General features: G+C 70.5%; 52 protein-coding genes (1 of these 52 running past the window's edge). 17 read left to right on the top strand and 35 right to left on the bottom strand.

Going from position 1 to position 56,423, the window contains the following annotated elements:
* Positions 1-634, top strand: the 3' portion of a protein-coding gene (locus IPZ69_RS26475; RefSeq protein WP_235457002.1) for an AIM24 family protein. 176 nt of this gene lie to the left of the window's left edge; the window shows 634 of its 810 coding nt (coding positions 177-810); the start codon falls outside the window, past its left edge; it ends in the stop codon at positions 632-634.
* A 92-nt stretch (positions 635-726) separates the two neighbouring features.
* Entirely contained in the window at positions 727-1,203 is a 477-nt protein-coding gene (locus IPZ69_RS26470; protein ID WP_235457001.1) for a MarR family winged helix-turn-helix transcriptional regulator, read from the top strand.
* Between the two features lie 83 nt (positions 1,204-1,286).
* On the opposite strand, the gene IPZ69_RS26465 is transcribed toward IPZ69_RS26470, so the two are convergent.
* The 3 genes from IPZ69_RS26465 to IPZ69_RS26455 all read right to left on the bottom strand — a co-directional run bounded on the left by IPZ69_RS26465 (position 1,287) and on the right by IPZ69_RS26455 (position 4,916).
* Positions 1,287-2,525 carry an MFS transporter gene (locus IPZ69_RS26465; RefSeq protein WP_235457000.1) on the bottom strand — a complete coding sequence of 413 codons (1,239 nt, stop codon included), beginning with the start codon at positions 2,523-2,525 and terminating at the stop codon, positions 1,287-1,289.
* 159 nt (positions 2,526-2,684) lie between these two features.
* Complete coding sequence (meaB, locus tag IPZ69_RS26460) at positions 2,685-3,641, bottom strand: methylmalonyl Co-A mutase-associated GTPase MeaB (protein WP_235456999.1); 957 nt, start codon at positions 3,639-3,641, stop codon at positions 2,685-2,687.
* A gap of 72 nt (positions 3,642-3,713) precedes the next feature.
* Positions 3,714-4,916, bottom strand: a complete 1,203-nt coding sequence (locus IPZ69_RS26455) for an acetyl-CoA C-acetyltransferase (RefSeq protein ID WP_235456998.1) — start codon at positions 4,914-4,916, stop codon at positions 3,714-3,716.
* A gap of 150 nt (positions 4,917-5,066) precedes the next feature.
* On the opposite strand from IPZ69_RS26455, the gene mce reads away from it, so the two are divergent.
* The 7 genes from mce (at position 5,067) to IPZ69_RS26420 (ending at position 14,765) form a co-directional block, all read left to right on the top strand.
* Positions 5,067-5,507 carry a methylmalonyl-CoA epimerase gene (gene mce / locus IPZ69_RS26450; RefSeq protein WP_235456997.1) on the top strand — a complete coding sequence of 147 codons (441 nt, stop codon included), beginning with the start codon at positions 5,067-5,069 and terminating at the stop codon, positions 5,505-5,507.
* 210 nt (positions 5,508-5,717) lie between these two features.
* Positions 5,718-9,566, top strand: coding sequence for a polarized growth protein Scy (scy, locus tag IPZ69_RS26445; protein ID WP_235456996.1), 3,849 nt, complete (start codon positions 5,718-5,720; stop codon positions 9,564-9,566).
* Between the two features lie 184 nt (positions 9,567-9,750).
* Entirely contained in the window at positions 9,751-10,686 is a 936-nt protein-coding gene (locus tag IPZ69_RS26440; RefSeq protein WP_235456995.1) for a cellulose-binding protein, read from the top strand.
* Positions 10,687-10,771: 85 nt separating this feature from the next.
* On the top strand, positions 10,772-11,725 hold the full coding sequence (locus IPZ69_RS26435) for an ATP-binding cassette domain-containing protein (protein ID WP_235456994.1): 954 nt from the start codon (positions 10,772-10,774) through the stop codon (positions 11,723-11,725).
* 3 nt (positions 11,726-11,728) lie between these two features.
* On the top strand, positions 11,729-12,499 hold the full coding sequence (locus tag IPZ69_RS26430) for an ABC transporter permease (RefSeq protein ID WP_235456993.1): 771 nt from the start codon (positions 11,729-11,731) through the stop codon (positions 12,497-12,499).
* A gap of 113 nt (positions 12,500-12,612) precedes the next feature.
* Positions 12,613-13,884 carry an ABC transporter ATP-binding protein gene (locus tag IPZ69_RS26425; RefSeq protein WP_235456992.1) on the top strand — a complete coding sequence of 424 codons (1,272 nt, stop codon included), beginning with the start codon at positions 12,613-12,615 and terminating at the stop codon, positions 13,882-13,884.
* Positions 13,881-14,765, top strand: coding sequence for an ABC transporter permease (locus IPZ69_RS26420; RefSeq protein ID WP_235456991.1), 885 nt, complete (start codon positions 13,881-13,883; stop codon positions 14,763-14,765). Before IPZ69_RS26425 ends, IPZ69_RS26420 begins: the two co-directional genes overlap by 4 nt.
* 8 nt (positions 14,766-14,773) lie before the next feature.
* Here IPZ69_RS26420 and IPZ69_RS26415 read toward each other — a convergent pair whose 3' ends face one another.
* A complete protein-coding gene (locus IPZ69_RS26415) occupies positions 14,774-15,115 on the bottom strand; it encodes an ATP/GTP-binding protein (RefSeq protein ID WP_235456990.1) in 342 nt (113 codons plus the stop codon).
* 225 nt (positions 15,116-15,340) lie between these two features.
* Between IPZ69_RS26415 and IPZ69_RS26410 the strand changes: the two genes are divergently transcribed.
* A complete protein-coding gene (locus IPZ69_RS26410) occupies positions 15,341-16,369 on the top strand; it encodes an LLM class flavin-dependent oxidoreductase (RefSeq protein WP_235456989.1) in 1,029 nt (342 codons plus the stop codon).
* A gap of 130 nt (positions 16,370-16,499) precedes the next feature.
* Here IPZ69_RS26410 and IPZ69_RS26405 read toward each other — a convergent pair whose 3' ends face one another.
* On the bottom strand, positions 16,500-16,892 hold the full coding sequence (locus IPZ69_RS26405; RefSeq protein ID WP_235456988.1) for an SCO5389 family protein: 393 nt from the start codon (positions 16,890-16,892) through the stop codon (positions 16,500-16,502).
* 298 nt (positions 16,893-17,190) lie between these two features.
* Here IPZ69_RS26405 and nucS point away from each other — a divergent pair, with 298 nt between their 5' ends.
* Complete coding sequence (gene nucS / locus IPZ69_RS26400) at positions 17,191-17,862, top strand: endonuclease NucS (protein ID WP_235456987.1); 672 nt, start codon at positions 17,191-17,193, stop codon at positions 17,860-17,862.
* Between the two features lie 81 nt (positions 17,863-17,943).
* On the opposite strand, the gene IPZ69_RS26395 is transcribed toward nucS, so the two are convergent.
* From IPZ69_RS26395 to IPZ69_RS26380, 4 genes are all read right to left on the bottom strand, one after another.
* Positions 17,944-20,439, bottom strand: coding sequence for an ATP-binding protein (locus IPZ69_RS26395; protein ID WP_235456986.1), 2,496 nt, complete (start codon positions 20,437-20,439; stop codon positions 17,944-17,946).
* 270 nt (positions 20,440-20,709) lie between these two features.
* The gene (locus IPZ69_RS26390; protein ID WP_235456985.1) at positions 20,710-21,033 is read right to left on the bottom strand and encodes an STAS domain-containing protein; all 324 of its coding nucleotides are present in this window, start codon (positions 21,031-21,033) and stop codon (positions 20,710-20,712) included.
* Positions 21,034-21,223: 190 nt separating this feature from the next.
* Positions 21,224-22,072: a 3-hydroxyacyl-CoA dehydrogenase family protein gene (locus tag IPZ69_RS26385; RefSeq protein ID WP_235456984.1), complete on the bottom strand. Its 849-nt coding sequence runs from the start codon at positions 22,070-22,072 to the stop codon at positions 21,224-21,226.
* Positions 22,073-22,196: 124 nt separating this feature from the next.
* The gene (locus IPZ69_RS26380) at positions 22,197-22,838 is read right to left on the bottom strand and encodes a TetR/AcrR family transcriptional regulator (RefSeq protein ID WP_235456983.1); all 642 of its coding nucleotides are present in this window, start codon (positions 22,836-22,838) and stop codon (positions 22,197-22,199) included.
* 79 nt (positions 22,839-22,917) lie between these two features.
* Here IPZ69_RS26380 and IPZ69_RS26375 point away from each other — a divergent pair, with 79 nt between their 5' ends.
* Genes IPZ69_RS26375 through IPZ69_RS26365 form a run of 3 tightly spaced genes read left to right on the top strand, consistent with a single transcriptional unit; the run spans position 22,918 to position 25,055 of the window.
* Entirely contained in the window at positions 22,918-23,703 is a 786-nt protein-coding gene (locus IPZ69_RS26375; RefSeq protein WP_235456982.1) for an ATP-binding cassette domain-containing protein, read from the top strand.
* Between the two features lie 16 nt (positions 23,704-23,719).
* Positions 23,720-24,469, top strand: a complete 750-nt coding sequence (locus IPZ69_RS26370) for an ABC transporter permease (protein WP_235456981.1) — start codon at positions 23,720-23,722, stop codon at positions 24,467-24,469.
* A gap of 13 nt (positions 24,470-24,482) precedes the next feature.
* Complete coding sequence (locus tag IPZ69_RS26365) at positions 24,483-25,055, top strand: cob(I)yrinic acid a,c-diamide adenosyltransferase (protein WP_235456980.1); 573 nt, start codon at positions 24,483-24,485, stop codon at positions 25,053-25,055.
* Here the strand turns inward: IPZ69_RS26365 and IPZ69_RS26360 are convergent.
* On the bottom strand, positions 25,052-25,597 hold the full coding sequence (locus IPZ69_RS26360) for a hypothetical protein (protein ID WP_235456979.1): 546 nt from the start codon (positions 25,595-25,597) through the stop codon (positions 25,052-25,054). The two genes, IPZ69_RS26365 and IPZ69_RS26360, sit on opposite strands and share 4 nt — an antisense overlap.
* A 152-nt stretch (positions 25,598-25,749) precedes the next feature.
* Between IPZ69_RS26360 and IPZ69_RS26355 the strand changes: the two genes are divergently transcribed.
* The 3 genes from IPZ69_RS26355 (at position 25,750) to IPZ69_RS26345 (ending at position 29,547) form a co-directional block, all read left to right on the top strand.
* The gene (locus IPZ69_RS26355) at positions 25,750-26,961 is read left to right on the top strand and encodes a sensor histidine kinase (RefSeq protein WP_235456978.1); all 1,212 of its coding nucleotides are present in this window, start codon (positions 25,750-25,752) and stop codon (positions 26,959-26,961) included.
* Positions 26,958-27,599, top strand: coding sequence for a response regulator (locus tag IPZ69_RS26350; RefSeq protein ID WP_235456977.1), 642 nt, complete (start codon positions 26,958-26,960; stop codon positions 27,597-27,599). Before IPZ69_RS26355 ends, IPZ69_RS26350 begins: the two co-directional genes overlap by 4 nt.
* Positions 27,600-27,723: 124 nt before the next feature.
* The gene (locus IPZ69_RS26345) at positions 27,724-29,547 is read left to right on the top strand and encodes a glycoside hydrolase family 18 chitinase (RefSeq protein WP_235456976.1); all 1,824 of its coding nucleotides are present in this window, start codon (positions 27,724-27,726) and stop codon (positions 29,545-29,547) included.
* An 80-nt stretch (positions 29,548-29,627) separates the two neighbouring features.
* Here IPZ69_RS26345 and IPZ69_RS26340 read toward each other — a convergent pair whose 3' ends face one another.
* From IPZ69_RS26340 to IPZ69_RS26220, 25 genes are all read right to left on the bottom strand, one after another.
* Complete coding sequence (locus tag IPZ69_RS26340) at positions 29,628-30,074, bottom strand: DUF2550 domain-containing protein (protein WP_235456975.1); 447 nt, start codon at positions 30,072-30,074, stop codon at positions 29,628-29,630.
* Between the two features lie 162 nt (positions 30,075-30,236).
* On the bottom strand, positions 30,237-30,611 hold the full coding sequence (locus IPZ69_RS26335; RefSeq protein ID WP_235456974.1) for a F0F1 ATP synthase subunit epsilon: 375 nt from the start codon (positions 30,609-30,611) through the stop codon (positions 30,237-30,239).
* Positions 30,612-30,739: 128 nt separating this feature from the next.
* Positions 30,740-32,176 (bottom strand): F0F1 ATP synthase subunit beta, encoded by a 1,437-nt coding sequence (atpD, locus tag IPZ69_RS26330; protein WP_235456973.1) that lies wholly within the window; start codon positions 32,174-32,176, stop codon positions 30,740-30,742.
* Positions 32,177-33,091, bottom strand: a complete 915-nt coding sequence (locus IPZ69_RS26325; RefSeq protein WP_235456972.1) for a F0F1 ATP synthase subunit gamma — start codon at positions 33,089-33,091, stop codon at positions 32,177-32,179.
* A gap of 21 nt (positions 33,092-33,112) precedes the next feature.
* Positions 33,113-34,708, bottom strand: coding sequence for a F0F1 ATP synthase subunit alpha (gene atpA, locus IPZ69_RS26320; protein ID WP_235456970.1), 1,596 nt, complete (start codon positions 34,706-34,708; stop codon positions 33,113-33,115).
* Between the two features lie 144 nt (positions 34,709-34,852).
* Positions 34,853-35,668 carry a F0F1 ATP synthase subunit delta gene (locus IPZ69_RS26315; RefSeq protein WP_235456968.1) on the bottom strand — a complete coding sequence of 272 codons (816 nt, stop codon included), beginning with the start codon at positions 35,666-35,668 and terminating at the stop codon, positions 34,853-34,855.
* A complete protein-coding gene (locus IPZ69_RS26310; RefSeq protein ID WP_235456967.1) occupies positions 35,665-36,210 on the bottom strand; it encodes a F0F1 ATP synthase subunit B in 546 nt (181 codons plus the stop codon). Before IPZ69_RS26310 ends, IPZ69_RS26315 begins: the two co-directional genes overlap by 4 nt.
* Positions 36,211-36,247: 37 nt before the next feature.
* Positions 36,248-36,496, bottom strand: a complete 249-nt coding sequence (locus IPZ69_RS26305; protein WP_235456965.1) for a F0F1 ATP synthase subunit C — start codon at positions 36,494-36,496, stop codon at positions 36,248-36,250.
* Between the two features lie 76 nt (positions 36,497-36,572).
* The gene (gene atpB, locus IPZ69_RS26300; protein ID WP_235456963.1) at positions 36,573-37,409 is read right to left on the bottom strand and encodes a F0F1 ATP synthase subunit A; all 837 of its coding nucleotides are present in this window, start codon (positions 37,407-37,409) and stop codon (positions 36,573-36,575) included.
* Between the two features lie 210 nt (positions 37,410-37,619).
* Positions 37,620-38,042, bottom strand: a complete 423-nt coding sequence (locus tag IPZ69_RS26295; RefSeq protein ID WP_235456961.1) for a hypothetical protein — start codon at positions 38,040-38,042, stop codon at positions 37,620-37,622.
* Between the two features lie 281 nt (positions 38,043-38,323).
* Positions 38,324-39,718: an MraY family glycosyltransferase gene (locus IPZ69_RS26290; RefSeq protein ID WP_235456960.1), complete on the bottom strand. Its 1,395-nt coding sequence runs from the start codon at positions 39,716-39,718 to the stop codon at positions 38,324-38,326.
* Between the two features lie 139 nt (positions 39,719-39,857).
* Positions 39,858-41,096, bottom strand: coding sequence for a serine hydroxymethyltransferase (gene glyA, locus IPZ69_RS26285; RefSeq protein WP_235456958.1), 1,239 nt, complete (start codon positions 41,094-41,096; stop codon positions 39,858-39,860).
* 163 nt (positions 41,097-41,259) lie between these two features.
* Positions 41,260-41,922: an arsenate reductase/protein-tyrosine-phosphatase family protein gene (locus IPZ69_RS26280; RefSeq protein ID WP_235456957.1), complete on the bottom strand. Its 663-nt coding sequence runs from the start codon at positions 41,920-41,922 to the stop codon at positions 41,260-41,262.
* Between the two features lie 52 nt (positions 41,923-41,974).
* Positions 41,975-42,622, bottom strand: a complete 648-nt coding sequence (locus IPZ69_RS26275) for an L-threonylcarbamoyladenylate synthase (RefSeq protein ID WP_235456956.1) — start codon at positions 42,620-42,622, stop codon at positions 41,975-41,977.
* Positions 42,623-42,719: 97 nt separating this feature from the next.
* Positions 42,720-43,565, bottom strand: a complete 846-nt coding sequence (gene prmC, locus IPZ69_RS26270) for a peptide chain release factor N(5)-glutamine methyltransferase (RefSeq protein ID WP_235456955.1) — start codon at positions 43,563-43,565, stop codon at positions 42,720-42,722.
* A 31-nt stretch (positions 43,566-43,596) separates the two neighbouring features.
* Complete coding sequence (gene prfA / locus IPZ69_RS26265) at positions 43,597-44,673, bottom strand: peptide chain release factor 1 (protein WP_235456954.1); 1,077 nt, start codon at positions 44,671-44,673, stop codon at positions 43,597-43,599.
* Between the two features lie 108 nt (positions 44,674-44,781).
* Positions 44,782-45,003 carry a 50S ribosomal protein L31 gene (rpmE, locus tag IPZ69_RS26260; RefSeq protein ID WP_235456953.1) on the bottom strand — a complete coding sequence of 74 codons (222 nt, stop codon included), beginning with the start codon at positions 45,001-45,003 and terminating at the stop codon, positions 44,782-44,784.
* Positions 45,004-45,164: 161 nt separating this feature from the next.
* Positions 45,165-46,343 carry an LCP family protein gene (locus tag IPZ69_RS26255; protein WP_235456952.1) on the bottom strand — a complete coding sequence of 393 codons (1,179 nt, stop codon included), beginning with the start codon at positions 46,341-46,343 and terminating at the stop codon, positions 45,165-45,167.
* Positions 46,344-46,551: 208 nt separating this feature from the next.
* Positions 46,552-48,267: a trypsin-like serine protease gene (locus IPZ69_RS26250; protein WP_235457004.1), complete on the bottom strand. Its 1,716-nt coding sequence runs from the start codon at positions 48,265-48,267 to the stop codon at positions 46,552-46,554.
* A 300-nt stretch (positions 48,268-48,567) separates the two neighbouring features.
* Positions 48,568-50,547: a transcription termination factor Rho gene (rho, locus tag IPZ69_RS26245; RefSeq protein WP_235456951.1), complete on the bottom strand. Its 1,980-nt coding sequence runs from the start codon at positions 50,545-50,547 to the stop codon at positions 48,568-48,570.
* 399 nt (positions 50,548-50,946) lie between these two features.
* Positions 50,947-51,864, bottom strand: a complete 918-nt coding sequence (gene thrB, locus IPZ69_RS26240) for a homoserine kinase (protein WP_235456949.1) — start codon at positions 51,862-51,864, stop codon at positions 50,947-50,949.
* Positions 51,865-52,240: 376 nt separating this feature from the next.
* Positions 52,241-53,299 (bottom strand): threonine synthase, encoded by a 1,059-nt coding sequence (thrC, locus tag IPZ69_RS26235; protein ID WP_235456947.1) that lies wholly within the window; start codon positions 53,297-53,299, stop codon positions 52,241-52,243.
* 6 nt (positions 53,300-53,305) lie between these two features.
* A complete protein-coding gene (locus tag IPZ69_RS26230; RefSeq protein WP_235456945.1) occupies positions 53,306-54,598 on the bottom strand; it encodes a homoserine dehydrogenase in 1,293 nt (430 codons plus the stop codon).
* Positions 54,599-54,783: 185 nt separating this feature from the next.
* Positions 54,784-56,175, bottom strand: a complete 1,392-nt coding sequence (gene lysA, locus IPZ69_RS26225) for a diaminopimelate decarboxylase (RefSeq protein WP_235456944.1) — start codon at positions 56,173-56,175, stop codon at positions 54,784-54,786.
* A 51-nt stretch (positions 56,176-56,226) separates the two neighbouring features.
* A partial coding sequence (locus IPZ69_RS26220) for a DALR anticodon-binding domain-containing protein (RefSeq protein ID WP_268835062.1) occupies positions 56,227-56,423 on the bottom strand: 197 nt, incomplete at its 5' end.

The raw sequence follows: 56,423 nt of genomic DNA, 5'->3' as shown, positions 1-56,423 counted from the left end.
CGGTCGACTCGACCGACTTGTCCGAACCTCTTTCCATTCGCCTCTGCACGCGAGCGACTGGGTGGTGGCGGAGGGCTCGGGCAAGATGCTGCTCGCCGACCGGGCCTTCGACGTCAATTCGTATGACTTGGACGACGGCAACCTGACCATTCGCTCGGGCAACCTGCTCGCTTTTCAGCCAAGTCTTGCCCTCAAGCAGTCGATCGTGCCGGGTTTTCTGACCCTTATCGGAACCGGAAAGTTCGTGGCCGCATCTAACGGTCCGGTGGTGTTCATGGAACCCCCGATCCGGGTGGACCCTCAGGCACTGGTCGGATGGGCCGACTGCCCCTCGCCGTGCCATCACTACGACCACGGTTACCTGACCGGCGTAATGGGCGGTCTACGTGCGATGACAGGCCTCGGAGGGGCCTCCGGAGAGGAGCACCAGTTCGAGTTCGTGGGAGCGGGAACGGTCCTGCTCCAGTCGACCGAGACCCTCATGGCCGAGCAGGCCACGGGAGCGGTTCCGCATGAGCCGGGGGTGCCCGGCGGGGGCGGCGTGCCGGGTGTACCAGGAGGTCACGGACAGCCTCCGGGCACACCGCGCCTTCCCGGACAGCTGGGAGACCTCCAGCGTCGCTTCGGGCTGTGAGCGGTAGTCTGCGGAGTGTGACATCGAACGCGTGCGCACAGTCACACCACCCTCACTAGTTCGCCTTTCAACTTCTTAGGTAGACTTCATTCATGGAGACCGAGACGGCCACGCGCTGGCTGACCGATGCGGAGCAGTGCGCCTGGCGCACCCACCTGGAGGTCAACAGGCTGTTGACGTACCAGCTCGAAAAGGACCTGCAGCCGTTCGGCCTGACTATGAACGACTACGAGATCCTCGTGAACCTGTCCGAGTCCGAGGACGTACGCATGCGGATGAGCGACCTCGCGTCCGCCACTCTCCAGTCCAAGAGCCGCCTCTCGCACCAGATCACGCGCATGGAGAACGCGAACCTGGTGCGACGCGAGAACTGTGAGTCCGACCGTCGCGGACTGTACGCGGTGCTCACGGACCATGGCATGGAGACGATGCAGAAGGTCGCGCCGCACCATGTGTCGTCCGTGCGCAGGCACTTCATCGACCTGCTGTCGCCGGAGGCGCTGGGGGAGCTGGACAAGGCCCTGAAGCCGATCGCGGAGCACCTGAGGGGGCAGCGGGGGCGCCCCTGACCTCGGCACGCGCCGAGCGGCACGCGCCGAGCGGCAGGCGGGAAGGTCAGGTCCTGCCTGCGGTTCGGCGCCCCGCACCGGAGTCAGGGGGTGCGCGCCAGCGGCGTGAGCGCCCCCGGCCGGGCGACGCACAGCGCCGTCAGCGCGGCCACCGCGCCGGCCAGCGCGAAGCACCCCCACAGCGGCAGCCGGCCGATCAGCGTCCCGGCCGCCACCGACCCGGCCGAGGTCCCCGCGTTCACCGCCGCGTTCACCCAGGCCCCCGCCCTCGTGCGGGCACCCTCGTCGGCCGTCTCCTCGGCGAGGAGGTAAGCGGTCGTCAGGGTCGGGGCGACGAAGACCCCGGCGCAGGCCATGGCCGCGGCGAGCGTCCAGGGACCGGGCGCGAGACCCGCCAGGGCCAGGGCCACGCCCAGCCCGGCCGTGAGCCACGGCAGGCGGGCACCGGCCGACCTGCGCCAGTTCACGGCCCCGTTCAGCAGACCGCCCACGGCGCTGCCCGCCGACAGGGCGCCCAGGATCCACGGGACCACGGCGTCGTCGTGCGACCGCTGCCCCGCGAAGGCCATCACCAGCAGCTCGACACCGCTCAGGGCGAGGCCCAGGCCCGCCGCCGCGACGACCGGTCCGCGCAGGCCGGCCGGGAAGCCGCGGGACCGGCGCCGGGGACCGGCGGCCTTCTGCCGCCCCCGGCCGCCCACCACCGGTGACGTCACGAACGCGCAGGTCCCCGTCACCATGAGCGCCGCGCTCAGCAGCAGACCGGCGGCCGGTGCCGTGAAGCGCAGCAGGACGCCGACCAGGGCCGGTCCGGAGACGAACAGCAGTTCCTCGGCCACGCCGTCCAGGCTGTAGGCGCGCTGCAACAGGCGCCGGTCGTCGAGGAGTTCGGACCACACCGTGCGCATGGTGGGGCCGAGCGGGGGCGCGCAGGCACCCGCGAGGCCCGCGACCAGGGCGAGCGACGCCGGGGACGCGCCGGGCCGCACGGTCAGGGCCGCCAGGGCGCAGAGCAGGAGGCTGTGCAGCACCGCCATGGGCAGCAGGGCGCGGCGCGGGCCGTGGCGGTCGACCAGGGCCGCCCGCGCGGGCAGCAGGGAGACCGCCGAGGCGCCGAAGACGGCCATCACGGCGCCGGAGACGGCGTACGAGCCGGTCGCCCGGGTCACCGACAGCAGCACGGACAGCGCGACCGTGCCGTACGACAGCCGGGCGACCAGGACGGCGACGAAGGTGCGGCGCGCCTGCGGGACGCGCAGGACGGCGGCGTACGACGGGCGCCGCGCGGTGGACTGAGGACAGGGTGAAGTGGGCGCGGACATGCGCGAAGTTCCTCGGAGAAAGGCGGAGAGGGGACACCTGAGCGCGCCACGCGGTACGCCGTTCACAACCACGGTCGTCTGCGGGCGCTCGGTGCGCTCTACGCCAAGCGGAGGAACATGCGGGTCAAGTTAGCAGTCGCGGCGCACAGTCGGCGACGGTCAGCTCTCCGTGAGGCTCGCCACCAGTTCGTCCGCCGCGCGGTACGGGTCCAGCTCACCGGCCACGATGCGCTCCGCGAGCGCGCCCAGGTGGCGGTCTCCGTGCAGGTCGCCGATGCGTTCCCGCAGGGCCGTCACCGCGATCGTCTCGACCTCGCGGGACGCGCGGGCCAGCCGGCGCTCCGCCAGCACTCCGCGCTCCTCCATCCATGCCCGGTGCTTCTCCAGGGCCTCCACGACCTCGTCGATGCCCTCGGCGCGGGCCGCGACGGTCTTGACGATGGGCGGGCGCCAGTCGCCCGGTCCGCGGGACTCGCCCAGGCCGAGCATGTGGTTCAGCTCGCGGGCCGTGGCATCCGCGCCGTCACGGTCGGCCTTGTTGACGACGTACACGTCGCCGATCTCCAGGATGCCCGCCTTGGCGGCCTGGATGCCGTCGCCCATGCCGGGGGCCAGCAGCACGACGGAGGTGTCGGCCTGGGAGGCGATCTCCACCTCCGACTGGCCCACGCCGACCGTCTCGACCAGGATCACGTCGCAGCCGGCCGCGTCCAGCACGCGGATCGCCTGCGGGGCCGACCAGGCGAGGCCGCCCAGGTGACCACGGGTGGCCATCGAGCGGATGTAGACGCCCGGGTCGGAGGCGTGCTCCGACATCCGCACCCGGTCGCCGAGCAGGGCGCCGCCCGAGAAGGGCGAGGACGGGTCGACGGCCAGAACGCCGACCCGCTTGCCCTGCTTGCGGTACGCGGTCACCAGCGCCGAGGTGGATGTCGACTTGCCGACACCCGGGGATCCGGTGAGGCCGACCACGTACGCGTTCCCGGTCAGCGGCGCGAGGGCCGCCATGACTTCCCTCAGCTGCGGAGACGCCCCCTCCACCAGGGAGATCAGCCGGGCCACGGCCCGGGGCCGGCCTTCCCTGGCCTGGGCCACCAGAGAGGAGACGTCCTGCATCACAGCTCCGTTCGCTCACGAGACGTCTCGTACGTACCCGCCACGCGCGTACGTACGAGACGCAAGGGAAAATCAGGCCTTCGGCACCCGCACGATCAGTGCGTCGCCCTGGCCGCCGCCGCCGCACAGCGCGGCCGCGCCGACGCCGCCGCCGCGCCGCTTGAGCTCCAGCGCCAGGTGGAGGACCAGGCGGGCGCCGGACATGCCGATCGGGTGGCCGAGGGCAATCGCACCACCGTTGACATTCACCTTTTCCGTGGACACGCCGAGGTCCTTCATTGACTGGACCGCCACGGCGGCGAAGGCCTCGTTGATCTCGACCAGGTCCAGGTCGGAGACCTCCAGGCCCTCCTTCTTGAGGGCGTGCAGGATGGCGTTGGAGGGCTGGGACTGGAGCGAGTTGTCCGGTCCGGCCACATTGCCGTGGGCACCGATCTCGGCGATCCAGTCCAGGCCGAGCTCCTGCGCCTTGGCCTTGCTCATGACGACCACGGCGGCGGCGCCGTCGGAGATCTGGGACGAGGTGCCGGCGGTGATCGTGCCGTCCTTCGAGAAGGCCGGGCGCAGCTTGCCGAGCGACTCGGCGGTCGTGTCGGCGCGGATGCCCTCGTCCTTGCTGAAGACGACCGGCTCACCCTTGCGCTGCGGGATCTCGATCGGGGTGATCTCGGCCTCGAAGATGCCGTTCTTCTGGGCGGCGGCCGCCCGCTGGTGGGACAGGGCGGCGATCTCGTCCTGCTCCGGGCGCTTGATGCCGAGCCGCGTGTTGTGCTTCTCGGTGGACTCGCCCATGGCGATGCCCTCGAAGGCGTCGGTCAGGCCGTCGTGGGCCATCGCGTCGATCATCTCGACCGCGCCGTACTTGAAGCCCTCACGGGACTTCGGCAGCAGGTGAGGGGCGCCGGTCATGGACTCCTGGCCGCCGGCGACCACGATGTCGAACTCACCGGCGCGGATCAGCTGGTCGGCCAGCGCGATCGCGTCCAGGCCGGACAGGCAGACCTTGTTGATCGTGAGCGCCGGGACGTTCATCGGAATGCCGGCCTTGACGGCGGCCTGGCGGGCCGGGATCTGCCCGGCACCGGCCTGCAGCACCTGGCCCATGATCACGTACTGCACCTGGTCGCCACCGATCCCCGCACGGTCGAGGGCGGCCTTGATCGCGAAGCCACCGAGGTCGGCTCCGGAGAAAGACTTGAGCGAGCCGAGCAACCGACCCATCGGGGTGCGGGCACCCGCGACGATGACGGTCGTCGTGCTGTTCGTTCCTGACATGAGGTGCGATCCCCTTTCAGCTGCACAAGAGCTGAGGAGTGAACGAGGGTTTACTTCGAATGTACTGAGCGGTACGCCGCGCCGTCATCGGGCCGTCGGTGTGATCGCGCGCACGTTGCGTAACCACCTCCGGAGCGCTGCACTGAAAACATGCTGACGCGAATCGACCACATCGGGATCGCCTGTCATGACCTCGACGCGACTGTCGAGTTCTACAAGGCCACCTACGGCTTCGAGGTCTTCCACTCCGAGGTCAACGAGGAGCAGGGCGTGCGCGAGGCCATGCTCAAGATCAACGATACGTCCGACGGCGGGGCGTCGTACCTCCAGCTGCTCGAACCGACCCGGGAGGACTCCGCGGTCGGCAAGTGGCTGGCGAAGAACGGCGAGGGCGTCCACCACATCGCCTTCGGTACGGCGGATGTCGACGGTGACGCCGACGCGATCCGTGGAAAGGGCGTACGCGTTCTGTACGACGAGCCACGGCGCGGCTCCATGGGGTCGCGGATCACCTTCCTGCATCCCAAGGATTGCCACGGTGTACTGACAGAACTGGTCACATCGGCGCCTGTTGAGTCACCTGAGCACTGACCCTCGTACAGAGGGGCCGGTAGGGTTGGGGGCGGTCGTCCTTTCACCCAGGGCGGCCGCATGCCGGGGTCCGGGTTACGGGGGACGAGCGTCGGGGCAGCAGCCCGTGCTCCGCCGTTGATCTGACACCATTCCCCGGGGGCCCCGTTCGGCGGATGGACGGAGCTCGTTTGGAGAAGCTTGCGACCAGGGGACGGATGGGACCGCGCAGTGCGGGGCTACGAGAGCCAGGAGCGAGAGCCGGCGGCTGACGTCGACCACCTCTCTCGGTTCGAGGCCGAGATGAAGCGGCTGAAGACCGAGCGGGAAAAGGCGATCCAGCACGCCGAGGACCTCGGCTACCAGGTCGAGGTGCTGCGCGCCAAGCTGCACGAGGCGCGGCGCACCATCATGTCCCGGCCCGCGTTCGACGGCGGTGACATCGGCTATCAGGCCGAGCAGCTGCTGCGGAACGCGCAGGTGCAGGCCGATCAGCTGCGCCAGGACGCCGAGCGGGAGCTGAGCCAGGCCCGCGCGCAGACCCAGCGCATCCTGCAGGAGCACGCCGAGCAGGCCGCCCGGCTGCAGGCCGAGCTGCATACCGAGGCCGTGACCCGCCGCCAGCAGCTGGACCAGGAGCTGGCCGAGCGCCGGCAGACCGTCGAGTCGCACGTCAACGAGAACGTGGCGTGGGCGGAGCAGCTGCGGGCCCGTACGGAGTCCCAGGCCCGCCGGCTCCTCGACGAGTCCCGGGCCGAGGCCGAGCAGGCCATGGCGGCCGCCCGCACGGAGGCCGAGCGGCTGACCAGCGAGGCCCGGCAGCGGCTGCAGAGCGACTCCGAGGGCGCCCGCGCCGAGGCCGAGCAGATCCTGCGCCGCGCCCGCACCGACGCCGAGCGGCTGCTGAACGCCGCCTCCACGCAGGCCCAGGAGGCCACCGACCACGCCGAGGCACTGCGCACCTCCACCGTCTCGGAGTCGGACGCCGCCCGCCGCCAGGCGGGCGAGCTGAGCCGGGCCGCCGAGCAGCGCATCGCCGAGGCCGAGGAGTCGCTGCGCAAGGCGCAGTCCGAGGCCGAGAAGCTTCTCACCGAGGCCAAGGAGGCCGCCGCCAAGGCGCTGTCCAGCGCCGAGGCGGCCAACGAGACGCGCACCCGCACCGCCAAGGAGCAGGTCGCCCGGCTGGTCAGCGAGGCCACCAAGGAGGCCGAGAGCACCAAGGCCGAGGCCGAGCAGCTCGTCACCGACGCCCGCGCCGAGGCCGAGAAGATCCTCGCCGAGGCCGGCGAGAAGGCCCGCAGCGTCACCGCCGAGGAGGCCGCCTCCCAGCTGGGCAAGGCCGCGAAGACCGCCGAGGACGTGCTGAACAAGGCCTCGGACGAGGCCCGGCAGACCACCCGGGCGGCGGTCGAGGAGGCCGAGCGGATCCGCACCGAGGCCGAGGCCGAGGCGGACCGGCTGCGCGCCGAGGCGCACGACATCGCCGAGCAGCTCAAGGGCGCGGCGAAGGACGACACCAAGGAGTACCGCGCCAAGACGGTCGAGCTGCAGGAGGAGGCCCGCCGGCTGCGCGGCGACGCCGAGCAGCTGCGCGCCGACGCGGTCGCCGAGGGCGAGAGCATCCGCGCCGAGGCCCGGCGCGAGGCCGTGGTGCAGATCGAGGAGGCGGCCAAGTCCGCCGAGGAACTGCTGGCCAAGGCGAAGGCCGACGCCGACGAGCTGCGCCAGAGCGCCACCACGGACAGCGAGAAGGTCCGGACGGAGGCGATCGAGCGCGCCACCACGCTGCGCCGGCAGGCCGAGGAGACCCTGGATCGCACCCGCAAGGAGGCCGAGCGGTACCGCGCGGAGGCCGACGAGCAGGCCGAGGCGCTCCGCACGGACGCCGAGCGGGCCGCGCGCGAGCTGCGCGAGGAGGCCGAGCGCGCGGTCGAGGCCCGGCGGGACGAGGCGGCCGGCGAGCTGACCCGGCTGCACACCGAGGCCGAGGAGCGGGTGACCGCCGCCGAGCAGGCGCTGTCCGACGCCCGCGACGAGGCCACCCGGATCCGTCGCGAGGCCGCGGAGGAGACCGAGCGGCTGCGCAACGAGGCCGCCGAGCGGATTCGTACGCTCCAGCAGCAGGCGGACGCCGAGGCCGACCGGCTGCGCAACGAGGCCGCCGCGGACGCGTCCGCGTCCCGCGCGGAGGGCGAGGCCGTCGCCGTACGCCTGCGGTCGGAGGCCGCCGCCGAGGCCGAGCGGCTGAAGACGGAGGCACAGGACACCGCCGACCGGGTGCGGGCCGAGGCCCAGGCCGCCGCGGAGCGGCTGGGCACGGAGGCGTCCGAGACGCTGGCCGCCGCCCAGGAGGAGGCCGTCCGGCGCCGGCGCGAGGCCGAGGAACTGCTCGGCTCCGCCCGCCAGGAGGCCGACCAGGAGCGCGAGCGGGCGCGCGAGCAGAGCGAGGAGCTGCTGGCCTCGGCGCGCAAGCGCGTCGAGGAGGCGCAGACCGAGGCCGTGCGCCTGGTCGAGGAGGCCGACCGGCGCGCCACCGAGATGGTGTCGGCGGCCGAGCAGCACGCCCAGCAGGTGCGGGACTCCGTCGTCGGCCTGCACGAGCAGGCGCAGGAGGAGATCGCCGGACTGCGCTCCGCCGCCGAGCACGCGGCGGACCGTACCCGCCGTGAGGCCGAGCAGGAGGCGGACCGGGTCCGCGCCGACGCCTACGCCGAGCGGGAGCGGGCCGGCGAGGACGCGAGCCGCGTCCGGCGCGAGACGCAGGAGGAGTCCGAGGCGGCCAAGGCGCTCGCCGAGCGGACGATGGCGGAGGCGATCGCCGAGTCCGAGCGGCTGCGTTCGGACGCGACCGCGCACGCCCAGCGGGTGCGCACGGAGGCCTCGGACGCCATCGCGGAGGCCGACCAAGCCGCCACGCGCACGCGTGCCGAGGCCCGGGACGACGCCAACCGCATCCGCTCGGACGCGGCGACGCAGGCGGACACGCTCATCACCGAGGCCCGCAACGAGGCCGAGCGGCTCCAGACGGAAACCATCACGGAGGCCGACCGGGTCCGGGCCGACGCCATCGCCAAGGCCGAGAAGCTGATCACGGACGCCACCGGGGACGCGGAGCGGCTGCGCGCCGAGGCCGCCGAGACGATCGGCTCCGCACAGCAGCACGCCGAGCGGATGCGCACCGAGTCCGAGCGGGTCAGGGCCGACGCCGAGGCCGAGGCCGAGCGGCTGGTCAACGCCGCCCGCGAGGAGTCCGAGCGGACGCTGGACGAGGCCCGCAAGGACGCCAACAAGCGGCGCTCCGAGGCGGCCGAGCAGGTCGACACGCTCATCACGGAGACCACGGCCGAGGCCGACAAGCTGCTCACCGAGGCGCAGCAGCAGGCGCGGAAGGCCACGGCGGACGCCGAGGCGCAGGCCGACACCATGGTCGGCGCGGCCCGCAGCGAGGCGGAGCGGCTCGTCTCCGAGGCGACGGTCGAGGGCAACGCGCTGGTGGAGAAGTCCCGTACCGACGCGGACGAGCTGCTCGTCGGCGCCCGCCGGGACGCGACCGCCATCAGGGAGCGGGCGCAGGAGCTGCGCGACCGCATCACCGGCGAGATCGAGGGTCTGCACGAGCGGGCCCGCCGCGAGGCCGCCGAGACCATGAAGTCCACCGGGGACCGCTGCGACGCGCTCATCAAGGCCGCCGAGGAGCAGCTCGCCAAGGCGCAGGCGAAGGCCAAGGAGCTGGTGTCGGAGGCGAACTCCGAGGCGGGCAAGGTGCGCATCGCCGCCGTCAAGAAGGCGGAGGGGCTGCTCAAGGAGGCCGAGCAGAAGAAGGCCACGCTGGTCAAGGAGGCCGAGGAGCTCCGGGCCGAGGCGATCCGCGAGGCCAAGCGCACGGTCGAGGAGGGTAAGCGCGAACTGGAGGTCCTGGTGCGCCGGCGCGAGGACATCAACGCGGAGATCTCCCGTGTCCAGGACGTCCTTGAGGCGTTGGAGTCCTTCGAGGCCCCGGCGGCCGGCAAGGACGGCGGAGTCAAGGCGGGCGCGACCGTCGGTGCCCCTCGTTCGGGTGGCAAGTCGTCGGATGGCTAGCGTGGTCGGGCGGTTTGCGTGTCTCCTGGGGGACTTTGCCCCAGAATTTGGCAAGCCGTCCCACGTTCAGCCACCCAAAAGTGGTGTCATTCTCCAGATCAAACACGTATCCGCTCGATGACACACCGCTTCGGCCCCTAGGATTCCCCCTATCACCTCACCGGTCTCTTTCGACAGGAACCCCATGAGCGACACTTCCCCCTACGGCTTCGAGCTTGTGCGGCGTGGGTACGACCGCGCTCAGGTGGACGAACGCATCTCCAAGCTCGTCTCCGACCGTGACAGCGCTCTCTCCCGCATCACCGCTCTGGAAAAGCGCATCGAGGAGCTCCACCTCGAAACGCAGAACGCACAGGCCCAGGTCACCGACGCCGAGCCGTCGTACGCGGGTCTCGGCGCGCGGGTCGAGAAGATCCTCCGCCTCGCCGAGGAAGAGGCCAAGGACCTGCGGGACGAGGCCCGGCGCGCCGCCGAGCAGCACCGCGAGCTCGCCGAGTCGGCGGCCCAGCAGGTCCGCAACGACGCGGAGTCGTTCGCCGCGGAGCGCAAGTCCAAGGCCGAGGACGAGGGCGTCCGGATCGTCGAGAAGGCCAAGAGTGAGGCCTCGCAGCTGCGCGCCGAGGCTCAGAAGGACGCGCAGTCCAAGCGCGAGGAGGCCGACGCCCTCTTCGAGGAGACCCGCGCCAAGGCCGCGCAGGCCGCCGCCGACTTCGAGACGAACCTCGCCAAGCGCCGCGAGCAGTCCGAGCGCGACCTGGCCTCGCGTCAGCAGAAGGCCGAGAAGCGCCTCGCCGAGATCGAGCACCGCGCCGAGCAGCTGCGCCTGGAGGCCGAGAAGCTGCGCACCGACGCCGAGCGCCGTGCCCGCCAGACCGTCGAGACGGCGCAGCGCCAGGCCGAGGACATCGTGGCCGACGCCAACGCCAAGGCCGACCGCATCCGCTCGGAATCCGAGCGCGAGCTGGCCGCCCTGACCAACCGCCGCGACTCGATCAACGCCCAGCTGACGAACGTCCGCGAGATGCTCGCCACGCTGACCGGCGCCGCGGTCGCCGCCGCCGGCACGCCCGCCGACGACGAGCCGGTCTCCCGCGGTGTGCCGGCCCAGCAGTCCCGGTAACCCACGGGCGTTCACCCGCTGAACGACAGCGAAGCCCCCTGCCGCTCCGGTGGCAGGGGGCTTTGTCCCGTTCTAGCGTGTGCGCATGATCGAGCTAGAGGGGCTCACCAAGCGGTACGGCGAGAAGGTCGCGGTGAACAACCTGACCTTCTCCGTCCGGCCGGGCATCGTCACGGGGTTCCTCGGACCCAACGGTGCCGGCAAGTCGACGACCATGCGGATGATCCTCGGGCTCGACCATCCCACCGCCGGGGACGTCCGCATCGACGGCAGGCACTACGACCAGCTGAAGGATCCGCTGACGTACATCGGGGCGCTGCTGGACGCCAAGGCCGTGCACGGCGGGCGGAGCGCCTTCAATCACCTGCTGTGCCTCGCGCAGGGCAACGGGATCCCGACGAGCCGGGTGCACGAGGTGCTCGACACCGTGGGACTCACGGCCGTGGCGCGCAAGAAGGCCAAGGGGTTCTCGCTGGGCATGGGGCAGCGGCTCGGCATCGCCGGCGCGCTGCTCGGCGATCCCCGGATCCTGATGTTCGACGAGCCCGTGAACGGGCTGGACCCCGAGGGCATCCACTGGATCCGGACCCTGATGAAGTCCCTGGCCGCGCAGGGCCGGACCGTCTTCGTGTCGAGCCATCTGATGAGCGAGATGGCGCTGACCGCCGAGCACCTCGTCGTCATCGGACAGGGCCGGCTGCTCGCCGACACCACCATGGCCGACTTCATCCGGCAGAACTCGCGGTCGTACGTCCGGATCCGCACCCCGCAGCGCGAGCGGCTGCTGGACGTGCTGCACGAGGCCGGGATCACGGTCGTGGAGGCGGGCGGCGAGGCGCTGGAGGTGGAGGGCGGCAAGGCCGAGCCGATCGGCGAGCTGGCCAGCCGGCACGGGATCGTGCTGCACGAGCTGAGCCCGCAGCAGGCCTCGCTGGAGGAGGCCTTCATGCGGCTGACGGCGGAGTCGGTGGAGTACCACGCGCACTCCGAGACCGCCTCGGTCCCCAGGGACTGGGGCGCCGACTGGAAGGGGGCCTGAGCCATGGCGGCCGTCCAGGTCATCAGGTCCGAGTGGACGAAGATCCGGTCCGTGGCGTCCACCGTGTGGACGCTGTCCCTCGCGGTGGTCGTCACCGTCGCCCTCGGCATGCTGATCTCCGCCCTGTCGCGGAGCCAGTTCGACAGGATGCCCGCGCGCGAGCGGCTCAACTTCGATCCGACCGTCGTCAGCTTCGCGGGCATGACCCTCGGGCAGCTGGCGATGATCGTGTTCGGGGTGCTCGTGGTGTCGAACGAGTACAGCACCGGCATGATCCGCACCTCGCTGGCGGCCGTGCCGCAGCGGGCCACCTTCCTGTTCAGCAAGATCGCGGTGGCGGCCGCGCTCGCCCTGGCCGTCGGCATGGCGACCAGCTTCGCCGCGTTCTTCCTCGGGCAGTCGCTGCTCGGTTCGCACCGGACGGAGATCGGCGACCCGGGCGTGCTGCGCGCGGTGATCGGCGGCGGGCTGTACATGACGCTCATCGCCATGTTCTCGATGGGCGTCGCCTCGATGCTGCGCTCCCCCATGCTGTCGCTCGGCATCCTGATGCCGTTCTTCTTCCTGATCTCCAACATCCTCGGCAACGTCGACGCCACGAAGAAGATCGGCCGGTTCCTGCCGGACCAGGCCGGCAGCCGCATCATGCAGGTGGTCCCCCGCGTCGACGACGACACCCCCTACGGCCCCTGGGGCGGCCTCGGCATCATGGGCCTGTGGGTGGTCGCGGCCCTCACCGGCGGCTACATCCTGCTGAAGAAGCGGGACGCCTAGGACCGGTTTCGGCTTTGCTCTCTCTTGGGCGGAACCGTCAGCGCCCGGTTATCCTCCTAACCCTTACGGGGGCGTGTGCCCCGCTGTCCTGAACCTTTCGATGGGTGCGGAGCATGATCGAGGCTGTCGGCCTGACCAAGCGCTACGGCGACAAGACCGCCGTCTACAACCTTTCCTTCCAGGTACGGCCCGGGGCCGTCACCGGCTTCCTCGGGCCCAACGGCTCCGGCAAGTCGACGACCATGCGAATGATCCTCGGCCTGGACAACCCCACGTCGGGCACGGTGACGATCGGCGGCTACCCGTACCGCAAGCTGCCGAACGCCCCGCGTCAGGTCGGCGCGCTGCTCGACGCCAAGGCCGTGCACGGCGGCCGGCACGCCCGTAACCACCTGCTCTGCCTGGCCCAGCTGTCGGGCATCCCGGAGCGCCGGGTCGACGAGGTGCTCGGGGTGGTGGGCCTTCAGGACGTGGCGAAGAAGCGGTCCAAGGGCTTCTCGCTCGGCATGGGACAGCGCCTCGGCATCGCGGCCGCGCTGCTCGGCGACCCGCAGGTCCTGCTGTTCGACGAGCCGGTCAACGGCCTCGACCCCGAGGGCATCCTCTGGGTGCGGAACCTGATGAAGGCGCTGGCGTCCGAGGGACGGACCGTGTTCGTCTCCAGCCACCTGATGAGCGAGATGGCGCTGACCGCCGACCACCTCATCGTGATCGGGCGCGGACAGCTCCTCGCCGACATGAGCGTGAAGGACTTCATCTCGGCGAACTCGGCCGACTTCGCCCGCGTGCGGACGCCCGACACCGAGCCCCAGCTGCGCGAGAAGCTGACGTCCGCGCTCACCGAGGCGGGCGGGCAGGTGCTGCCGGAGCAGGACGGCGCGCTGCGCGTCATGGGCCTGCCGCTCCCCCGCATCAGCGACCTGGCGCACGACGCCGACGTCCGGCTGTGGGAGCTGTCGCCGCACCAGGCCTCCCTTGAGGAGGCGTACATGCGGATGACGCAGGGCGCCGTGGACTACCGCTCCTCCATCGACCAGCGGGCCGGCCTCCAGCAGCCGCTGCCGCCCGGCGCGCAGCCGCCGATGCCGGTACCGGGCCAGGGCCAGCCGGGCTGGTACGCCCCGCCGCCGCCCCAGCAGGGGGGCCAGCCGTTCACCCCGCCGCAGGGCGCCGCGCCCGCGGGCCCGTACGGCGGTCCGGCCGCGCCCGGCCCGTACGCCCCCGGCGCGCCCGCCGGCGGACCGAACCCGTACGCGACGCCCGGGAACCAGGCCCCGGCCGCCCCGGCTGCCGAATCGTCACCGCAGCCGTCCGCCGCCCCGGTCGCCGCGCCCGCGCAGACCGCCGCTCCCGCCGACCTGACCAAGCCCGAGGACGCCCGATGAGCACCCACCAGCCCCCCATGCCGCAGGCGGCCGAGGCCGCGCCGAACTGGCAGGCGGCGCCCGGCGGGCCGTACGCCGGTTACACCTCGCCGATCCCGGTGGTCAAGACGCACCTCGGGCACGCGCTCGCGTCCGAGTGGACGAAGATCAAGTCGGTGCGTTCGACGATGTGGACGCTCGGCGTGTTCGTGCTGCTCGTCGTCGGTATCGGCCTGCTGGCCGGTGCCGTGGTCAGCAGCAACGCCTCGGACTCGGACATGTCCGGCCAGAGCCCGCTGGGCCTCGGCTTCTTCGGGCTGCTGCTGGGCAGCATGTGCATCATCACGCTCGGCGTGCTGACCACGGCCTCGGAGTACGGCACGGGCATGATCCGTACGACGATGACCGCCTGCCCCAGCCGGGGCCGGGTGCTCGCGGCGAAGGGCATCGTGTTCTTCGTGGTCGCCTTCGTGGTGACCCTGGCCGCGTCCTCGTTCGTCGCCATGACGCAGGTCTCGATGCTGGACGGCACCGGCATCAAGGACCCGTCCGGCGCGGAGTGGCTGAAGGGCACGGTCGGCATCAGCCTCTACATCGCCCTGCTCGGCCTGCTCTCGCTGGTCATCGGCTCGATCATCCGGCACTCGGCGGGCGCCATCACCATCATGATCGGGCTCCTGCTCGCCCCGCTGGTGATCGCGCTGTTCATGTTCTCGCAGTCGCTGGCGGACGTGCGCCAGGCCCTGCTGGAGTACTCGATCCCGAACCAGCTGAGCGTCTTCTACGCCAACTCGCTGAGCGACACCGGCCCGTCCGGCTGGGACCCGCTGTGGATCGTCCTGGGCGTGACGGCGGCCGCGTACGCCGGCGCCCACGCGCTCCTGCAGAGCCGGGACGTCTGAGTCCGCCTCTAGAACCTCGGCGCGTTACGGGACCGCTGCACCCGCGTGGTGCGGCGGTCCTTCGCGTTCCAGCAGGCCTTGTGCCAGTGCCGGCGGTCGTCGACGCCCGCGTGCTCCGGCCAGGCCACCACGTGCGGGACGCCGGAGGCGATCGCCTGGTCGCAGCCCGGGCAGCGGTACGTCTTGCCCTCGGAGCTCGCCCCGGCCACGTGCCGCACGCTCCACTCCTCGCCCTGCCAGCTCTCCGTGGACTGCCAGCCGCCGTAACGGCCGACGCGGTCGTCCTCGGCGCTGCGGCCGGACGAGTCCGCTTCACGGGGGCCCTTGGGCCGGTTGCGACGCGGGGACACGGAACACCTCACGGGGCTCTACAGAAAGCACGGGCTCAGTCCAGCCTACGCGGCCCGGACGGGGGTACGCGAAGGGCACCAACCCGCACAAGTCCCCTTTCCGAGCGACCGGTTCTGCAGACAATCCGCAAATCTCTTCGCCAGGCCGTGTCCTCGGCACGTGTCGCCCGGTTATGCCGGGTGGGGGAGCTCCGTGTCGGAGCCAAGGGAAGCAGGAAAAGAGCGATGCACGTCGGAAGTTTTGTGCTGGCGGCCCAGTTCCCGGGCCAGGGCCAAGGGGAGGCACTGCACCGGGCGGTCCGCTCGGCGGAGGTCGCCGAGGAGGCGGGGCTGGACGCGGTCTGGCTGGCCGAGCACCACTTCGTGCCGTACGGCACATGCCCGTCGGCTATCACCCTCGCCGCGTTACTGCTGGGGCGCACCCACCGTATCCGGGTCGGCACGGCGGTCAGCGTACTGCCCACCGTCCACCCCGTGGCCCTCGGCGAGCAGGCCGCGCTGCTGCACGTGACGAGCGGCGGGCGCTTCACGCTCGGCGTGGGGCGCGGCGGCCCGTGGGTGGACCTGGAGGTGTTCGGACCGGGACTCGAAGCGTACGAGCACGGGTTCCCGGAGTCACTCGACCTGCTCCAGCGCTGGCTGCGCGAGCCGTCGGTGTCGGCCACGGGGGAACGGTTCTCCTTCCGCGAGGTACCGGTGGTCCCGCGCCCCTCCGAGGCGCTGACGGAGACCCCGGGCCCCGAGGTCGTCGTGGCCTGCACCTCGCCGGCGAGCGTCCGGCTGGCGGCCGAACGCGGGCTGCCGATGCTGCTCGGCATGCACGTCGGGGACGAGGAGAAGGCCGAGATGGTCGCCCTGTGGCGGCAGTTGGCGCGTGCGGCGGGACGAACGCCGGACGAGATCGCGGGCGCGGCACATGTCTCCGCCGGCGTCTGCCAGATCGCCGACCGGCGCACCGACGCGGCGGAGACACTGCTGAAGGCGATGCCGGGCTGGCTCAGGCAGGGCCTGGAGGCCCATGTCACCGTGGACGGCCGCACCCGCTCGATGCGCGACCCGCTGGCGTACACCGAACTGCTCTGCGGGCTGCACCCGGTGGGCACCCCGCGCCTGTGTGCCGACCGGCTCGCGGCGACCTCGGAGCGGACCGGCATCTCCCGCTTCGCCCTGCTCGTCGAGGGCTCGGGAGACCTGGCGGCGACCGAGGAGAACGTACGGCGGCTGGGCGCCGAGATCCTCCCCCACCTCCGCTGAGGGATCCTCCCGCCGCGCCGGTCGAGGCCCGTGTCGCGAGGAGAGCTTGCCGCCCCTGTACTGATTGCACCTCCCGCGTATGGAGCGGCAAGCATGCGGCTCACTGCGTCAGCGGTCCCGGAGCTCCGCGTCAGCAGTCCCGGAGCTCCGGGGACTGGTTCAGCAGCTGACTGCGCACCGAGGTGAAGCGGGCCAGCCTCTCGTCGACCGAGGCGTCCACCGGAAACACCGCCACCCGGTGACAGTTCTGGAAGGCCAGCCGCACACCGAAGTGCCGCTGCAGCGCGCCGCGTATGGCATCACTCGCGAGCGCGCGCAGCAGCTGGCCCCGTGCCTGCTCGTCCGGCGGAGGCGTCTGGTTGTCGGCGAACTCTCCGCCGTCCACCTTCAGCTGGGCCACCAGGGAGCTGATCATCTCCCATGCGTAAGGCAGGGAGGTCCGGACGCAGTCGACGAAATCGGCTTCGTCGACCTCGCCTCGCTCGGCCTGTTCGAGTAGGGCCGGTGAGACGTCGAGCGACATGGGTACTCCTCTCGCACCCCCGAACAGCAGGGGTTGCCGGACAGGTAAGAGAGTTCGCAATACCGAACACGCTGAGTACACGCATCGCGACCTCCCGTTCACTACGGTAGGCAACGGACGGTGACCGCACCAGGCGATTGCGCACATGGGCCGATCCCATTGGGCACACAATCGGCCAGGGATGAACGCCTGTTTCCGAAGTAAAAGGGGCGACCCGAAGGGTCTCGATCGAGGCCGGTGACGGGAGTCGGGTGGGCGAATCGCGAGGGTGGCGGGACTTCGAGTAGCGTTGCCCTCCATGCGTCTCGTCATTGCCCGGTGCTCGGTCGACTACGCCGGCCGGCTCACCGCCCACCTGCCCTCGGCTCCCCGCCTGATCCTGGTCAAGGCGGACGGCAGCGTCTCCATCCACGCGGACGACCGGGCCTACAAGCCCCTCAACTGGATGTCGCCGCCCTGCACGCTGAAGGAGGGGACCGGCGAGGAAGAGGGCGTCTGGACTGTCGTCAACAAAACAGGCGAGAAGCTGATCATCACGATGGAGGAAGTCCTCCACGATTCCTCGCACGAACTCGGCGTGGACCCCGGCCTGATCAAGGACGGCGTGGAAGCGCACCTCCAGGAGCTGCTCGCCGACCGCATCGAGACGCTCGGCGACGGCTACACCCTGATCCGCCGCGAGTACATGACCGCCATCGGCCCGGTCGACATCCTGTGCCGGGACGCCGAGGGGCAGACCGTCGCCGTGGAGATCAAGCGGCGCGGCGAGATCGACGGCGTGGAGCAACTCACGCGCTACCTGGAGCTGTTGAACCGCGATCCGCATCTCGCCCCCGTCCGTGGCGTCTTCGCCGCCCAGGAGATCAAGCCGCAGGCCCGCGTCCTCGCCACGGACCGGGGCATCGGCTGCCAGGTCCTGGACTACGACGCCCTCAGGGGCATCGAGGACGACAAGCTGCGCCTGTTCTGACGGACAGTCGGCGGACAGTCGTCCGGTCGGCTGTGCGGGCCGGGTCCCTGAACGGGGACCCGGCCTTCTCGTTGTCCGGTCTCAGATGACGGGACCGGGGCCGCCGCTCCCCGGCGCGCCCGCCGAACTGCTCGACGCGGCCGGGGCGCTGGAGGCGGGTCCACTGGCCGAGTCGGAGGTGGACGGGCTCGACGAAGCCGACGGCGTCGGGCTGGGCGTGCCGGACGGCGTGGGCGTCGGCGTGCTCGACGTCGGCGGCTTCGACGTCGGCGGCTTGCTGGTCGGCGGCTTGGACGTGGGCGGCTTGGACGTCGGCGGCTTGGTGGTCGGCCTGCCCGTCGGGCCCCCGCCGCCGGGCTTGTGCGTGCCGCTCGGGTCGTCCGAGGGCTGGGCCGGGTCCGCCGAGGTGCCGAGCGTCCCGTCGGAACCGGGATCCGTCGGACGGCTGGTGGCCGTCCCGGTGTCGCCGTCGCTTCCGTCGTCCTTCTTCGGGTCCGCGCCGAGGCCGCCGTCGTCGGTGCCCTCACTGGCGGACGGGTTGACGCTCACATTGTTGGCCGGGTTGTCGGCGCTGTTCTGCGACGTCATGCCGAGCGTGACGACCGTGCCGAGGACGGCGGCGAGCAGGGCGCCGGAACCGGCCGCGACCAGGTTGCGGCGGGCCAGGCGCCGCAGGCCGCCCTGGGGCTTCGAGGCCGGGGCCGAGACCGAGGCCTGGTGGGACACCAGGAGGTCGCCGGCGGCCGGCCGCGACAGCGGGTGGGCCGCGGGGATGCCGCCGGGCGGCGAGGCCGACTCCTCGTACCGCGCGTCGGGGATCTCCTCGCCGGCCAGGGCTCCGAGGCCCAGCACCTCGCCCGTGCGGTCGGCGACCAGGGCGAGCGCGCGGCGGCCGGCGACGGTGCCGCGCTTGTCGGCGAGGGCGCCGCGCAGGCCGATCGAGGCCTCCAGTTCGGCGCGGGCCCGCTCGAACTGTCCGCCGCAGAGCGCGAGGACGCCCAACTCGTGGTGGAAGTAGGCCTGTTCGGACACCTCACCGGACAGCTGGGCGGCCTCGGCGCCGGCCCGCAGCACCCGGTCCCAGGCGCTCCAGTGCAGACCCGCGGCGAAGGCCGGCGCGGCCGTGCGGGCGAGCTGGACGGCGGTGCACTCCTCGCCCTCGGCCGAGGGCGTGGTCCCGGGCACCAGGACGGTCAGCGCGGCGATCACGGCGTCGGCCTCGGCGCACACCCGCTCCGGGGTGACCGAGGGGTGCCCTGCCCACCAGGCGTAGTGCTGGGCGGCGGTGAGGGCGTCGGCGGCGAGGTCGTCGGTGTATCCGGCGGTCTCCAGCTGGGCCTGTACGCCGGCCGCGAGGCGGTAGCGGGAGCCGACCGGGGTGACCAGTCCGCAGGCGGCCAGCTCGCCGAGCGCGGCGTCCGCGTGGGTGTCGCCGACCAGCGCGGGCAGATGCGCCTGGTGCGGCACCTCGCCGCCCAGGGCGACGGCGAAGCGCAGGGTGGTGCGGGCGGAGGTGCTGAGCCGGGAGGCGAGCAGCGGGGCGGGCGCGGCGGCCTCGCCGAGCGAGGGGAGCGGGATCTCCTCGCCGTCCTCGGCGGCCGCGTCGAGCGGGGCGTCGACCGGGGGCCGTACGTCCTCGAAGACGCCGTACTCGTCCACCGCGCCGGTGCTGGCCCGCAGCTGGTCGCGCTGCCGCAGCAGGGCACCGGCCTGGACGAACCGCAGGGGCAGGCCCTCGGACTCGAACCAGAGGTCGCCCGCCCAGTTGGCCTCCTCCTCGGTCAGGACGCGGCCGACGGCGCGCTCCAGGATGTCCACGCCCACGGCCCGGTCGAGTCCGCCGAGCACGACCTCCTCGACGTCCGAGTCCGCGGACGGCGCGGGCACGTCCGGGGTGGCGCCGATCAGGAAGGCGCACTCGGGGGTGGCGTCGAGGAGCTCGTCGAGGCCGGCGCCGCCGAACTCGACGTCGTCGAGGACGACGACCGCGCCGATCTCCCGGACCAGTGCGAGCAGTTCGTCCTTGTCCGGCCGGTGCAGGGGCGCGTTGTGGACGGCGTAGAAGAGGTCGTGGAGCAGGTCGTCCGGGGTGCGGTGGAAGCCGCTGAGGCGGACCACGCCGTCGGGGGCGAGGTCGGAGCAGTCCTCGGCGACGAGGTCGAGGAGCGCGGTGCGGCCCGAGCCGGCCGGGCCGGTGAGACGGACGGAGCGGCCGCGGGCGAGCAGCCGTACGAGGCTCTCGCGCTCGTCCTGGCGCTCCAGCAGAGGGAGCACCGGCAGCGCGGGGCCGGGCGGGACGGGCGGCCGGGCGACGCGCTCGGTCTCGGCGCGTTCGGCGGCGGTGAGCTTCTGCGGCCTGCCTGGTCGCTCTCCGGGTGGGCAGGCCTCGATCTCGCTGCCGTCGACCGGGTTGACGGTCAGCAGGTAGTCGCCGGAGACGAGCTGCACCGTGCGGGCGAGCGCCGGTGTGCTCTGGCCGAAGTCGGATGTGAGGGATTCCCTGGGCGGGCGCTGGCGCGGCGTGTGGCCGTCACCGTCGTGGCCGTACCCCTCGGGTCCCGGGTTGTTCGGGTCCATAGGTTCCAAGCCCCCCAAAAGCGTCGTGTGCCGTGATTCGGCCGGCCCCTCCCGGCCTGTTGCACACCGCGCTGTCGCTTCTGGTCCGGTCCCGCTTGAGGGTTGCGAGGCAGCGGGCGACCGAACCTTAAACCTTCGCACAGTATCTCCGACAGCCCGGGGTACCGAGCCGACCGAGACGTCACAGTCTCGTGAGGATTGCGCGTGACGTGCGGTTCGCCGTGTCCGCCCGGGTCTCCCCCGTCGCCGGGGTCACACCTGGTCGAGGCGTCACACGCGGGGCAGCGACTCCACGCCGATGCCCCCCTCGATGGCCAGGATCCGGTGCAGCCGGGTGGCCACCAGCAGGCGCTGCATCTGCGGCGGTACGTCGCGCAGCACCAGGCGGCGGCCGCAGCGGCCCGCCCGCCGGTGGGCACCCATGATCACCCCGAGTCCGGTGGCGTCCCAGGAGTCCAGCTCGGACAGGTCGAGCACCAGGTCGCCGACACCGCGGTCGACGGCCGTGTGCAGGACCGTACGGGCGTCCGCCGCGCTGCGGACGTCGAGGCGGCCCCCGACGACCAGCTCGGCGTGGTCGCCCCTGATGTGCATATGCGCTCCCCGAGAGTTTCGGCGTTCGTGCTCCGTGTCGTCCGTGTGCTCCTAGACGGTGCTGTGCATCGTCTGACTGCTCCAGCGGCGACGAGGTTGCCGTCTGTGAGCGAACCGATACCGAATTCACCCCCGCGGGTGATGCCCCTCGGGGATTGTGCGGTTTCGTTGGTGGTTACGTACGGGTGTGTCAGTACGTGTAGAAGCCCTGCCCGCTCTTGCGCCCGATGTCACCGGCGTCAACCATCCGGCGCATCAGCTCCGGCGGAGCGAACTTCTCGTCCTGCGATTCGGTGTAGATGTTGCTGGTGGCGTGCAGCAGGATGTCGACGCCGGTGAGGTCCGCCGTGGCGAGCGGGCCCATGGCATGGCCGAAGCCCAGCTTGCAGGCCAGGTCGATGTCCTCGGCGGTCGCGACGCCCGACTCGTAGAGCTTGGTCGCCTCGACGACGAGGGCCGAGATCAGGCGGGTCGTGACGAAGCCGGCCACGTCCCGGTTGACGACGATGCAGGTCTTGCCGACGGACTCGGCGAACTCCCGCGCGGTGGCGAGGGTTTCGTCGCTGGTCTTGTAGCCCCGGACGAGTTCGACGAGTTGCATCATCGGCACCGGCGAGAAGAAGTGCACACCGACGACCCGCTCCGGGTGCTCGGTGGCCGCCGCGATCTTGGTGATCGGGATCGCGGAGGTGTTGGAGGCGAGCACGGCGTCCTCGCGCACGATCTTGTCGAGCGTGCGGAAGATCTCGTGCTTGACCTCCAGCTTCTCGAAGACGGCCTCCACGACGATGTCGGCGTCGGCGGCGGCGTCCAGGTCGGTGGTCGCGGTGATGCGGGCGAGGGCGGTGTCGGCGTCGTGCGCCTCCATCTTCCCCTTGCCGACGAACTTGTCGTACGAGGCCTTGATGCCGTCGGTGCCACGCCTCAGTGCCTCGTCGGTGACGTCACGCAGGACGACGTCCCAGCCCGCCTGCGCGGAGACCTGGGCGATGCCGGAACCCATGAGACCGGCCCCGATGACGGCAAGCTTCCGTGCCACTCCGACTCCCCTTACACGCTGTTTACGTACGCCTCTTCGGCGGACGATAGCGGTCGTGAGGGGCTGTGTGACCGGTAAGTAACGCGCGTCACGTCTCAACTGACGGACATCACACCGGCAGGGGTCATTCCAAGCCTCGGACGGCGTAGTTGAGCACCTTTTCACTCAGCAGATCCTCTATGTCTTCGAGGAGGACCAGCACCTCTCGGGACACTTCACGCGGATCACGGCCTTTGATCATCTCGCAGGCGATGGCGGACATGACGGCGGCGTGCGCCCAGTTGATCTGACCCGCCATCAGACCGGGGAGCGGGTCGTCGTCCGCGGCGCCGGTCTCCTCCCGCAGGGCCGCCTCCAGACCGGACTGGACCTCCTGCTGGATCGCCCACAGCCGGGAGCGCAGCGCGGGCGCCTCCTCGATCACCCGCATGAAGCGGGCGTAGTCGGCGATCAGGCCGACCCGGGGCGAGACCGCCTCGACCTCCTCGCGCAGCTCGCGCAGGACCGCCGCGGCGGCCGACTCGCCCGCGCCCCGGCCGCGCACCCAACGGGCCAGCCGGTCGGTCAGTCCGGCGGAGCGGTCGAAGAAGAGGTCCTCCTTGGCCGGAAAGTAGTTGTAGACCGTGTTGACGGAGACATTGGCCGCGTCGGCGATCTCCGCCACCGTCACCGCGTCGAATCCGCGCTCGATGAACAGGCCCGTGGCGACATCCGAGATGTATTGCCTGGTCTGCCGCTTCTTCCGCTCCCGGAGCCCTTCTGCCATGTCCGAATCCTAGCTTCGCTGGGCCGATTGAAAACTTGGGGTCGTTGCAAAATTTCATGGACTCTGTTTTTCTGGCCGTATGACAGCGGTCATCAGCGCGGCCGGACTGGCCCGCACCTTCCAGACGAAACGCGGCCCCGTGGAGGCCGTGCGCGGCATCGACCTCCGCGTGCGGCCCGGCGAGATCCTCGGCTTCCTCGGCCCGAACGGCGCCGGCAAGACGACCACCCTGCGCATGCTCACCACCCTGCTGAGGCCCACCGGCGGCGCCGCCACGGTCGCCGGTCACGACCTGGCCGGCGACCCGGCCGCCGTCCGCCGGGTCATCGGCCACGTCGCCCAGTCCGGCGGGGTGGACGGGCAGATCACCGTGCGGGAGGAACTGGTCACCCAGGGGCGCCTGTACCGGCTGCCGAAGGACCGGGCGAGGGAACGCGCCCGGGAACTGGCCCACGACCTGGACCTCACCGAGCTGCTCGACCGCAGGACGGCCCAGCTCTCCGGCGGCCAGCGGCGCCGGCTGGACATCGCCATGGCGCTCACCCACCGCCCGGTGGTGCTCTTCTTGGACGAGCCGACGACCGGCCTCGATCCCGCGAGCCGCGCCGACCTGTGGGACCTGATCCGTCGCCTGCGCGACCGGCACGGCACGACGGTCTTCCTCACCACCCACTATCTGGACGAGGCCGACGCCCTCGCCGACCGGCTGGTGATCGTCGACCGGGGCGTGGTGGCGGCCGAGGGCACACCCGGCGCGCTGAAGCTTCAGTACGGCGGCTCGCTCGACGCCTCGCTCCAGGACACGTTTCTCGCCATCACCGGCCGCGGCCCCTCCCCGGCCGACGCCGCCCCCGTAGCCGTATAGGACGAGGACCGAACCGATGCTCCTGCACGACACCGCGCTCATCTACGGCCGCTACCTGCGCCAGTCCCTGCGCTCCCGCTTCGCCCTGCTCTTCGGTGTGCTGATGCCGCTGCTGTACCTGCTGTTCTTCGGCCCGCTCCTGACCGGCCTGCCACTGGGCGGGCGGGGCAGTTCCTGGCAACTTCTGGTCCCCGGGCTGCTGCTCCAACTCGGCCTGTTCGGAGCGTCCTTCGCCGGCTTCGCGATCATCATCGAGAACGGGCAGGGGGTGGTGGAGCGGATGCGGGTGACCCCCGTCAGCCGGCTCGCCCTGCTGCTCGGCCGGGTGCTGCGGGACGCCACCGTGTTCGTCTTCCAGGCGGTGCTGCTGGTGCTGGCCGCGACGGCGATGGGCCTGCGCGCCCCGCTGCCCGGTGTGCTCATCGGCTTCGCGTTCGTCGCGCTGCTCACCGTCGCCCTGGCGTCCCTGTCCTACGCGCTGGCGATGCGCGTCCGCACCCCGCAGGAGTTCGGTCCGGCGATCAACGCGCTGACGATGCCGTCGATGCTCCTGTCCGGCCTGATGCTCCCGATGACCCTCGCGCCGGCCTGGCTGGACGCGCTCTCGCACCTCGTGCCGCTGCGCTATCTGGTGGACGCGGTGCGCGACGCGTACGTCGGCTCCTACACAACGGCGCACATGCTGTACGGCGTCCTGGTGGCCGTCGCCTTCGCGGCGCTCGCCGTGACGGTGGGCACACGTGTGTTCCGTACGGCCGGGGCGTAACTACGCTGGCCACATGGTCAATCTGACGCGCATCTACACCAGGACCGGCGACAAGGGCACCACCGCTCTCGGCGACATGAGCCGGGTCGCCAAGACCGATCTGCGGATCTCGGCGTACGCCGATGCCAACGAGGCGAATGCGGTGATCGGCACGGCGATCGCCCTGGGCAGCCTGGACGAGGAGGTCGTCAAGGTCCTCACCCGGGTGCAGAACGACCTGTTCGACGTGGGTGCGGACCTGTCGACTCCGGTGGTGGAGAACCCCGAGTTCCCGCCCCTGCGGGTGGAGCAGTTCTACATCGACAAGCTGGAGGCGGACTGCGACCGCTTCAACGAGCGGCTGGAGAAGCTGCGCTCCTTCATCCTTCCGGGAGGCACGCCGGGCGCCGCCCTGCTGCACCAGGCGTGCACGGTCGTACGCCGCGCGGAACGGTCGACCTGGGCGGCCCTGGAGGCACACGGCGAGATCATGAACCCGCTGACCGCCACCTACCTCAACCGGCTCTCGGACCTGCTGTTCATCCTGGCGCGGACAGCCAACGGCACCACGGGCGATGTCCTGTGGGTGCCCGGCGGGGAGCGCTAGCTCCCGTCGGCGGGACGCCGCTTCGGGAACAGGGTGTAGCTCGTCGCGATGATCAGGTTGATGCCGATCAGCCACACCATCCTCAGCTGCCACGCCCGCAGCGAACCGGTCTCGCCGTCGTCGCCGACGTACCAGACCGCGGCCTGGAGCAGGGCGACGGCGACCAGTGACGCGAGGATCCAGCGGCCCGCGACCTTCCACTCGTGGACGGCGCGGGCCGTGCCGTACCTGGGCGGCTTGACGGGCGGCGGGCCGCCGGCGAAGCGGTGGGCGACCCGGGCGTCGGCCCACTTGATCGTGGAGTGCCCGAGCCCCACGGTGAACCCGATGTACACGGCGGCGAGTCCGTGCCGCCAGTCGGGTTCCGCGCCGTTCTTGAGGTCGATCGCGGTGACGGCGAACAGCACGACCTCCAGCAGCGGCTCGCACAGCAGCAGGGCCAGACCCGTGCGCGGCATCCGCAGGCCGTAGCGGAAGGCCAGTCCGGCCGCGAGCAGCACCCAGAAGGCCACCTCACAGGCGACGATCAACCCGACGATCACGTCTCGCTCCTCTCGTTCCCCCTTCCAGGCTCCCGGCCGGATCCGCGGGCCGCGTCGTCGCCGCCGACGAACTCGCGGTACATCGAAAGATGCAGTTCCGGACCGTTCCCGAGGAGCAGGCAGCGGGCTCGCGCGCCGTGTTGGATGGAGGCATGGCCCTGACACTCCCCCGCCCGCACCGCGACGACGTGCGCATCGCCGTGGGCGGGCTGCTCGGGGGGCTGTTGCTGTGGGCGCTCGGCATCGCGCCGCGGCTGCCCTCGGACGACCTGGCCCTGTGGCCGCAGCGCTGGGCCCCCCTGGTGCCACTCACCGTGACCGCCGCCTGCGAGCTGCTGCGCCGCACCCGGCCCCGGCCCGCCCTGCTGATCGGTACGGCCGCGATCGTCGCGGACACGGTGACCCTGGGCAACGTCGTCACGATCGTGCTGTACACGGACCTGATGTACTCGGCGGTCCTGTACGGCACGCCGGCCGCCGCCCGCCGCATCCCCTGGGTCACCGGTCTGCTCACGGTGATCAGCGGTGTCGTGCCGGCCGCGCTCTGGCGCGATCCGCAGGCTCTGCTGATCGGTGTCGGCGTGGGCGTGGTCGCGCTGGCGCCGGCGTCCACCGGCTGGGTGGTGCGCAACCACCGCGACGCGGCCGAGGCCGCCCGGCTGCGGGCCGAACAGACCGCGCTGCTGGCCGAGATGGACCGCACCCAGGCGGTCACCGCCGAGCGCGCCCGGGTGGCCCGGGAGCTGCACGACATGGTCGCCAACCACCTGTCGGCGATCGCCATCCACTCCACGGCCGCGCTGTCCATCGACGACCCCGGGACCTCCCGGCAGGCCCTGGCCGTCATCCGTGAGAACAGTGTGGCGGGGCTCGCCGAGATGCGGCGGCTGATCGGGATCCTGCGGGCGGGCGACGGCGAGGACGAACCGTCCCCCAAGCTCTCGGCTTCGCTCGAGCAGGGAGGTACCCCCATGCCCCCGACCCTCGACGGCGTCGCCGACCTCGTCGACGGCGCCCGCGCCAACGGCCTCGACGTCAGCCTCAGCGCCGTCCACGGCCGGGTGCCCGCGCCGGTCGAGCTGGCCGCCTACCGTATCGTGCAGGAATCGCTGACCAACGCCCTCAAGCACGCGGCGAGCGGCCGCGTCCGGGTGGCGCTCAGCGAGGACGACGGCGCCCTGCACGTCCATGTGACCAGCCCGTACGGCCTCAGGGCGGGCCCCGGCGCCCCCGGTTCCGGCGCCGGTCTGATCGGGATGCGGGAGCGGGCGGCGCTGCTGGGCGGCAGCTTCGAGGCCGGTCCCGACGGCGCGCTGTGGACCGTACGCGCCCGTCTGCCTGTGGCCGAAGGAGATCCCGAATGATCCGTGTCCTGGTCGCCGAGGACCAGTCCGCCGTGCGCGCCGGCCTGGTGCTCATCCTGGGCAGCGCGCCCGACATCGAGGTGGCCGGCGAGGCGGCGGACGGAGAGCGGGCGGTCGAACTGGCCCGGGAGTTGCGGCCCGACGTGGTGCTGATGGACGTGCAGATGCCGCGCCTGGACGGGGTGTCGGCGACCCGCAAGGTCGTCGCGGAGCGGCTCGCGGACGTCCTCGTGCTGACCACCTTCGACCTCGACGAGTACGTGTTCGGGGCGCTGCGGGCCGGTGCGGCCGGGTTCCTGCTGAAGAACGCGGAGGCGAAGGACCTGCTGGAGGCGGTGCGCACGGTGGCACGCGGGGAGGGGATCGTCGCCCCGGCCGTCACCCGGCGGCTGATCGCCGAGTTCGCCGCCGGGCCGGTGCGGGAGACGAGCGCCGATCCAGCGGTGCTCGACGCGCTGACGCGGCGCGAGCGTGAGGTGCTGGCGTGCCTCGGGCAAGGGTTGTCCAACGCGGGCATCGCGGAGCGGCTCGACATGGCGGAGGCGACCGTGAAGACGCACGTCAGCCGTCTGCTGGGGAAGCTGGGGCTGCGCAGCCGGGTCCAAGCGGCCGTGCTGGCTCAGGAGTTGGGGATCTAGCCGGTCATCGGACAGGTGGTCCAGACCTATTGACCCGTGGTCCAGACCTTTCTATTCTCGCGGCACTGTGGGCGTGAAGGCTCAGTCATGCCCCTGACACCCCCGACAAAGAGGGAGGCGCAGCATGCGCTTCAGACACAGAGCCGCGGCAGGGTTCGCGACCCTGTTGCTCCCCCTGGCCGGACTGGTCGGCCTCGCGAGTCCCGCCCAGGCCGCGACGACGGCCACCGCCACCTACGCCAAGACCCAGGACTGGGGCACCGGCTTCGAGGGCAAGTGGACCGTCAAGAACACCGGCACCACGGCCATCAGCTCGTGGACGATCCAGTGGGACTTCCCCTCCGGCACGTCCGTCACCTCCGCCTGGGACGCGGACGTCACCTCCTCCGGCACCCACTGGACCGCCAAGAACAAGTCCTACAACGGCTCCATCGCCCCGGGTGCCTCCGTCTCCTTCGGCTTCAACGGCGCCGGCTCCGGCTCGCCCTCCAACTGCAAGCTCAACGGCGACAGCTGTGACGGCACCACCGTCCCCGGCGACGCGGCACCCTCCGCGCCGGGCACCCCGACCGCGTCGAACATCACCGACACCTCGGCGAAGCTGTCCTGGTCGGCGGCGACCGACGACAAGGGCATCAAGAACTACGACGTGCTGCGCGACGGCTCGAAGATCGCCACCGTCACGACGACCTCGTACTCCGACACCGGCCTGAGTGCCGGCACCGACTACTCCTACACCGTCCAGGCCCGCGACACCGCCGACCAGACCGGTCCGGTCAGCGGCGCGGTCGCGGTCCACACCACCGGCGGCGGCACCAATCCCCCGCCCACCGGCAACAAGGTCAAGCTCGGCTACTTCACCGAGTGGGGCATCTACGGCCGCAACTACAACGTCAAGAACCTGGTGACGTCCGGCTCGGCCGCCAAGATCACCCACATCAACTACGCCTTCGGCAACGTCACCAACGGCCAGTGCGCGATCGGCGACTCCTACGCCGACTACGACAAGGCCTTCACCGCCGACCAGTCGGTCAGCGGCGTCGCCGACACCTGGGACCAGCCGCTGCGCGGCAACTTCAACCAGCTGCGCGAGCTGAAGGCCAAGTACCCGAACCTCAAGGTGCTGTGGTCCTTCGGCGGCTGGACCTGGTCCGGCGGCTTCGCTCAGGCGGCGGCCAACCCGACCGCCTTCGCGCAGTCCTGCTACAACCTGGTCAAGGACCCGCGCTGGGCCGATGTCTTCGACGGCATCGACATCGACTGGGAGTACCCGAACGCCTGCGGTCTGTCCTGTGACACCAGCGGGGCGGCGGCCTACAAGAACCTGATGTCCGCGCTGCGCGCCAAGTTCGGCTCGAACAACCTGGTCACCGCCGCGGTCACCGCCGACGGCTCCTCCGGCGGCAAGATCGACGCGGCCGACTACGCGGGTGCGGCCCAGTACGTCGACTGGTACAACGTGATGACGTACGACTTCTTCGGCGCCTGGGCGGCGCAGGGCCCGACGGCCCCGCACTCCCCGCTCACCTCGTACAGCGGCATCCCGACCGCCGGCTTCACCACGGCCGACGCGATGGCCAAGTACAAGGCGAAGGGCGTGCCCGCGAGCAAGCTCCTGATAGGCATCGGCTTCTACGGCCGCGGCTGGACCGGCGTCACCCAGGACGCCCCGGGCGGCACGGCCACGGGCCCGGCGGCCGGCACCTACGAGCAGGGCATCGAGGACTACAAGGTCCTCAAGACGTCCTGCCCGGCCACGGGCACCGTCGCGGGCACGGCGTACGCGCACTGCGGCAGCAACTGGTGGTCGTACGACACTCCCGCCACCATCAACAGCAAGATGGCGTGGGCCAAGTCCCAGGGACTGGGCGGCGCCTTCTTCTGGGAGTTCAGCGGTGACACCAGCAACGGCGAACTGGTGAGCGCCATCAACTCCGGGCTGTCGTAACGGAGTTAAAGCTCACTAAGCGACATTGACGCTCCCCCAGACTTCGTCCGGGGGGACCCCCACCCAGCGAGTGAATGTGGCTACGCCACATTCACTCGCTGTCCGGGCGGGGCTGCTTCCAGCCACGCGAGAAATCCGGTCAGCGCGTCTTCGCTCATGGCGAGTTCGAGGCGGATGCCCCGATGGGTACAGGCCAGGATGACGGCGTCGGAGAGCAGCGCCAGTTCCTCCTCGCCCTCGGGGAGGCGGCGGCCGGCCACCTCGATCTGCGCGCGTTCCAGGACGCGGCGCGGCCGGGGGGCGTACGAGAAGACGCGGTACCACTCGATCCGGTCGCCGTTGTAGCGGGCGACGCCGTAGCTCCAGCCCTTGCCGTTGGCGTCGGGTTTCTCCGGTACGTCCCAGCGCAGGCTGCAGTCGAAGGTTCCGCCGGAACGCTGGATGAGTCTGCGCCGCAGGCCGAACAGGAAGAGTCCCACCACCACGAGCGCGACCACGACTCCGCACACAGTCAGAGCGAGGACCATCGGCACCGACCTCCTCGTCTCCTAGGTAACGGAACGGAAAAAACACCCACATCTGCCTCAGCCGCGGCTGGTACCGGATTGCTCCGGTCCCAGCCGCGGCTGAGTGTCGTCATCACACACAGCGCTCCCCCAGAGCCTAAAGGCCTGGGGAGGCGCCCTCGGTCAGCGCGACGTCGCGGCACGCAGACGGACGTCCGCGCGACGCTCGGCGGAGGCGTCGGCCTCCTCCTTCGCGCGTTCGAGCGCCCGCTCCGCGCGCTGGACATCGATCTCGTCCGACAGCTCGGCGATCTCGGCCAGCAGCGACAACTTGTTGTCCGCGAACGAGATGAATCCGCCGTGCGCCGCCGCGACGACCGTTCCACCATCACTCGTACGGATGGTCACCGGGCCCGACTCCAGCACACCGAGCAGCGGCTGGTGACCGGGCATGACGCCGATGTCGCCGGACGTGGTGCGCGCGACGACCAGGGTGGCCTCGCCGGACCAGACCTGGCGGTCCGCGGCGACCAGCTCGACGTGCAGCTCAGCAGCCAAGGGTGGCTCCTCGGGTCACCACCCGGCGGTAGTGCCGGGTGTTGGGGTCAATTCTAATGGGCGTGGAGAGAGGGGCTGGACACACCCCGCGGGGATGCGTCCATGCCCCTCTCATATGAGCACGGGGCTCAGGAGACGCCCAGCTCCTTGGCGTTGGCCTTGAGGTCCTCGATGCCGCCGCACATGAAGAACGCCTGCTCGGGGAAGTGGTCGTACTCACCGTCGCAGATCGCGTTGAACGCGGCGATCGACTCCTCGAGCGGCACGTCCGAGCCGTCCACGCCGGTGAACTGCTTGGCGACGTGGGTGTTCTGGGACAGGAAGCGCTCCACACGACGGGCACGGTGGACGACGAGCTTGTCCTCCTCGCCGAGCTCGTCGATACCGAGGATCGCGATGATGTCCTGGAGGTCCTTGTACTTCTGCAGGATCGTCTTCACGCGCATGGCCGCGTTGTAGTGGTCCTGCGCGATGTACCGCGGGTCCAGGATCCGGGACGTGGAGTCCAGCGGGTCCACGGCCGGGTAGATGCCCTTCTCGGAGATCGGACGGGACAGAACCGTCGTCGCGTCGAGGTGGGCGAAGGTGGTGGCCGGGGCCGGGTCGGTCAGGTCGTCCGCGGGGACGTAGATCGCCTGCATCGAGGTGATCGAGTGACCACGGGTTGACGTGATGCGCTCCTGGAGGAGACCCATCTCGTCGGCCAGGTTCGGCTGGTAACCCACCGCGGAGGGCATACGGCCGAGCAGCGTGGAGACCTCGGAACCGGCCTGCGTGAAGCGGAAGATGTTGTCGATGAAGAACAGCACGTCCTGCTTCTGGACGTCACGGAAGTACTCGGCCATGGTGAGGCCGGCCAGCGCGACGCGCAGACGGGTGCCCGGGGGCTCGTCCATCTGACCGAAGACCAGAGCGGTCTTGTCGATGACGCCCGAGTCGCTCATTTCCTCGATGAGGTCGTTGCCCTCACGGGTGCGCTCACCGACACCGGCGAACACGGAGACACCGTCGTGGTTGTTGGCGACGCGGTAGATCATCTCCTGGATGAGCACCGTCTTGCCGACGCCGGCGCCGCCGAACAGACCGATCTTGCCGCCCTTGACGTACGGGGTCAGCAGGTCGATGACCTTGACGCCGGTCTCGAACATCTCGGTCTTCGACTCGAGCTCGTCGAAGTTCGGGGCCTTGCGGTGGATGCCCCAGCGCTCGCCCTCGTAACTCTCGTCGACGTTCAGCACCTCACCGAGGGTGTTGAACACCTTGCCCTTGGTGAAGTCACCGACGGGCACCGTGATGGAGTTGCCGGTGTCGGTGACCGCGGCCTGGCGGACCAGACCGTCGGTGGGCTGCATGGAGATGGTGCGGACCAGGCCGTCACCCAGGTGCTGGGCGACCTCCAGGGTCAGCGTCTTCTTCTCGCCGGCGTTGGCCGGGTCGGCCACCTCGACGTGAAGGGCGTTGTAGATCTCCGGCATCGCGTCGACGGGGAACTCCACGTCGACGACCGGGCCGATGACCCGGGCGACGCGGCCCGTAGCCGTCGCGGTCTCAACAGTGGTGGTCATTTATCGGTCACTCCCCGCGGTCGCGTCGGCCAGGGCGCTCGCGCCACCGACGATCTCGCTGATTTCCTGGGTGATTTCGGCCTGGCGGGCCGCGTTGGCAAGACGGGAGAGCGTGTTGATCAGCTCGCCCGCGTTGTCGGTGGCCGACTTCATCGCGCGCCGCGTGGCGGCGTGCTTCGAAGCGGCCGACTGGAGCAGCGCGTTGTAGATCCTGCTCTCCACGTAGCGCGGCAGCAGCGCGTCGAGGACGTCCTCCGCCGACGGCTCGAAGTCGTACAGCGGAAGGAGCTCGCCCTGGGGCTTCTCCTCCGCGACCTCTTCGAGACGCAGCGGCAGCAGACGGGCGTCGAGCGCCGTCTGCGTCATCATCGAGACGAACTCGGTGAAGACGATGTGGAGTTCGTCCACGCCACCGTCGGCCGCGTCCTTCTCGATGGCCTCGATCAGGGGCGCGGCGACCGTCTTGGCGTCCGCGTACGACGGCTCGTCGGTGAAGCCGGTCCACGACTCCGCGATCTTGCGCTCGCGGAAGTTGTAGTGGGCCACACCGCGGCGGCCGACGATGTACGTGTCGACCTGCTTGCCCTCGCGCTCCAGGCGCTCGGTCAGCTGCTCCGCCGCTTTGATGGCGTTGGAGTTGAAGGCACCGGCCAGACCGCGGTCGCTCGTGAGGAGCAGGACCGCGGCACGGGTCGGGTTCTCCGTCTCCGTGGTGAGCGGGTGCTTGGTGTTCGACCCGGTACCGACCGCCGTGACCGCGCGGGTGAGCTCGGTCGCGTACGGCGTGGAGGCCGCCACCTTGCGCTGTGCCTTGACGACACGCGAGGCGGCGATCATCTCCATCGCCTTGGTGATCTTCTTGGTCGCGGTGACGGATCGGATGCGACGCTTGTAGACCCGGAGCTGGGCTCCCATGAGTCAGGTCCCTTCCTTACGTCACTTGGACACGGAGACAGCCGGAGCGTCCTCGCCGAGCAGCTTGCCGTCGGAGGTCTCGAACTGCTTCTTGAAGTCCACGATGGCGTCGGCCACGGCCGTCAGCGTGTCGTCGGACATCTTGCCGCCCTCCTTGATGGAGGTCATGAGGCCCTGCTCCTTGCGGTGCAGGTACTCCAGGAGCTCCTTCTCGAAGCGGCGGATGTCGGCGACCGGAACGTCGTCCATCTTGCCGGTGGTGCCGGCCCAGACGGAGACGACCTGGTCCTCGGTGGACATCGGCTGGTACTGAGCCTGCTTCAGCAGCTCGACCATGCGCTGACCGCGCTCCAGCTGCGACTTCGAGGCGGCGTCCAGGTCGGAACCGAAGGCGGCGAACGCCTCCAGCTCACGGAACTGGGCCAGGTCGACGCGGAGACGGCCGGAGACCTGCTTCATCGCCTTGTGCTGCGCGGAACCACCGACTCGGGAGACGGAGATACCGACGTTCAGCGCGGGGCGCTGACCGGCGTTGAACAGGTCCGACTCCAGGAAGCACTGGCCGTCGGTGATGGAGATGACGTTGGTCGGGATGAACGCCGAGACGTCGTTGGCCTTGGTCTCGACGATCGGCAGACCGGTCATCGAGCCGGCGCCCATGTCGTCGGAGAGCTTCGCGCAGCGCTCCAGCAGACGGGAGTGCAGGTAGAAGACGTCACCGGGGTAGGCCTCGCGGCCCGGCGGGCGGCGCAGCAGCAGCGACACGGCGCGGTAGGCGTCGGCCTGCTTCGACAGGTCGTCGAAGATGATCAGGACGTGCTTGCCCTCGTACATCCAGTGCTGGCCGATGGCCGAGCCGGTGTAGGGCGCCAGGTACTTGAAGCCGGCCGGGTCGGACGCCGGGGCGGCGACGATGGTCGTGTACTCCAGCGCACCGTTCTCCTCCAGCGCGCGGCGGACCGACGCGATGGTGGAGCCCTTCTGACCGATGGCGACGTAGATGCAGCGGACCTGCTTGTTCGGGTCACCCGTGCGCCAGTTGTCACGCTGGTTGATGATCGTGTCGACGGCCAGGGCGGTCTTGCCGGTCTGGCGGTCACCGATGATCAGCTGACGCTGACCACGGCCGACCGGGGTCATCGCGTCGACGGCCTTGTAGCCGGTCTCCATCGGCTCGTGCACCGACTTGCGCTGCATGACCGTGGGGGCCTGCAGTTCGAGGGCACGACGACCGCTGGTCTCGATCTCGCCGAGGCCGTCGATCGGGTTGCCGAGCGGGTCGACGACGCGGCCGAGGTAGCCCTCGCCGACCGCGACGGAGAGGACCTCACCGGTGCGCTGCACCGGCTGACCCTCCTCGATGCCGCTGAACTCACCGAGGACGATGGCGCCGATCTCGCGCTCTTCCAGGTTGAGCGCGAGGCCGAGGGTGCCGTCCTCGAACTTCAGCAGTTCGTTGGCCATGGCCGAGGGCAGGCCCTCGACCTTCGCGATGCCGTCGCCGGCAAGGGTGACCGAACCGACCTCCTCGCGCGAGGCCGCGTCCGGCTTGTACGACTGGACAAAGTTCTCCAGCGCGTCCCGGATCTCCTCCGGCCGGATCGTGAGCTCCGCCATCTGGGTTCCCTGCTCTCCTTGTTGGGCCCGAAGTTTCACTTGGGGGGGATGGGGACTCCCCCCTGAAAGAGGTGAATCCTCTGCACGGCCCAACCAGGGCCGTATGCGTACGTACTGCTGTTCTTGAATTCCGCGTTGCCGGAGCTAGCTCGCCATGCGGCGGGCCGCGTCCTCCAGCCGGTCCGCGAGGGAACCGTTGATGACCTCGTCACCGACCTGCACCCGGATCCCGCCGACGACCTCGGGGTCGACGTCGAGGTTGAGGTGCATCGCGCGGCCGTAGAGCTTCGCGAGGGCGGCGCCGAGGCGCTGCTTCTGCGGGTCGCTCAGCGGGACCGCCGACGTGACGACCGCGACCATGCGGTCCCGGCGCTCGGCGGCGAGCTTGGAGAGGGACTCCAGGCCCGACTCCAGGCTACGTCCCCGCGGCGCGGTCACAAGGCGCGTCACCAGACGCTCGGTGGTGGCCTGCGCCCGGCCCCCGAGGAGGCGGTGCAGCAGCTCGACCTTCGCCGAAGCGGCGGCGGAGCGGTCCGTCAGCGCGGCGCGCAGCTCGGTGTTCGAGGAGATGATCCGGCCGAACCGGAACAGCTCGTCCTCGACGTCGTCCAGCTTGCCGGTCTTCTGCGCGGCGGTGAGGTCGGCGATGTCCGCCAGCTCCTCCAGCGCGTCCACCAGGTCGCGGGGCTGCGACCAGCGGGAGCGCGCCATCCCGGCCACCAGGTCGGCGGCCGGGCCGCTGACCTGTCCGCCGATCAGTCGCTGGACCAGCTCGGCCTTGGCCTCACCGGCCTGCGCCGGGTCGGTGAGGACCCGACGCAGCGACACCTCGCGGTCGAGCAGCGCGGTGACCGCCGCCAGCTCGTCGGCGAGCCGCGTCACGTCCGCGGACGTGGTGTCCGTCAGCGCGTCGAGACGCTCGCGCGCGGCTGCCAGTGCCTCGCGGCTCGCTCCGTTCATCGAGCCGCCTCGGCCTTCTCCTCAAGCTCGTCGAGGAAACGGTCGATCACACGGCTCTGGCGGGCGTGGTCCTCGAGGGACTCGCCGACGAGCTTGCCGGCCAGTTCGGTGGCGAGCTTGCCGACGTCCTGACGCAGCGCGGAAGCGGCGGACTTGCGGTCGGCCTCGATCTGCGTGTGACCGGCGGCGACGATCTCCTCGCGCTGACGCTGGCCCTCGGCCCGCATCTCGGCGATGAGCGTGGCGCCCTGCTCCTGAGCCTCCTGGCGCAGGCGCGCGGCCTCGTGCCGGGCCTCGGCGAGCTGAGCCTTGTACTGCTCAAGAACGCTCTGGGCCTCGGTCTGCGCGGCCTCGGCCTTCTCGATACCGCCCTCGATCGCCTCGCGGCGCTGCTCCAGAACCTTGTTGATGTTCGGAAGGAGCTTCTTGGCGAGGAAGCCGAAGACGATGACGAAGGCGATCAGGCCGATGACGAGCTCTGGGATCGGCGGGATGAGGGGGTTCTCGGCCTCCTCAGCCGCCATCAGAACCAGGGGGCTCATATCAGTGCCTTTCGTCTAATGGTGCGCGAGAGTCGGATCAGCTGCTCGGGTAGACGAACGGCATGACCAGACCGATCAGGGCGAGCGCCTCACAGAAGGCGAAGCCGAGGATCTGGTTGGCGCGGATCAGGCCGGCCGCCTCGGGCTGGCGGGCGAGGGCCTGCGTGCCGTTACCGAAGATGATGCCGACGCCGACGCCCGGGCCGATCGCGGCGAGGCCGTAACCGATGGAGCCGAGGTTGCCCTTGATCTGGACAGCGGCCAGGGTCTCGTGCAGAACGGACATGCCGGTTCTTCCTTCTCTTTCAATGACCGGTGGGGGTTGGCCACCGGATGTCATGGGTGGGTGGTCGGGTTGGCGCTCAGTGGGACTCGGCGAGCGCACCCTGGATGAAGCTGCAGGTCAGCAGTACGAAGACGTAGGCCTGGACAGCCTGGATGAAGAGCTCGAAGGCGGTCATCACGATGACCATCACGAACGAGACACCGGAGTAGGCAATGCCGATGCCGTTCAGCATGTACCAGCTGGCGATCGTGAAGAGCAGCAGGAGGGTGTGACCGGCGAACATGTTCGCGAAGAGTCGCACGGCGTGGGTGAAGGGCCGGACGAGCAGGTTCGAGAAGAGCTCGATCGTCATCGACAGCGGGAGTACCGCACCGAGCGACTTGTCGTAGCCGGTGAAGTTCTTGAAGGCACCGACGAAGCCGTGCCGCTTGAAAGTCAGCGAGACCCAGAGGATGTAGACGATGCCCGCCAGGACCGCGGGGTACGAGATGATCGCGGTCACCGGGAACTGGGCGACCGGAATGATCGACCAGAGGTTCATCATCCAGACGAAGAAGAACAGCGAGACGACGAGCGGGACGTACTTCTCGCCTTCCTTCTTGCCGATGGTCTCGTAGACGACGCCGCGGCGTACGAAGTCGTAGCCGGCCTCAGCCACCATCTGGAGCTTGCCCGGGACGACCTTCGGCTTGGCGAAGGCGGCCCAGAAGAAGCCCACGATGATGATCGACCCGAGCAGCGCCAGCAGCATCGTCTTGTTGAAGTACACGTTGCTGTCCGCGTCGCCGAAGAGCGGCTGGAACAGGAACGAGTGCAGGCCCGGAGCCGGGAAGCCACACCCGTCGAACAGGTGACAGCTCGTATCGAAAGCGAGCGTCTGCGTCGGGTCAGCACTCACCGCGGGCTCCTTCATCGTGGCGCATAGGTACGGCAACCTCGTTGTGTCGGCGCGGCGTACGGCCGCGGTTCGGCACGGGACTGGTGTTACGGATGTGGGGGCGGCTGTAGGGCATCTCGCCTCGCGATTGAGCAGGCGTCAGCTCGGATGCCCGCGCCAGCGATGCCGCAGTTGGCACCGGACGATAGCAGGATCTCTCGTGTGCCTTTATCCCGGCCCTACCTCTCACGACGAGTGCCCTGTCTTCTCGGACTTGTCGGGCTCGACGTAGAGGATCTTGGCCTTCATGTGGGCCCTGGTCTGCGCGGCGATCCACGTCAGGGTGGCGACCACGAGGACGATGGCGAAGGCCCGGGGGTTGAACAGCGTCGTGTTCTTGAAAGCTGCGACGAAGATGAACAGCAGCAGCAGCTGAGCCGCGTAGAGCATCAGGCCCATCATCTGGAACAGCTGCGGAAAAGATTTGGCGGTGCGCTGCAGCACGTAGAGCCCGATGCCCATGAAGAGCATCACCACCACCGTCGCGACGGCTGCCCCGATCGCCCCCTTGCCGCCCGCGACCACTCCGCTGACGACGGCAGCGATCGCGCCGACGGCAGCCGTGGGTACGGCGGCCTGAGCCAAGATCCGGGCGTCATTGGACGGCATGGCGGCAACTCCGCTTTCACAGGGGGGCAGGGTGTCGTCATGGACGAGCGTAGTCCCGGACCGAGAGGTGAAGACCTCATGCCAATGGACCGTCGCATCACGGTCCTTCGGCTCTATCCGGGGTTCTCGTGAACCGTATCACAAACTATTTGATGAGGTCTTTACCTGGTAGGTGTGCTTGCTGTCACACATGAGAGTGACAGTGCCCGTCTGTGCAAAAACCGAGCCGCCTTGTCTGGTATTGGGGGGGTTCGCTCCCCCACGACTTGGCAATGCTCTAGTCAGATTCTTACCTTGCCGCCCTTACCGAGACGCGAACGGGGGCCGAGGGCGGTCGCCCCGTTGACGCCCAGACCGGCGGTGACCGAGGCGGACTCCTCCTCCTCGACCGGCTCGACGCTCTCCTGAACGGCGTCGGACGCATCGGCGTCCGCGGCGGCATCACCGGCGTCAGCAGCCGTGTCGGTCGCCTCCACGGAGGCGGCGGCAAGGGACTCCGCGGCCCGCCCGCGGCGCCGGTAGCGCGGCGGCACCACGTGCTCCGCCCAGCGCGGGGCGCGCGGCGTGAAGCGCGGCAGCAGGAGCAGTACCAGGCCGATCGCGCTGAGGAACACCACGCCGAGGACGATCCACATGGACGCGGAGTTCACGGAGTAGGCCAGGGCGCCGAAGCCGATCAGCGCCGACCAGAAGTACATGATCAGCACGGCCCGGCTGTGCGAGTGGCCGATCTCCAGCAGCCGGTGGTGCAGGTGCCCGCGGTCGGCGGCGAACGGCGACTGGCCGCGCCAGGTGCGGCGCACGATGGCCAGCACCAGGTCGGCGGCGGGCACCGCGATGATCGTCAGCGGCAGCAGCAGCGGGATGTAGACGGGCACCGTCTGGTGCACGGCCGCCTTCTCGGAGCCGGTGAACAGCGCCAGCGCGTCCGGGTCGACCTGACCGGTGATCGAGATCGCGCCCGCGGCCAGCACCAGGCCGATCAGCATCGAGCCGGAGTCGCCCATGAAGATCCGGGCCGGGTGCATGTTGTGCGGCAGGAAGCCCAGGCACATGCCCATCAGGATCGCGGCGAACAGCGTGGCCGGGGCGGCGGACTCGATGCCGTACGAGTACCAGATCCGGTACGAGTACAGGAAGAACGCGGCCGCCGCGATGCACACCATGCCGGCGGCGAGGCCGTCGAGGCCGTCGACGAAGTTCACCGCGTTGATCGTGATCACGACGAGCGCCACCGTCAGGAGCGTGCCCTGCCACTGGGTGAGCGCCACGTTGCCGACGCCCGGGATGGGCAGCCACAGGATCGTCAGACCCTGCATGACCATCACGCCCGCGGCGATCATCTGGCCGCCCAGCTTGATCAGCGCGTCGATCTCGAACTTGTCGTCGAGCACCCCGATCAGCCAGATCAGCGCCGCCCCGGAGAGCAGCGCGCGCGGCTCGTTGGAGTTGGCGAAGACCTGGTTGAGGTTGGTGAGGTGGTCGGCGACCAGCAGGCCCGCGCACAGGCCGAAGAACATCGCGATACCGCCGAGGCGCGGAGTGGGTTCGCGGTGCACGTCACGTGCCCGGATCTCCGGCATGGCTCCGGCCACGATCGCGAACTTCCGTACCGGCCCTGTCAGCAGATACGTCACCGCGGCCGTGATGCAGAGCGTCAGCAGGTATTCACGCACGGGCTTCCCCACAGGTCTCGCTGGCCATCTCAGCCCCACACCCTAGCGACGTACGCATATCAGTGGGGACTTCCGGGTAGCGACGATGGTTGCACGCGTGGCTGTGTACGTGGCTGTACTCCCGTGCGTCTACCCCCGCTCAGCCGGGATACGGCGGAAATCTACCGGCCAGCTCGCGCACCTCGTCACGCGCCCCTGTGCTGTCGATCTCACTTCGCAGCACCCCCGCCATCAGCACCGCTATGCGTGCCATCTCCGGCTCCCCCATGCCCTGCGTGGTCACCGCGGCCGTGCCCAGGCGCAGCCCGCGGGAGTCCCCGTGCGGCAGTGCGCAGCAGTCCAGCACCATCCCGGCGGCCGCGAGCCGGCCGCGTGCGGCGCGGCCGTCGAGTCCGAGCGGCCCCGGGTCGGCGGTGATCAGGTGGGTGTCGGTGCCGCCGGTGGTGACGTGGAAACCCTCGTCGGCCAGCTCGGACGCCAGCACCCGGGCGTTGGCGACGACCTGGTGGGCGTACGCGGCGAAGGCCGGGGTCGCCGCCTCGCCGAACGCGACGGCCTTCGCGGCGATGGTGTGCATCTGGGCGCCGCCCTGTGTGAAAGGAAACACGGCCCGGTCGACGCGCTCGGCCAGCTCCGCGCCGCACAGGATCATCCCGCCACGCGGGCCGCGCAGCACCTTGTGGGTGGTGGCGCACACGATGTCGGCGTACGGGACCGGGTTGGGCGCCGCTCCCCCGGCGACCAGGCCGATGGGGTGCGCGGCGTCGGCGATGAGGAAGGCGCCGACCTCGTCGGCGACCTCCCGGAAGAAGGCGTAGTCGATGTGGCGCGGGTAGGCGATGGAGCCGCACACGATGGCCTTGGGCCTGCGGGTACGGGCCAGGGTGCGCACCTGGTCGTGATCGATGAGGCCGGTCTCCGCGTCGACGCCGTAGCCGACGAAGTCGAACCAGCGGCCGGAGAAGTTCGCCGGGGAGCCGTGCGTGAGGTGGCCGCCGTACGGCAGCCCGAGGGCGAGGACGGTGTCGCCGGGCCGCAGCAGGGTGGCGTACGCGGCCAGCACCGCGGAGGACCCCGAGTGCGACTGGACGTTGGCGTGGGCGGCGCCGAACAGCGCCTTGGCCCGTTCGACCGCGAGGCGCTCGGCGACGTCGACGATCTCGCAGCCGCCGTGGTGACGGGCCCCGGGATACCCCTCGGCGTACTTGTTGGCCAGCGGCGAGCCCAGCGCGGCCAGCACCGCCGGGGACGTGAAGTTCTCGGCGGCGATCAGCTGCAGCGACGTCGACTGCCGGTCGAGCTCACCCAGCAGGATTCCGGCCAGCTCGGGGTCCTGCCGCCGCAGGACATCGGTCTCAAGGGTATGGGTGACCGACATGGCGGGCTCCCGGGCGGTCGACGGTGACGTAGGTCCAATGTAGGCCCGGTCCGCGCGCCCTGCGCGGCGGCTTCGGCCACCGGTGCGCTCGCCGCCCCGGACAGTCGCTTCGGCGGGGACGCGGGCCACCACGCCGTCCCGAAGGGCGGCGGGGTCGCCCGCGTCACGTCCGCGCGGCGACCCCCGTCAGCGCCGTGACCACCGGATCCAGCGCCTGGTGTATCTCGTCGCCGACCGAACGGAAGAACGTCAGCGGCGCGCCGTACGGGTCGTACACCTCGTCGGCCTCCGCCGTGGGGGCCAGCAGCCAGCCGCGCAGCGCCGCGGCGGCGCGGACCAGGGCGCGGGCGCGGGCCACCACGCCGTCCTCCAGGGGCGGCAGGGTGGCCGGGTCTATGGCGCGCACCAGGCGGGTGAACTCCTTCAGCGTGAAGGTGCGCAGGCCCGCCGAGTGGCCCATGGAGATGACCTGGGCGCGGTGGTCGCGGGTGGCCGTCAGCACGAGGTCGGCCATGATGACGTGCTCGTCCAGGAGCTCCCGGCCGACGAAGCCGGAGGCGTCCGCGCCGAAGTCGGCCAGCACGGCCTCCGCGTTGGCCTCCATGGGCGCGCCCTCGTGGCCCCAGGTGCCCGCGCTCTCCACGATCAGCGCGCCGCCGAGCACGCCGAGCCGCTGCGTCACGAAATGGCGGGTCAGCCGCTCGGTGATCGGCGAGCGGCACACGTTGCCGGTGCTGACGTGGAGGATCCGGAAGCAGTCGCGCGGAAGCCCGACGAAGGTGGTCGTGATCTCCGCGGCACGTTCCCCGTTGCCTATGCCACGCATGGGGGTGCCCCCTGCTCGAGCGAAGTCGAGAGCTTGGGGGATTCAGGGGCTGTCAATTCGCCACCTCAAGGTCGGGTACGACCTTCCGCAGCTCCTCCGCCGTGATCGCGCCCGCGCGCAGCAGCAGCGGCACGTCGCCGGTGACGTCGACGATCGACGACGCCACGTTGCCGGGGGTCGGGCCGCCGTCCAGGTAGACGGAGACGGAGTCGCCGAGCATCTGCTGGGCGGCGTCGCAGTCCTCCGGCGCCGGGTGGCCGGTCAGGTTCGCCGACGACACGGCCATCGGGCCGACGTCGGTCAGCAGCTCGATGGCGACCGGGTGCAGCGGCATGCGCACGGCGACGGTGCCACGGGTGTCCCCGAGGTCCCACTGCAGGGACGGCTGGTGCCGGGCGACGAGCGTGAGACCGCCCGGCCAGAAGGCGTCGACCAGCTCCCAGGCGAGCTCGGAGAAGTCCGTGACGAGCCCGTGCAGCGTGTTCGGGGAGCCGATCAGCACGGGGGTGGGCATGTTGCGGCCCCGCCCCTTGGCCGCCAGGAGGTCGGCGACGGCCTCCGAGGAGAACGCGTCGGCGCCGATGCCGTACAGCGTGTCCGTCGGCAGCACCACGAGTTCGCCACGGCGGACCGCGGACGCGGCTTCGCGCAGACCCGTCACGCGGTCGGTCGCGTCGTTGGTGTCGTATCGCCGTGCCATGTCTAGCGGGCCTCCTCGTACACGTAATGCGGGACTACAGCAAACACAGAAACCACAGAAACCACAGAAACCACAGAAAACACTGTCGGCGGGGTGCTCACGGCAGCGCCCGGCGGGCGGTTGCGAACCGTGGGCGCTTGTTGAGGTCGGGGTGGTCGGCCGCGTCGGCCCAGCCCCGCTCCTCGGTGAAGATCCACGGCACCTGGCCACCCTGGGTGTCGGCGTGCTCGATCACGACGACACCGCCGGGCCGCAGCAGCCGGTGCGCGGTGCGCTCCAGGCCGCGGATCAGGTCGAGGCCGTCCTCGCCGGAGAACAACGCGAGCTCCGGGTCGTAGTCACGGGCCTCCGGGGCGACGTACTCCCATTCGGTCAGCGGGATGTACGGCGGATTGGAGATGACGAGGTCGACCTGCCCGTCGAGGTCCCGGAAGGCGTCCAGGGCGTCGCCCTGGCGCAGGTCGACCCTGGACCCCTCGACGTTCTTGCGCGTCCACTGGAGGGCTTCCTCGGACAGCTCCACGGCGTGCACGCGCGAGCGCGGGACCTCCTGGGCGAGGGCCAGCGCGATGGCACCGGAGCCGGTGCACAGGTCGACGATGAGCGGCTCGACCACGTCCATGGCGCGCACGGCGTCTATGGCCCAGCCGACCACCGACTCGGTCTCCGGCCGCGGCACGAAGACGCCCGGACCGACCTGGAGCTCCAGGTACCGGAAGTAGGCCAGCCCGGTGATGTGCTGCAGCGGCTCGCGCTGCTCACGCCGGGCGATGGCCTCCCAGTACCGGGCGTCGAAGTCGGAGTCCTTCACGGAGTGCAGCGCGCCCCGCTTCACGCCGTGCACGAACGCGGCGAGCTCCTCCGCGTCGTTGCGCGGCGAGGGCACGCCGGCGTCGGCCAGCCGCTGGGTGGCCTGGGCCACCTCCGCGAGCAGCAGGTTCACGCAAGTCCTCCGGAAGTACTCGTCCGTACCGTTACGCGGCTGCCAGCTTCGCCGCCGAGTCCGCGTCGACGCAGGCCTGGATCACCGCGGCGAGGTCCCCGTCCAGGACCTGGTCAAGGTTGTACGCCTTGAAGCCGACGCGGTGGTCCGAAATGCGATTCTCCGGGAAGTTGTACGTACGGATCTTCTCGGAGCGGTCGACGGTGCGAACCTGGCTGCGGCGGGCGTCGGCGGCTTCCCGCTCCGCCTCCTCCTGCGCCGCCGCGAGCAGCCTGGAGCGCAGGATACGCAGAGCCTGCTCCTTGTTCTGCAGCTGGCTCTTCTCGTTCTGGCAGGAAGCGACGACTCCGGTGGGAATGTGCGTGATGCGCACCGCGGAGTCGGTCGTGTTGACGGACTGGCCGCCGGGGCCGGAGGAGCGGTAGACGTCGATCCGAAGGTCGTTCGGGTTGATCTCGACGTCGACCTCCTCGGCCTCGGGCGTGACCAGCACACCGGCGGCGGAGGTGTGGATACGGCCCTGGGACTCGGTGGCCGGCACACGCTGCACGCGGTGCACACCGCCCTCGTACTTCAGCCGGGCCCACACGCCCTGGCCGGGCTCGGTGGCACCCTGGCCGCCCTTGGTCTTCACGGCGACCTGGACGTCCTTGTAGCCGCCGAGCTCGGACTCGGTGGAGTCGATGATCTCGGTCTTCCACCCCACGCGCTCGGCGTAGCGCAGGTACATCCGCAGCAGATCGCCGGCGAACAGGGCGGACTCGTCGCCGCCCGCGCCCGCCTTGATCTCCAGGATGACGTCCTTGTCGTCGCTGGGGTCGCGCGGGACGAGCAGCAGCCGCAGCTTCTCGGTCAGCTCGCCGCGCTGCTTGTCCAGCTCCTTGACCTCGGCCGCGAAGTCGGGGTCGTCGGCCGCGAGTTCGCGTGCGGTCTCGATGTCGTCGCCGGTCTGCTTCCAGGAGCGGTACGTGGCGACGATGGGAGTGAGCTCGGCGTAGCGCTTGTTCAGCTTGCGCGCGTTGGCCTGGTCGGCATGGACCGACGGGTCGGCGAGCTTCGTCTCCAGGTCGGCGTGCTCACCGACGAGTTCCTCGACGGCCTCGAACATCTTTCGGCTCCTGTACTGCTCGGGAAGGGGAAGGCGGGCGACCAAAAACGCCGGTCCCGGCGCACCCCGGCAAAGGGATACGGCCGTGGACCGGCGAAATGGGGCTCGCTACTTCTTGGAGCCGGCGGCCTTGCCGAAGCGGGCCTCGAAGCGGGCCACACGGCCACCGGTGTCGAGGATCTTCTGCTTGCCCGTGTAGAACGGGTGGCACTCGGAGCAGACCTCGGCCCGGACGGTGCCGGACGCGATGGTGCTACGGGTGGTGAACGACGCGCCGCAGGTGCAGCTGACCTGCGTCTCGACGTACTCGGGGTGGATGTCGCGCTTCAAGGTGTCTCCTAGATTTCGGGAGGGCGCCGGGTCGCAGCCGCGGGATGCGGAGGCGTGAACCGGAGCCGACGTACCAGTCTGCCAGGACTGGCGCCATCCCCCAAAACCGGGTACCGGGATGATCTATTCCCTACGGGTCCCCACGGGGTCAGGACGTGCCCCTACGGGGTCACGACGCCCTTGGCCCCGCCCGTGGCCGTGCCCTTCGTGGCGCCGGCCGGGATCGGCCGGTCGTTCTTGAGGGCGTCCCAGACCAGCTGCGCCTTGGCCTTCGCCAGGACCACGCGGTTGGGATTGGCCGGGTCGTACTGCACCGGCATCGTCACCATCTTCATGTGCGAGGAGCCGATGCCCTTGAGACCGTTCGCGAAGTCCATCAGGGAGTTCACCGAGCCGAGGTCGGAGTCGGTGGTGACGGCCTTGGTGGCGGTGTCGGCGAGGTCGAACAGCTTCTTGGGGCTGGTGAAGACGCCGACGTGCTTGACCTGGTCGATCAGCGCCTTGATGAACGCCTGCTGGAGCTGGATGCGGCCGAGGTCGGAGCCGTCGCCGACACCGTGCCGGGTGCGGACCAGACCGAGGGCCTGCTCGCCGTCGAGGTTGTGCGTGCCGGCCTTGAGGTGCAGGTGACTCTGGGCGTCCTCGATGTTCTTGGTCGTGGTGACCGTGACGCCGCCGAGGTCGTCGATGAGCTTCTGGAAGCCTCTGAAGTCGACCTCCAGATAGTGGTCCATGCGGATGCCGGTGAGCGCCTCGACGGTCTTCACCGCGCAGGCCGCGCCGCCGGTGGAGTAGGCGGAGTTGAACATCACGCCGGACGCGGCGGGGTACGCGTTGCCCTTGGTGTCGGTGCACCCGGGGCGGTCGATGAGCGTGTCGCGGGGGATGGAGACGACGCTCGCCTTCTTGTGGCCCTCGTACACGTGGACGATCATGGCCGTGTCGGAGCGGGCGCTGCCGTCGTCGGCGCCGCCGCCGAGCTTCTTGTTGCTGCCCGAGCGGGTGTCCGAGCCGAGGACCAGGATGTTCTCGGAGCCGTTGTCGACCTTCACCGGCCGCTGGGTGCCCAGGGCCTGGTTGATGTCGATGCTCTTGATGTTGCCGTTGAGCTTGACGAACAGATATCCGGCGCCGGCTCCGCCCAGCACCACGACACCCGCGGCAGTCCAGGCGGTGATCCGCAGGGCCTTGCTGCGCGGGCTGGGGGGCTTGCGGCGCCGCCCCTTGCCACGACGCGACGGACCGCTCGCGGTGGACCCGGGCATCCCGGGCTCGGATGCGTCGGGCGCGGATATGCCGGGCTCGGATGTGCCGGGCTCCGGCGTGCTCTCGGCAGACATGTGCTCCTCAGCTTCTCGTCCGGTCGGTTACCCCCTGCCGTCACGGTCGGACATGGCCACTTTTGACCTGTACGGCACTATCGTCACCCCGTCGGGTCAGACGGAGAAACTCGGCAAAGGGTTGCACAACGCCCGGTGCCCACCGCGTGAAGGCGGTGGGCACCGGGCGTGACCGGGTGAGTCGGGCGTACCCCGCTCACCTGCTGTTTCAGCCGAAGATGTCGTACTGCTGGAAACCGGTGCCGAGCGAAATCCTTGTGGCGAAAATCTCGCTGGTCGCCTTGCCGGTGCCCTTGTACAGGTAGAGCGTGCCGCCGGGCGTACGGGCCAGGAAGTCGGCCTTGCCGTCGCCGGAGAGGTCACCGACGGCGTCGAAGGCGTTGTAGCCGGTCCAGGCCGAGCGGACCTTCACGCGCGCCGAGAAGGCGCCAGCGCCGGCCTTGCCGGTGCCCCGGTACAGGTACAGGTCGCCGTTGCTCTTGCTGCGCGCGAGCAGGTCGGCCTTGCCGTCGCCGTTGAAGTCGCCGTGGCCGCGCACCATGTTGTACTGGTTCCAGCCCGTGCCGACCTGGACACGGGCGGCGAAGGTGCCGTTGCCCTTGCCCGGGTAGAGCCACAGGGTGCCGCCGGAGTCGACGGACAGGACGTCGGGCAGGTAGTCGCCGGTGACGTCGCCCGGGGTGATGACGCGGGTGCGGGTCTTCCAGCCGGTGAAGATCTTCGTCTGGGACCAGCTGCCGGTCGCCAGCACGTAGTGCATCCAGTAGATGTCACCGGTGCCGCTGTCGCGGACCACCAGGTCCTGGATGCCGTCGCGGTTCAGGTCCGTCTGCAGGACGACGTTGACGCCGTCCCAGTTGCCCCAGGAGATGCGGGCGCCGAGGGACGAGCCCTTGGAGTCCTTCTCGTAGCCGGTCTTGCTGGAGGCGTTGCGCACCCACAGGTCGGCCTTGCCGTCCGTGTAGCTGAGGTTCGCGTCGGCGATCTGCGCGTAGGCGGCACCGAGGTAGGTGCTGACCTTGCTGAAGACGCTGTAGGCGCCCTTCTGCACGCAGTCCACGACGCCCCACGAAACGACGCCCACGATGCGGCCATTGACCACGAGCGGACCACCGGAGTCGCCGTTGCAGGCGGAGGTGGTGCCGGTGTCGCTGCCGGTGGCGGGGTTGCCCGCGCAGACCATGTGGCCCTTGACGAAGTCCGTGCCGTAGAAGCCGGAGCAGGTGGCGTCCGACTGGATCGGCAGCGTGGCCGTCTTCAGCGTGTCGGAGATGTCCTGGCTGGTGGAGCTGGTGCGGCCCCAGCCGTAGACCTTGGCGCTGGTGCCGGCCGCGTAGGAGCCGGTGTCGCTGGAGGTCGTCGGCCGGATCGGCGTGGCCTTGACCGGGGAGTCCAGGGTGAGGACGGCGATGTCGTTGTCGATCGTCGTCGCGTTGTACGACGGGTGGTTCCACTGGCGCAGGACCGCGGTGGCGGTGCCGCCGTGCAGGTCCGTGTTGCCGGCGCTGTCGGTGCTCGGCAGCTGCGAAGTGCCGGTCAGGACCGCGCCGTTGGCGCCCCAGTTGTAGCCCTTGACGCAGTGCGCGGCGGTGAGGATCTTCGTCGGCGAGACGACCGCGCCACCGCAGAAGAAGCCGAGGTCGTCGCTCTCGTCGGCGGTGCCCTTGTCGTCGTAGTACCAGAGCTGGGCCATCCACGGCGCCGTCGTGATGGTCGTCTGCGTGCCACCGATGATCTTCGGGTCGACGGTGGCGGTGTTCGTGCTCGCGCTCAGGGACGACTTCTTGGTCGTCTGCCCGGCGGTGTCGTCACCGGCGAGCGCACCGGCGACGCGCTTCTCCAGGGTGGCGAGCGAGGTCGAGGCGATCGCCGGCTTGACCTTCGGGGTCGGCACGGCGGTGGCCGCGCCCGCGGAGGAGGTCATCAGCGCCGCGGTCACGGCCGCGGCGACACCGGCGGCGGCAAGGGGCAGGGCAAGGCGTATCCGGCGTCTGTGACGGCCGCCGGACGGGGTCGTGGTCAAGAAAGTCCCCCCAAAGGAACTTGAGACGGAAGGGACGCGAGCCGCGTCCACTCATCTCAGCGCCAAAAGGCCGCCCTCCGTCACTGATGACGGAGGGCGGCCTTCATGCGCCCCAAGGGGCGCGGGGAACTGCGCGACAAGCCACGGACGAGGCCGCGGCCGAGGGACGGCCGAACGAATTCGGCCGACCCGGTGGAGCGACTAGTCGCCGTTGCCGGGCGTCGGCGTCGTCTTCTGGATCTGCATCAGGAACTCGGCGTTCGACTTCGTCTGCTTCATCTTGTCGAGGAGCAGTTCGACCGCCTGCTGCTGGTCGAGGGCGTGCAGCACCCGGCGCAGCTTCCAGACGATGGCGAGCTCGTCGGGGGCGAGCAGGATCTCTTCCTTACGGGTGCCGGACGCGTCGACGTCCACCGCCGGGAAGATGCGCTTGTCGGCGAGCTTGCGGTCGAGCTTGAGCTCGGCGTTGCCGGTGCCCTTGAACTCCTCGAAGATCACCTCGTCCATGCGGGACCCGGTGTCCACCAGGGCGGTGGCGAGGATGGTCAGCGAGCCGCCGTCCTCGATGTTGCGCGCCGCACCGAAGAACCGCTTCGGCGGGTAGAGCGCGGTCGAGTCGACACCACCGGACAGGATGCGGCCGGAGGCCGGCGCCGCCAGGTTGTAGGCACGGCCCAGACGCGTGATCGAGTCGAGCAGCACGACGACGTCGTGGCCCAGCTCCACCAGACGCTTGGCACGCTCGATGGCGAGCTCGGCGACCGTGGTGTGGTCCTCGGCCGGACGGTCGAAGGTCGAGGAGATGACCTCGCCCTTGACCGACCGCTGCATGTCGGTGACCTCTTCCGGACGCTCGTCGACGAGGACGACCATCAGGTGGCACTCGGGGTTGTTGTGCGTGATCGCGTTGGCGATCGCCTGCATGATCATGGTCTTGCCGGTCTTCGGCGGGGCCACGATCAGACCGCGCTGGCCCTTACCGATCGGCGACACGAGGTCGATGATGCGGGTGGTCAGCACGCCCGGGTCCGTCTCCAGGCGGAGGCGGTCCTGCGGGTAGAGCGGGGTCAGCTTGTTGAACTCCGGGCGGCCACGGCCGTGTTCGGGCGCCATGCCGTTGACGGAGTCGAGGCGGACAAGGGCGTTGAACTTCTCGCGGCGCTCGCCCTCCTTCGGCTGACGGACCGCACCGGTGATGTGGTCACCCTTGCGCAGGCCGTTCTTACGGACCTGGGCGAGGGAGACGTACACGTCGTTCGGACCCGGCAGGTAGCCCGACGTACGGATGAAGGCGTAGTTGTCGAGGATGTCCAGGATGCCCGCGACGGGGATCAGGACGTCGTCCTCGGCCAGCTGCGGCTCGGCGACCGCCTCGTCGCGGCCACGACGGCCACGGCGGTCGCGGTAGCGGCCCCGACGGCCCCGGCGGCCGCCCTCGAAGTCGTCGTCGTCCTGCGGACCGGCGTTGCGGTCCTGACGGCCGCCGCCCTGCGGCTGGTTCTGCTGCTGGCGCTGGCCGCCCTGGCCGCCCTGCTGCTGGTCGTCGCCCTTGCCCCGGCGGTCGCGGTCCCGGCCGCGCTCACGGCGGTCGCGGCGGCGGCCGTCAGCGTCACCGGCGTCGCCCTTCGCGGCGTCGCCCTGCGACTGCTGGGCCGGCGACTCGGCCTTCGGCTCGCTCTTCGCCTCGGCGGCGATGGTCTCGGCACCGCCCGCCGGGCTGCCCGCCTCGGCGGTGGCACGGCGACGACGGCGCTCGGTGGGCGCGTCCTCGCTGGCCGGCTGACCGGGAATCTCGATCTGCTGCTGGGCCACGGCCTTCTCGGCGGGCGCCTCGGCCTTGGCCTCGGCCTTCTTGTCCGCCTCATCACCCGTACGGGCCCGGGAGGTGGCACGGCGCTTGGGCTTGGTCTCGGTGGCTTCCTCGGCCTTCGCGGCCGGGGCGCCGCCGCCCGCCTGCGCCTCCTTGATGACCTCGATCAGCTGGCTCTTGCGCATGCGCGCGGTGCCCCTGATACCGAGGCCGGATGCGACCTGCTGCAGCTCGGCCAGCACCATGCCCTCGAGGCCGGTACCGCGGCGCCGCCGGGAGCCGGCACCGGTGGCAGGCGCGGAGGCGTCCGTGGCGGGCGCGGCAGCGGTCTCCTCGACACGTGCGCCCATCAGATCGGTGGTGTCGCTCACGAAGGGTCCTTCCCTGGAGCGGACGTCGGCCTGTCTGGCTCGGCGACCGGTTGTGCTGTCCGGCTTCGGTCCTTGTTGTGACCAAGCCGGGGCGGTGGTCCGCCTAAGCGGCGGAAGAGATATCTGGTGATGGCGCTTCCTTGAGCCGTGGCACCCAGTGTCACGTGGCGTGGTCGCACCGATTCCGGAGCGTGCCCAGCGGCCCGCTCAATGCCCGCATACGGCGTACTGCCCAGGCACGACGTACGGAACACAGAGTGGCTTGGGAGACTCCCGGAAGAATGTCTGTCCCGGACGGGGACACGAGGCACCTCGCCATGGTGGGGTCGGGTGCAGACTTGAGGTTAACACTACCGGATCCAACAAACATTCCCCCTCTCCAAATCCGGCAACCGTGTGTCAGGTCGCAAGCGGCAGCACGCTCGCTCCCAGTGCGTCGAGACTCAGCCGGTTGGCGGCCCAGTCCGCCCCGGCCAGGGCCTCCACCTTGTCGGCGGTGCCGGCGTCGGCAAGCGCCATGACGGTGGGTCCGGCGCCGGAGATCACGGCGGGGATCCCGTCGGCGCGCAGCCGCTCCACCAGTGCGGCGCTCTCCGGCATGGCGGGGGCGCGGTACTCCTGGTGGAGACGGTCCTCGGTGGCGGGCAGCAGCAGCTCGGGGCGCCTGGTCAGGGCCTCGACGAGCAGGGCTGCACGGCCCGCGTTGGCGGCGGCGTCGACGTGCGGCACGGTGCGCGGCAGCAGACCGCGCGCGGTCTCCGTCAGGACCGGCTTTCCGGGCACGAAAACCACCGGAACGATGGAATCGGAGGGCTCCATCCTGATGGCCCGGGCGGAACCGGCCTCCATCCAGGAGAGGGTGAATCCGCCCAGCAGACAGGCCGCGACGTTGTCGGGGTGACCCTCGATCTCGGTGGCGAGTTCCAGCAGGGCCGCGTCGTCGAGCCTCGCCTCCCCGCCTATGGTCACCGCGCGCGCGGCGACGATTCCGGCGCAGATGGCGGCGGAGGAGGAACCCAGGCCACGGCCGTGCGGAATGCGGTTGGCGCAGACGATTTCCAGGCCACGGGGCTGCCCGCCCAGCAGATCGAAGGCGGTGCGCAGCGAGCGTACGAGCAGGTGACTTTCGTCTCGCGGCAGCGTCCCGCTGCCCTCGCCGGCGATGTCGACGTGCAGCCCGGAGTCGGCCACCCGGACGACCACGTCGTCGTAGAGCCCCAGCGCGAGGCCGAGGGCGTCGAAGCCCGGGCCGAGGTTGGCGCTGGTGGCGGGGACGCGCACCCGGACGGCGGCGGCGCGGAAGGCTGGACCGGCCATCGCTCGATGACTCTCCTTGAGCTGCGTGATTGTCGAATGACATTCGATGCGTACGTGAGGGCCCTCAGGCCGCGGAAACGGCGCGGCACCCTGCCATATGCGGAGGCATATGCGGCGGGCGGGTTCAGTACAGCCTATCGAAGGAAGGTTCTGTGGCGACATAGGGCGCACAGGAGGCGCACGATGCGTGTCGTATGCCCCCTGTGCACCCCTCTTACGGGTCCCCGTGTGAAGACGCCATGGGGAGTCGCCCGGTTGCTCGGGAGGGCGTGTGCCGAGCACGGCCGGAGCGTCCCCGTGGCAGGGTCCGAGCGGCCCTGTGGCGGGGTCCGAACGAGCCTGTGGCAGCGCCCCAACGGACCCCGGCCGGGGCCTCTCAGGCGAGGCCGAGGCGTACGGCCGCGGAGGCCGCGTCGACCGGGACGGTGACCGGCTGCGGGGCGCCCGCGACGGCCCAGTCCGGGTCCTTGAGGCCGTTGCCGGTGACCGTGCACACGATCCGCTGGCCCGGGTCGACCTTGCCCTGCTCGGCGGCCTTCAGCAGGCCGGCCACGGACGCGGCCGAGGCGGGCTCCACGAAGACACCCTCCTGCGCGGCCAACAGGCGGTAGGCGCGCAGGATTTCACGGTCCGTCACCTCGTCGATGAGACCGCCCGACTCGTCCCGCGCCGCCAGGGCGTACTGCCAGGAGGCGGGGTTGCCGATGCGGATCGCGGTGGCGATGGTCGACGGGTCCTTGACGACCTCGCCGCGCACGATCGGGGCGCTGCCGGAGGCCTGGAAGCCCCACATGCGAGGGGTCTTGGAGGACACGCCGTCGGCGGCGTACTCCCGGTACCCCCGCCAGTACGCGGTGATGTTGCCCGCGTTGCCGACCGGCAGGACATGGATGTCGGGGGCGTCGCCGAGCATGTCCACGATCTCGAAGGCAGCCGTCTTCTGCCCCTCGATGCGGACCGGGTTGACCGAATTGACCAGCGCCACCGGGTAGTTGTCGCTCAGATTGCGGGCGAGCGTGAGGCAGTCGTCGAAGTTGCCGTCGACCTGGAGGATCTTCGCGCCGTGCACGAGGGCCTGGCCCATCTTGCCGAGCGCGATCTTGCCCTGCGGGACGAGCACGGCCGAGACCATGCCCGCGCGCACCGCGTACGCGGCCGCCGAGGCGGAGGTGTTGCCGGTGGAGGCGCAGATGACCGCCTTCGCGCCTTCCTCCTTGGCCTTGCTGATGGCCATGGTCATACCGCGGTCCTTGAAGGACCCGGTCGGGTTCGCGCCCTCCACCTTGAGGTGGACCTCGCAGCCCGTGCGCTCGGAGAGCACCTGCGCGGGCACGAGGGGCGTGCCGCCCTCGCGGAGCGTCACGACCGGCGTGGTGTCGGATACCGGCAGCCGGTCCCGGTACTCCTCGATGATTCCGCGCCACTGGTGGGTCATTGCTGCTTACTCTCCTTCAACCCGCATGATGCTGGCGACACCCCGCACGGTGTCGAGCTTGCGCAGCGCCGCGACGGTCCCGGTGAGGGAGGCGTCGGAGGCGCGGTGGGTGACGACGACGAGGGATGCCTCGCCGTCCTTCCCCTGCTGCCGAACCGTATCGATGGACACACCGTGCTCGGCGAACACGGTCGCTACCTGGGCGAGAACACCCGGTTTGTCGGCGACGTCGAGGCTGATGTGGTACCGCGTGACGACGTCGCCCATGGGCGAGACGGGCAGGGCGGCGTACGCCGACTCGCCGGGCCCCGTCGCGCCGTTGAGCCGGTTGCGGCAGACGGCGACGAGGTCACCGAGCACGGCGGAGGCGGTGGGGGAACCGCCGGCGCCGGGGCCGTAGAACATGAGCTGGCCGGACGCGTCGGACTCGACGAACACCGCGTTGTACGCGCCGCGCACGGAGGCGAGCGGGTGGCTGAGCGGAATCATCGCGGGGTGCACGCGCGCGGTGACGGAGCCGCCGTCCGCCGCCCGCTCGCAGATGGCGAGCAGCTTGATGGTGCACCCCATCTCCTTGGCGGAGGCGAAGTCGGCCGCCGTCACCTCGGTCATGCCCTCGCGGTAGACGTCGTCGAGACGCACGCGCGTGTGGAAGGCGATGCCCGCGAGGATGGCGGCCTTGGCGGCGGCGTCGAAGCCCTCGACGTCGGCGGTGGGGTCGGCCTCCGCGTACCCGAGCGCGGTGGCCTCGTCGAGCGCCTCCTGATAGCCGGCGCCCGTGGAGTCCATCTTGTCGAGGATGAAGTTGGTCGTGCCGTTGACGATGCCCAGCACCCGGTTGACCTTGTCGCCGGCGAGGGACTCGCGCAGCGGGCGGATCAGCGGGATGGCGCCGGCGACGGCGGCCTCGTAGTAGAGGTCCCTGCCGTGCTCCTCCGCCGCCGCGTGCAGGGCGGCCCCGTCCTGGGCGAGCAGCGCCTTGTTGGCGGAGACCACGGAGGCGCCGTGCTCGAAGGCGGTGGTGATGAGGGCCCGCGCGGGCTCGATCCCGCCGATGACCTCCACCACGACGTCGATGTCGCCGCGTTTGACGAGGGCGGTGGCGTCGGTGGTGACGAGGTTCGGGTCGATGCCCTCCCGCACCTTGGACGGGCGGCGGACGGCGACGCCCGCCAGCTCCACCGGCGCCCCGATGCGGGCGGCGAGGTCGTCCGCGTGCGTCGTCATGATGCGCGCCACCTCTGAGCCGACAACCCCACAGCCCAGCAGCGCCACCTTCAGCGGACGCGTACGCATCATCCGACCTCGTTTCCTCATACCGTCTACGGTTGGACCAGTCTCACTCACCGGACGGCAGTTTCTACCCTTAGTCCGGATCGTGAGACGTCTATTTCATTTCGCCGGGACAGGAAAACCGGAGATCTTCCGGCCCCGCTGCGGGCACCCGGCCGACACGGTCGCTCGGGCGCCCTCACCTGCGGCTCTCATCCGACGTCGAGACGCAGGAGGTCCTCCTCCGTCTCGCGCCGGACGATCACCCGGGCCTCGCCGTCGCCGACCGCGACGACCGGGGGCCGGAGCACGTGGTTGTAGTTGCTGGCCATGGACCGGCAGTACGCCCCGGTGGCCGGGACCGCGATGAGGTCGCCCGGCGCCAGGTCGGCGGGCAGGAAGGCGTCCTTGACCACGATGTCCCCGCTCTCGCAGTGCTTGCCGACGACACGCACGAGCATCGGCCGGGCGTCGGAGGTGCGGGAGACGAGGGCGACGCTGTACTCGGCGTCGTACAGCGCCGTGCGGATGTTGTCCGACATGCCACCGTCGACGGAGACGTACGTACGCAGCCCGTCGAGCGGCTTGACGGTGCCGACCTCGTACAGCGTGAAGGCGGTGGGCCCGACGATGGCGCGGCCGGGCTCGACGGAGATGCGCGGGGTCCGCAGCCGGGCCGCCTCGCACTCCCGCGTGACGATCTCGGTGAGCGCCTTGGCGATCTCGTGCGGCTCACGCGGATCGTCGTCACTGGTGTAGGCGATGCCGAGCCCGCCGCCGAGGTCGATCTCGGGCAGCTCGACCCCGTGCTCGTCACGGATGTCCTTGAGCAGGCCGACCACGCGGTGGGCGGCGACCTCGAACCCGGACATGTCGAAGATCTGCGACCCGATGTGGGAGTGGATCCCGATCAGCTCCAGCCCGTCGAGCTGGAGGGCCCGCCGCACGGCCTCCGCCGCCTGTCCCCCGGCGAGCGGAATCCCGAACTTCTGGTCGTCGTGGGCGGTGGCGATGAACTCGTGGGTGTGGGCCTCGACGCCGACCGTGATCCGGATCTGCACCCGCTGCCGCTTCCCGAGGGACTGCGCGAGGTGGGCGACCCGCACGATCTCCTGGAAGGAGTCGAGCACGATCCGGCCGACGCCGGCCTCGATGGCCCGCTCGATCTCGGCCATGGACTTGTTGTTGCCGTGGAAGGCGATGCGGTCGGCCGGCATCCCGGCGGACAGGGCGGTGGCGAGCTCCCCGCCGGAACAGACGTCGAGATTGAGCCCTTCCTCGTCCAGCCACCGCACGACGGCGCGGGAGAGGAACGCCTTGCCGGCGTAGAAGACGTCGGCGTCCTGACCGAAGGCGGTGCGCCAGGCCCGCGCCCGGGCGCGGAAGTCGGCCTCGTCGAGCACGTAGGCCGGGGTGCCGAACTCCTCCGCGAGCTCCTTGACGTCGATGCCGCCGACGGTGACGACTCCGTCCGCGTCACGGCTGACGGTCTGGGACCACACCTTGGCGTCGAGGGCGTTGAGGTCGGCGGGCGGCGCCGAGTAGTGCCCCTCGGGCAGGACGTCGGCGTGGCGGGGCCCGGCGGGATGTGCGGAACGGCTCATGACGGTGACTCTCAGACTCTCTGTCTCTGCCTGAAGACCTTGTCCCGGCCCTCAGAGATGTTCGGGTGCGTCGATGCCGAGCAGGGACAGACCGCCGGCCAGCACCGTCCCGGCGGCTTCGGCAAGAGCGAGCCGGGCACGGTGGGCGGCCGAGGGTTTCTCCTCACCGTGCGGCAGCACGCTGGGCAGAAACGGCAGCACGGCATCGGCGACGACGACGAGCTGCCGGGCAAGCCGGTCCGGGGCAC

The sequence above is a fragment of the Streptomyces olivochromogenes genome (genome assembly GCF_021538895.1).
Lineage (GTDB): Bacteria > Actinomycetota > Actinomycetes > Streptomycetales > Streptomycetaceae > Streptomyces > Streptomyces olivochromogenes_A.
This window is presented reverse-complemented; position numbering and strand designations above follow the sequence as displayed.

Coding starts and splice junctions, on each gene's coding strand:
- IPZ69_RS26370 (WP_235456981.1), top strand. CDS start 23,720: ATGCTCCTGCACGACACCGCGCTCATCTACGGCCGCTACCTGCGCCAG.
- IPZ69_RS26390 (WP_235456985.1), bottom strand. CDS start 21,033: ATGCACATCAGGGGCGACCACGCCGAGCTGGTCGTCGGGGGCCGCCTC.
- atpD (WP_235456973.1), bottom strand. CDS start 32,176: ATGACCACCACTGTTGAGACCGCGACGGCTACGGGCCGCGTCGCCCGG.
- IPZ69_RS26365 (WP_235456980.1), top strand. CDS start 24,483: ATGGTCAATCTGACGCGCATCTACACCAGGACCGGCGACAAGGGCACC.
- IPZ69_RS26310 (WP_235456967.1), bottom strand. CDS start 36,210: ATGAGCCCCCTGGTTCTGATGGCGGCTGAGGAGGCCGAGAACCCCCTC.
- nucS (WP_235456987.1), top strand. CDS start 17,191: ATGCGTCTCGTCATTGCCCGGTGCTCGGTCGACTACGCCGGCCGGCTC.
- IPZ69_RS26395 (WP_235456986.1), bottom strand. CDS start 20,439: ATGGACCCGAACAACCCGGGACCCGAGGGGTACGGCCACGACGGTGAC.
- IPZ69_RS26230 (WP_235456945.1), bottom strand. CDS start 54,598: ATGATGCGTACGCGTCCGCTGAAGGTGGCGCTGCTGGGCTGTGGGGTT.
- IPZ69_RS26315 (WP_235456968.1), bottom strand. CDS start 35,668: ATGAACGGAGCGAGCCGCGAGGCACTGGCAGCCGCGCGCGAGCGTCTC.
- IPZ69_RS26275 (WP_235456956.1), bottom strand. CDS start 42,622: ATGGCACGGCGATACGACACCAACGACGCGACCGACCGCGTGACGGGT.
- lysA (WP_235456944.1), bottom strand. CDS start 56,175: ATGAGCCGTTCCGCACATCCCGCCGGGCCCCGCCACGCCGACGTCCTG.
- IPZ69_RS26305 (WP_235456965.1), bottom strand. CDS start 36,496: ATGTCCGTTCTGCACGAGACCCTGGCCGCTGTCCAGATCAAGGGCAAC.
- IPZ69_RS26345 (WP_235456976.1), top strand. CDS start 27,724: ATGCGCTTCAGACACAGAGCCGCGGCAGGGTTCGCGACCCTGTTGCTC.
- IPZ69_RS26405 (WP_235456988.1), bottom strand. CDS start 16,892: ATGTCGCTCGACGTCTCACCGGCCCTACTCGAACAGGCCGAGCGAGGC.
- IPZ69_RS26280 (WP_235456957.1), bottom strand. CDS start 41,922: ATGCGTGGCATAGGCAACGGGGAACGTGCCGCGGAGATCACGACCACC.
- IPZ69_RS26425 (WP_235456992.1), top strand. CDS start 12,613: ATGATCGAGGCTGTCGGCCTGACCAAGCGCTACGGCGACAAGACCGCC.
- atpB (WP_235456963.1), bottom strand. CDS start 37,409: ATGAAGGAGCCCGCGGTGAGTGCTGACCCGACGCAGACGCTCGCTTTC.
- glyA (WP_235456958.1), bottom strand. CDS start 41,096: ATGTCGGTCACCCATACCCTTGAGACCGATGTCCTGCGGCGGCAGGAC.
- IPZ69_RS26435 (WP_235456994.1), top strand. CDS start 10,772: ATGATCGAGCTAGAGGGGCTCACCAAGCGGTACGGCGAGAAGGTCGCG.
- IPZ69_RS26295 (WP_235456961.1), bottom strand. CDS start 38,042: ATGCCGTCCAATGACGCCCGGATCTTGGCTCAGGCCGCCGTACCCACG.
- IPZ69_RS26465 (WP_235457000.1), bottom strand. CDS start 2,525: ATGTCCGCGCCCACTTCACCCTGTCCTCAGTCCACCGCGCGGCGCCCG.
- IPZ69_RS26455 (WP_235456998.1), bottom strand. CDS start 4,916: ATGTCAGGAACGAACAGCACGACGACCGTCATCGTCGCGGGTGCCCGC.
- mce (WP_235456997.1), top strand. CDS start 5,067: ATGCTGACGCGAATCGACCACATCGGGATCGCCTGTCATGACCTCGAC.
- IPZ69_RS26250 (WP_235457004.1), bottom strand. CDS start 48,267: ATGACCTCCTCCGCGGGCGCGGCCACCGCCGTGCCGACCCCGAAGGTC.
- IPZ69_RS26350 (WP_235456977.1), top strand. CDS start 26,958: ATGATCCGTGTCCTGGTCGCCGAGGACCAGTCCGCCGTGCGCGCCGGC.
- thrC (WP_235456947.1), bottom strand. CDS start 53,299: ATGACCCACCAGTGGCGCGGAATCATCGAGGAGTACCGGGACCGGCTG.
- IPZ69_RS26340 (WP_235456975.1), bottom strand. CDS start 30,074: ATGGTCCTCGCTCTGACTGTGTGCGGAGTCGTGGTCGCGCTCGTGGTG.
- prfA (WP_235456954.1), bottom strand. CDS start 44,673: ATGTTCGAGGCCGTCGAGGAACTCGTCGGTGAGCACGCCGACCTGGAG.
- IPZ69_RS26410 (WP_235456989.1), top strand. CDS start 15,341: ATGCACGTCGGAAGTTTTGTGCTGGCGGCCCAGTTCCCGGGCCAGGGC.
- meaB (WP_235456999.1), bottom strand. CDS start 3,641: ATGCAGGACGTCTCCTCTCTGGTGGCCCAGGCCAGGGAAGGCCGGCCC.
- thrB (WP_235456949.1), bottom strand. CDS start 51,864: ATGGCCGGTCCAGCCTTCCGCGCCGCCGCCGTCCGGGTGCGCGTCCCC.
- IPZ69_RS26380 (WP_235456983.1), bottom strand. CDS start 22,838: ATGGCAGAAGGGCTCCGGGAGCGGAAGAAGCGGCAGACCAGGCAATAC.
- atpA (WP_235456970.1), bottom strand. CDS start 34,708: ATGGCGGAGCTCACGATCCGGCCGGAGGAGATCCGGGACGCGCTGGAG.
- IPZ69_RS26355 (WP_235456978.1), top strand. CDS start 25,750: ATGGCCCTGACACTCCCCCGCCCGCACCGCGACGACGTGCGCATCGCC.
- IPZ69_RS26440 (WP_235456995.1), top strand. CDS start 9,751: ATGAGCGACACTTCCCCCTACGGCTTCGAGCTTGTGCGGCGTGGGTAC.
- IPZ69_RS26255 (WP_235456952.1), bottom strand. CDS start 46,343: ATGTCTGCCGAGAGCACGCCGGAGCCCGGCACATCCGAGCCCGGCATA.
- IPZ69_RS26420 (WP_235456991.1), top strand. CDS start 13,881: ATGAGCACCCACCAGCCCCCCATGCCGCAGGCGGCCGAGGCCGCGCCG.
- IPZ69_RS26375 (WP_235456982.1), top strand. CDS start 22,918: ATGACAGCGGTCATCAGCGCGGCCGGACTGGCCCGCACCTTCCAGACG.
- IPZ69_RS26470 (WP_235457001.1), top strand. CDS start 727: ATGGAGACCGAGACGGCCACGCGCTGGCTGACCGATGCGGAGCAGTGC.
- IPZ69_RS26430 (WP_235456993.1), top strand. CDS start 11,729: ATGGCGGCCGTCCAGGTCATCAGGTCCGAGTGGACGAAGATCCGGTCC.
- IPZ69_RS26325 (WP_235456972.1), bottom strand. CDS start 33,091: ATGGGAGCCCAGCTCCGGGTCTACAAGCGTCGCATCCGATCCGTCACC.